Origin of the sequence: Mesorhizobium sp. BR1-1-6 (assembly GCF_020165355.1) — a bacterium.
GTDB lineage: Bacteria > Pseudomonadota > Alphaproteobacteria > Rhizobiales > Rhizobiaceae > Mesorhizobium.
In genome coordinates this window covers 338,348-389,389 of sequence record NZ_JAIUHZ010000005.1, presented here as the reverse complement: position 1 = coordinate 389,389, position 51,042 = coordinate 338,348, and the positions used below count along the sequence as shown (strand labels likewise).

Annotated in this window: 53 protein-coding genes and 1 tRNA gene (1 of these 54 running past the window's edge); 36 read left to right on the top strand and 18 right to left on the bottom strand. The window is 63.6% G+C overall.

Annotated elements, in window-relative coordinates; translation table 11 throughout:
• Positions 1 to 171: 171 nt before the first annotated feature.
• A complete protein-coding gene (gene cobF / locus LB545_RS13885; protein WP_140516517.1) occupies positions 172 to 936 on the bottom strand; it encodes a precorrin-6A synthase (deacetylating) in 765 nt (254 codons plus the stop codon).
• 124 nt (positions 937 to 1,060) lie between these two features.
• Between cobF and LB545_RS13880 the strand changes: the two genes are divergently transcribed.
• The 8 genes from LB545_RS13880 to LB545_RS13845 all read left to right on the top strand — a co-directional run bounded on the left by LB545_RS13880 (position 1,061) and on the right by LB545_RS13845 (position 7,431).
• Positions 1,061 to 2,071 carry a DUF4424 domain-containing protein gene (locus tag LB545_RS13880; protein ID WP_140664680.1) on the top strand — a complete coding sequence of 337 codons (1,011 nt, stop codon included), beginning with the start codon at positions 1,061 to 1,063 and terminating at the stop codon, positions 2,069 to 2,071.
• Complete coding sequence (locus LB545_RS13875; protein ID WP_140664677.1) at positions 2,071 to 2,589, top strand: dihydrofolate reductase; 519 nt, start codon at positions 2,071 to 2,073, stop codon at positions 2,587 to 2,589. Before LB545_RS13880 ends, LB545_RS13875 begins: the two co-directional genes overlap by 1 nt.
• A gap of 166 nt (positions 2,590 to 2,755) precedes the next feature.
• Positions 2,756 to 3,877, top strand: a complete 1,122-nt coding sequence (hflK, locus tag LB545_RS13870) for an FtsH protease activity modulator HflK (protein WP_140495337.1) — start codon at positions 2,756 to 2,758, stop codon at positions 3,875 to 3,877.
• Positions 3,877 to 4,845, top strand: coding sequence for a protease modulator HflC (gene hflC, locus LB545_RS13865; protein ID WP_140521174.1), 969 nt, complete (start codon positions 3,877 to 3,879; stop codon positions 4,843 to 4,845). Before hflK ends, hflC begins: the two co-directional genes overlap by 1 nt.
• A 6-nt stretch (positions 4,846 to 4,851) precedes the next feature.
• Positions 4,852 to 5,040, top strand: a complete 189-nt coding sequence (locus tag LB545_RS13860) for a DUF2065 domain-containing protein (protein WP_224705259.1) — start codon at positions 4,852 to 4,854, stop codon at positions 5,038 to 5,040.
• 138 nt (positions 5,041 to 5,178) lie between these two features.
• Complete coding sequence (locus tag LB545_RS13855; protein WP_224705257.1) at positions 5,179 to 6,693, top strand: DegQ family serine endoprotease; 1,515 nt, start codon at positions 5,179 to 5,181, stop codon at positions 6,691 to 6,693.
• Positions 6,694 to 6,748: 55 nt separating this feature from the next.
• Positions 6,749 to 7,174 (top strand): putative toxin-antitoxin system toxin component, PIN family, encoded by a 426-nt coding sequence (locus tag LB545_RS13850; RefSeq protein ID WP_224705255.1) that lies wholly within the window; start codon positions 6,749 to 6,751, stop codon positions 7,172 to 7,174.
• A complete protein-coding gene (locus tag LB545_RS13845) occupies positions 7,171 to 7,431 on the top strand; it encodes a toxin-antitoxin system HicB family antitoxin (protein ID WP_140495345.1) in 261 nt (86 codons plus the stop codon). Before LB545_RS13850 ends, LB545_RS13845 begins: the two co-directional genes overlap by 4 nt.
• On the opposite strand, the gene LB545_RS13840 is transcribed toward LB545_RS13845, so the two are convergent.
• Positions 7,432 to 7,995 carry a GNAT family N-acetyltransferase gene (locus tag LB545_RS13840; protein ID WP_224705253.1) on the bottom strand — a complete coding sequence of 188 codons (564 nt, stop codon included), beginning with the start codon at positions 7,993 to 7,995 and terminating at the stop codon, positions 7,432 to 7,434. It abuts the gene before it with no gap.
• Positions 7,992 to 8,879: a phosphoserine phosphatase SerB gene (gene serB / locus LB545_RS13835; RefSeq protein WP_224705251.1), complete on the bottom strand. Its 888-nt coding sequence runs from the start codon at positions 8,877 to 8,879 to the stop codon at positions 7,992 to 7,994. Before serB ends, LB545_RS13840 begins: the two co-directional genes overlap by 4 nt.
• On the opposite strand from serB, the gene miaA reads away from it, so the two are divergent.
• Together miaA and LB545_RS13825 are read left to right on the top strand one after the other, a co-directional pair.
• Entirely contained in the window at positions 8,869 to 9,834 is a 966-nt protein-coding gene (gene miaA, locus LB545_RS13830; protein ID WP_224705264.1) for a tRNA (adenosine(37)-N6)-dimethylallyltransferase MiaA, read from the top strand. The two genes, serB and miaA, sit on opposite strands and share 11 nt — an antisense overlap.
• Before the next feature lie 106 nt (positions 9,835 to 9,940).
• On the top strand, positions 9,941 to 10,732 hold the full coding sequence (locus LB545_RS13825) for a GGDEF domain-containing protein (RefSeq protein WP_140495351.1): 792 nt from the start codon (positions 9,941 to 9,943) through the stop codon (positions 10,730 to 10,732).
• 217 nt (positions 10,733 to 10,949) lie between these two features.
• Here the strand turns inward: LB545_RS13825 and LB545_RS13820 are convergent, their stop codons facing one another.
• Positions 10,950 to 12,782 (bottom strand): ATP-binding protein, encoded by a 1,833-nt coding sequence (locus LB545_RS13820; protein WP_140559668.1) that lies wholly within the window; start codon positions 12,780 to 12,782, stop codon positions 10,950 to 10,952.
• Positions 12,783 to 12,937: 155 nt separating this feature from the next.
• Here LB545_RS13820 and LB545_RS13815 point away from each other — a divergent pair, with 155 nt between their 5' ends.
• Genes LB545_RS13815 through LB545_RS13805 form a run of 3 tightly spaced genes read left to right on the top strand, consistent with a single transcriptional unit; the run spans position 12,938 to position 14,385 of the window.
• Positions 12,938 to 13,501: a helix-turn-helix domain-containing protein gene (locus LB545_RS13815; RefSeq protein ID WP_140623166.1), complete on the top strand. Its 564-nt coding sequence runs from the start codon at positions 12,938 to 12,940 to the stop codon at positions 13,499 to 13,501.
• 4 nt (positions 13,502 to 13,505) lie between these two features.
• Positions 13,506 to 13,814 (top strand): hypothetical protein, encoded by a 309-nt coding sequence (locus tag LB545_RS13810; protein WP_140516495.1) that lies wholly within the window; start codon positions 13,506 to 13,508, stop codon positions 13,812 to 13,814.
• Between the two features lie 49 nt (positions 13,815 to 13,863).
• On the top strand, positions 13,864 to 14,385 hold the full coding sequence (locus LB545_RS13805; protein WP_140559559.1) for a GNAT family N-acetyltransferase: 522 nt from the start codon (positions 13,864 to 13,866) through the stop codon (positions 14,383 to 14,385).
• Between the two features lie 3 nt (positions 14,386 to 14,388).
• Here the strand turns inward: LB545_RS13805 and LB545_RS13800 are convergent, their stop codons facing one another.
• Complete coding sequence (locus LB545_RS13800) at positions 14,389 to 15,276, bottom strand: LysR family transcriptional regulator (protein WP_224705249.1); 888 nt, start codon at positions 15,274 to 15,276, stop codon at positions 14,389 to 14,391.
• Positions 15,277 to 15,394: 118 nt separating this feature from the next.
• Here LB545_RS13800 and LB545_RS13795 point away from each other — a divergent pair, with 118 nt between their 5' ends.
• Both LB545_RS13795 and LB545_RS13790 read left to right on the top strand, forming a co-directional pair.
• On the top strand, positions 15,395 to 16,546 hold the full coding sequence (locus LB545_RS13795) for a gamma-butyrobetaine dioxygenase (RefSeq protein WP_140495360.1): 1,152 nt from the start codon (positions 15,395 to 15,397) through the stop codon (positions 16,544 to 16,546).
• Complete coding sequence (locus LB545_RS13790) at positions 16,543 to 17,133, top strand: HD domain-containing protein (protein ID WP_140495362.1); 591 nt, start codon at positions 16,543 to 16,545, stop codon at positions 17,131 to 17,133. Before LB545_RS13795 ends, LB545_RS13790 begins: the two co-directional genes overlap by 4 nt.
• A gap of 73 nt (positions 17,134 to 17,206) precedes the next feature.
• Here the strand turns inward: LB545_RS13790 and LB545_RS13785 are convergent, their stop codons facing one another.
• Positions 17,207 to 19,009, bottom strand: a complete 1,803-nt coding sequence (locus LB545_RS13785; RefSeq protein WP_140495364.1) for an NAD(P)/FAD-dependent oxidoreductase — start codon at positions 19,007 to 19,009, stop codon at positions 17,207 to 17,209.
• Between the two features lie 445 nt (positions 19,010 to 19,454).
• Between LB545_RS13785 and LB545_RS13780 the strand changes: the two genes are divergently transcribed.
• The 9 genes from LB545_RS13780 to LB545_RS13740 all read left to right on the top strand — a co-directional run bounded on the left by LB545_RS13780 (position 19,455) and on the right by LB545_RS13740 (position 30,227).
• On the top strand, positions 19,455 to 21,236 hold the full coding sequence (locus tag LB545_RS13780) for an acetolactate synthase 3 large subunit (protein ID WP_140495366.1): 1,782 nt from the start codon (positions 19,455 to 19,457) through the stop codon (positions 21,234 to 21,236).
• 82 nt (positions 21,237 to 21,318) lie between these two features.
• The gene (gene ilvN / locus LB545_RS13775) at positions 21,319 to 21,891 is read left to right on the top strand and encodes an acetolactate synthase small subunit (protein WP_023676680.1); all 573 of its coding nucleotides are present in this window, start codon (positions 21,319 to 21,321) and stop codon (positions 21,889 to 21,891) included.
• 109 nt (positions 21,892 to 22,000) lie between these two features.
• Positions 22,001 to 22,597, top strand: coding sequence for a LysE family translocator (locus tag LB545_RS13770; RefSeq protein ID WP_140495368.1), 597 nt, complete (start codon positions 22,001 to 22,003; stop codon positions 22,595 to 22,597).
• A 215-nt stretch (positions 22,598 to 22,812) separates the two neighbouring features.
• Entirely contained in the window at positions 22,813 to 24,099 is a 1,287-nt protein-coding gene (locus LB545_RS13765; RefSeq protein WP_140495370.1) for an efflux RND transporter periplasmic adaptor subunit, read from the top strand.
• Positions 24,096 to 27,257, top strand: coding sequence for an efflux RND transporter permease subunit (locus tag LB545_RS13760; RefSeq protein WP_224705247.1), 3,162 nt, complete (start codon positions 24,096 to 24,098; stop codon positions 27,255 to 27,257). Before LB545_RS13765 ends, LB545_RS13760 begins: the two co-directional genes overlap by 4 nt.
• A 73-nt stretch (positions 27,258 to 27,330) precedes the next feature.
• The gene (gene nthA / locus LB545_RS13755; RefSeq protein WP_224705245.1) at positions 27,331 to 27,954 is read left to right on the top strand and encodes a nitrile hydratase subunit alpha; all 624 of its coding nucleotides are present in this window, start codon (positions 27,331 to 27,333) and stop codon (positions 27,952 to 27,954) included.
• On the top strand, positions 27,951 to 28,610 hold the full coding sequence (nthB, locus tag LB545_RS13750) for a nitrile hydratase subunit beta (RefSeq protein WP_224705242.1): 660 nt from the start codon (positions 27,951 to 27,953) through the stop codon (positions 28,608 to 28,610). The genes nthA and nthB overlap by 4 nt, the downstream gene beginning before the upstream one ends.
• On the top strand, positions 28,597 to 28,959 hold the full coding sequence (locus LB545_RS13745) for a nitrile hydratase accessory protein (protein WP_181168352.1): 363 nt from the start codon (positions 28,597 to 28,599) through the stop codon (positions 28,957 to 28,959). Before nthB ends, LB545_RS13745 begins: the two co-directional genes overlap by 14 nt.
• A gap of 140 nt (positions 28,960 to 29,099) precedes the next feature.
• On the top strand, positions 29,100 to 30,227 hold the full coding sequence (locus LB545_RS13740; RefSeq protein WP_224705240.1) for an ATP-dependent RecD-like DNA helicase: 1,128 nt from the start codon (positions 29,100 to 29,102) through the stop codon (positions 30,225 to 30,227).
• Here LB545_RS13740 and LB545_RS13735 read toward each other — a convergent pair.
• Positions 30,220 to 30,621, bottom strand: coding sequence for an STAS/SEC14 domain-containing protein (locus LB545_RS13735; RefSeq protein WP_140521265.1), 402 nt, complete (start codon positions 30,619 to 30,621; stop codon positions 30,220 to 30,222). The genes LB545_RS13740 and LB545_RS13735 overlap by 8 nt on opposite strands.
• Before the next feature lie 112 nt (positions 30,622 to 30,733).
• Here LB545_RS13735 and LB545_RS13730 point away from each other — a divergent pair, with 112 nt between their 5' ends.
• From LB545_RS13730 to LB545_RS13720, 3 genes are all read left to right on the top strand, one after another.
• On the top strand, positions 30,734 to 31,474 hold the full coding sequence (locus LB545_RS13730) for a pyridoxine 5'-phosphate synthase (protein ID WP_140564199.1): 741 nt from the start codon (positions 30,734 to 30,736) through the stop codon (positions 31,472 to 31,474).
• A gap of 103 nt (positions 31,475 to 31,577) precedes the next feature.
• Positions 31,578 to 33,497 (top strand): potassium transporter Kup, encoded by a 1,920-nt coding sequence (locus LB545_RS13725; RefSeq protein ID WP_140495382.1) that lies wholly within the window; start codon positions 31,578 to 31,580, stop codon positions 33,495 to 33,497.
• A gap of 40 nt (positions 33,498 to 33,537) precedes the next feature.
• Entirely contained in the window at positions 33,538 to 34,578 is a 1,041-nt protein-coding gene (locus tag LB545_RS13720; RefSeq protein ID WP_224705238.1) for an SDR family oxidoreductase, read from the top strand.
• A gap of 39 nt (positions 34,579 to 34,617) precedes the next feature.
• Here LB545_RS13720 and LB545_RS13715 read toward each other — a convergent pair whose 3' ends face one another.
• Complete coding sequence (locus tag LB545_RS13715; RefSeq protein WP_224705236.1) at positions 34,618 to 35,511, bottom strand: SDR family oxidoreductase; 894 nt, start codon at positions 35,509 to 35,511, stop codon at positions 34,618 to 34,620.
• 134 nt (positions 35,512 to 35,645) lie between these two features.
• On the opposite strand from LB545_RS13715, the gene LB545_RS13710 reads away from it, so the two are divergent.
• The gene (locus LB545_RS13710; RefSeq protein WP_140495388.1) at positions 35,646 to 36,056 is read left to right on the top strand and encodes a winged helix-turn-helix transcriptional regulator; all 411 of its coding nucleotides are present in this window, start codon (positions 35,646 to 35,648) and stop codon (positions 36,054 to 36,056) included.
• 79 nt (positions 36,057 to 36,135) lie between these two features.
• Here LB545_RS13710 and LB545_RS13705 read toward each other — a convergent pair whose 3' ends face one another.
• Positions 36,136 to 36,873, bottom strand: coding sequence for a glutathione S-transferase family protein (locus LB545_RS13705; protein WP_224705235.1), 738 nt, complete (start codon positions 36,871 to 36,873; stop codon positions 36,136 to 36,138).
• A 100-nt stretch (positions 36,874 to 36,973) separates the two neighbouring features.
• Between LB545_RS13705 and LB545_RS13700 the strand changes: the two genes are divergently transcribed.
• From LB545_RS13700 to ilvC, 3 genes are all read left to right on the top strand, one after another.
• Entirely contained in the window at positions 36,974 to 37,432 is a 459-nt protein-coding gene (locus tag LB545_RS13700) for a MarR family winged helix-turn-helix transcriptional regulator (RefSeq protein WP_140516702.1), read from the top strand.
• A 153-nt stretch (positions 37,433 to 37,585) separates the two neighbouring features.
• A complete protein-coding gene (locus LB545_RS13695) occupies positions 37,586 to 38,236 on the top strand; it encodes a TetR/AcrR family transcriptional regulator (protein ID WP_263482980.1) in 651 nt (216 codons plus the stop codon).
• 25 nt (positions 38,237 to 38,261) lie between these two features.
• Positions 38,262 to 39,281, top strand: a complete 1,020-nt coding sequence (gene ilvC, locus LB545_RS13690) for a ketol-acid reductoisomerase (protein ID WP_140495398.1) — start codon at positions 38,262 to 38,264, stop codon at positions 39,279 to 39,281.
• Between the two features lie 69 nt (positions 39,282 to 39,350).
• Here ilvC and LB545_RS13685 read toward each other — a convergent pair whose 3' ends face one another.
• A complete protein-coding gene (locus LB545_RS13685) occupies positions 39,351 to 39,920 on the bottom strand; it encodes a BA14K family protein (RefSeq protein WP_140564196.1) in 570 nt (189 codons plus the stop codon).
• Positions 39,921 to 40,108: 188 nt separating this feature from the next.
• Here LB545_RS13685 and LB545_RS13680 point away from each other — a divergent pair, with 188 nt between their 5' ends.
• The 3 genes from LB545_RS13680 to LB545_RS13670 are packed head-to-tail and all read left to right on the top strand — an operon-like array spanning position 40,109 to position 42,275.
• A complete protein-coding gene (locus LB545_RS13680; RefSeq protein WP_140564195.1) occupies positions 40,109 to 41,221 on the top strand; it encodes an endonuclease/exonuclease/phosphatase family protein in 1,113 nt (370 codons plus the stop codon).
• 3 nt (positions 41,222 to 41,224) lie between these two features.
• The gene (locus tag LB545_RS13675; RefSeq protein WP_140495404.1) at positions 41,225 to 41,941 is read left to right on the top strand and encodes a hypothetical protein; all 717 of its coding nucleotides are present in this window, start codon (positions 41,225 to 41,227) and stop codon (positions 41,939 to 41,941) included.
• A gap of 25 nt (positions 41,942 to 41,966) precedes the next feature.
• On the top strand, positions 41,967 to 42,275 hold the full coding sequence (locus LB545_RS13670; protein WP_140495406.1) for a PIN domain-containing protein: 309 nt from the start codon (positions 41,967 to 41,969) through the stop codon (positions 42,273 to 42,275).
• Positions 42,276 to 42,299: 24 nt separating this feature from the next.
• Here the strand turns inward: LB545_RS13670 and LB545_RS13665 are convergent, their stop codons facing one another.
• From LB545_RS13665 to LB545_RS13655, 3 genes are read right to left on the bottom strand one after another with little or no spacing between them, the layout of a single operon-like run.
• The gene (locus tag LB545_RS13665) at positions 42,300 to 43,517 is read right to left on the bottom strand and encodes an ABC transporter permease (RefSeq protein WP_140521160.1); all 1,218 of its coding nucleotides are present in this window, start codon (positions 43,515 to 43,517) and stop codon (positions 42,300 to 42,302) included.
• A 2-nt stretch (positions 43,518 to 43,519) separates the two neighbouring features.
• On the bottom strand, positions 43,520 to 44,227 hold the full coding sequence (locus LB545_RS13660) for an ABC transporter ATP-binding protein (protein ID WP_140564194.1): 708 nt from the start codon (positions 44,225 to 44,227) through the stop codon (positions 43,520 to 43,522).
• Between the two features lie 4 nt (positions 44,228 to 44,231).
• On the bottom strand, positions 44,232 to 45,524 hold the full coding sequence (locus LB545_RS13655) for an efflux RND transporter periplasmic adaptor subunit (protein ID WP_224705234.1): 1,293 nt from the start codon (positions 45,522 to 45,524) through the stop codon (positions 44,232 to 44,234).
• A gap of 130 nt (positions 45,525 to 45,654) precedes the next feature.
• Between LB545_RS13655 and LB545_RS13650 the strand changes: the two genes are divergently transcribed.
• Both LB545_RS13650 and LB545_RS13645 read left to right on the top strand, forming a co-directional pair.
• Positions 45,655 to 46,587, top strand: coding sequence for a PhzF family phenazine biosynthesis protein (locus LB545_RS13650; RefSeq protein ID WP_140495414.1), 933 nt, complete (start codon positions 45,655 to 45,657; stop codon positions 46,585 to 46,587).
• 107 nt (positions 46,588 to 46,694) lie between these two features.
• A tRNA-Lys gene (locus LB545_RS13645) sits at positions 46,695 to 46,770 on the top strand.
• A gap of 137 nt (positions 46,771 to 46,907) precedes the next feature.
• Here the strand turns inward: LB545_RS13645 and LB545_RS13640 are convergent.
• The 5 genes in view from LB545_RS13640 to cobA are tightly spaced (at most 39 nt apart) and all read right to left on the bottom strand, a layout consistent with a single transcriptional unit that may run on beyond the window.
• Positions 46,908 to 47,171, bottom strand: a complete 264-nt coding sequence (locus LB545_RS13640) for a hypothetical protein (RefSeq protein ID WP_140516441.1) — start codon at positions 47,169 to 47,171, stop codon at positions 46,908 to 46,910.
• Positions 47,172 to 47,210: 39 nt separating this feature from the next.
• Positions 47,211 to 48,221 (bottom strand): nicotinate-nucleotide--dimethylbenzimidazole phosphoribosyltransferase, encoded by a 1,011-nt coding sequence (gene cobT / locus LB545_RS13635; protein ID WP_140559570.1) that lies wholly within the window; start codon positions 48,219 to 48,221, stop codon positions 47,211 to 47,213.
• 24 nt (positions 48,222 to 48,245) lie between these two features.
• Positions 48,246 to 49,022: an adenosylcobinamide-GDP ribazoletransferase gene (gene cobS, locus LB545_RS13630; RefSeq protein WP_224705233.1), complete on the bottom strand. Its 777-nt coding sequence runs from the start codon at positions 49,020 to 49,022 to the stop codon at positions 48,246 to 48,248.
• 3 nt (positions 49,023 to 49,025) lie between these two features.
• Positions 49,026 to 50,339 carry a cobyrinate a,c-diamide synthase gene (locus LB545_RS13625; RefSeq protein WP_224705232.1) on the bottom strand — a complete coding sequence of 438 codons (1,314 nt, stop codon included), beginning with the start codon at positions 50,337 to 50,339 and terminating at the stop codon, positions 49,026 to 49,028.
• On the bottom strand, positions 50,336 to 51,042 hold the 3' portion of the coding sequence (cobA, locus tag LB545_RS13620; protein ID WP_140495562.1) for a uroporphyrinogen-III C-methyltransferase. 112 nt of this gene lie beyond the right edge of the window; the window shows 707 of its 819 coding nt (coding positions 113–819); its start codon lies off the right edge, out of view; the stop codon is at positions 50,336 to 50,338. The genes LB545_RS13625 and cobA overlap by 4 nt, the downstream gene beginning before the upstream one ends.

The following is a 51,042-nucleotide window of genomic DNA, read 5'->3' as shown; positions in this document are numbered from 1 at the left end:
GGGAAAAGGGCTGGATCATGGATACGTACGTGCTGCGGAAGGTAGGGCAGTAGGGCAGTAGGGCAGTAGGGCAGTAGGGCAGTAGGGCAGACCAACTCGGGCGCGTCGAATTTTTGTGTGCTTTCTTGTGTTCCGGCTCCTGATGTCTCGTTCACTTACTGCCTTACTCCCCTACTCCCCTACCTTCCGCAGCACGTACGTATCCATGATCCAGCCCTTTTCCCCGCGGGCCTGCTCGCGGATTTTTTCGATTTCGGCGCCGACGTCGCCGAGGCGGCCGGAGACGATGATTTCGTCCGGCGTGCCGAGATAAGCGCCCCATTGGATGAAAAGATCCTGGTCGGCGAGCGTGTTGAAGGCGCATTTGCCGTCAAGCATGACGACGGCGCTGCCGGCATTTTGCGGCATGCCTTCTTCCGTCAACCGGCGGCCGGTGGTGATCAGGATGGAATCGCCGATGCGATTCAGCGCTGTCGCGTGGCTGGCGGCGAGCGCCTGAATGGCGGTGATGCCGGGAATAACCTCCAGTTCGAAGGCGACGTTGCCCCTGAGGCGTACGCGCTCCAGGATGCGCAGCGCGCTGTCGTAGAGCGAGGGGTCGCCCCAGATCAGGAAGGCGCCGCAACCATCCTCGGCGATCTCTTCGCGGATCAGGTCTTCATAGATGGCGGCGATTGCCTCGTGCCAGTCATCCACCGTCGAGCGATAGGAAGGCGCCGGTTCGGCCCGCACGGGCACGTCGAATTCCACGCGGCGTGAATTCGGGTTGGTGACGAAGCGGTCGCAGATGTGACGGCGCAGTTCGGCAAGATCGTTCTTCTTCGCACCCTTGTCGGGGATGAACAGCACGTCGGCCCGATTGAGGCCGTCTATGGCCTGCACGGTCATATGGTCGGGATTGCCGGCGCCGATGCCGATGACGAGAAGCTTGCGCATGAAGCGAACTCCTGCCCGATCGCAACCCTTTAGTCCAGACTGGCGTGGCGCGGATGCGGAAGGGCTTTGAAACGCCACGTTGAAACCGCTAGGGTCATCGCGACATTCTCGCCGAGGGGCTTTCATGTTGCGATATGTTCTGACGGCGGTGCTGGCCTTGTCGGCCGCACCCGCGTTCGCCAATGATTCCGTTGCCGAACTCGGCACCGGCGGCCTGGTGCTGTCGCGCAGCGATGCCGTGGCGATGCAGAGCGAGGACCTCTTCATCTCGCCGGAAAAGGTGACCGTGGATTACGTCTTCCACAACAACACCGATAAGGACGTCGACGCGATCGTCGCCTTCCCAATGCCCGACATCTCCGGCGATCCCGAGGAGATGCCGGCGATCCCCGAAAACCAGAGCGACAATTTCCTTGGCTTCGAGGTGACGATCGACGGCGTGGCGGCAAAGCCTGAGCTCGAGCAGAAGGCGTTCGCGCTCGGCATCGACATCGGTGCCGACCTGAAGGCGCAGAACGTGCCTTTCAACCCATTCGGCGAAGCGGCAAAGGCGGCGCTCGGGAAGCTGCCGCAAACGGTGGCGGACGACTGGGTCACCCGCGGCATCATCATCGAGGACACTGTCGATGACAGCCCTGGCGCGAAACCCAATTATGCACCGTTCTGGCAATTGCGCTCGACCTATTGGTGGCGCTCGACCTTTCCGGCCAACAAGGACGTCCACGTTTCCCACCGCTACAAACCGAGCGTCGGCGGCACCTCGTCGGTCAGCTTCTTCTACGACGGCAAGTTCCAGGGACAGTACGCCGCCTACAAGTCCCGCTACTGCATGGACGACACCTTCGAGAACGCAGTGCGCAAGGCTGCCAAGAACGATCCCGACGGCTATCCAAAATATTACGAGAGCCGCATCGCCTACATCCTGACCACCGGCGGCAACTGGGCGGCCGGTAGCATCGGCAAGTTCAAGCTGACCGTCGACAAGGACAATCCCAAAGCCCTGGTCTCGTTCTGCGGCGACAATGTCAGGAAGGTCGGGCCGACGAGTTTCGAGATGACGGCTGAGGACTTCTATCCAGAGCGCGACATCGACATCCTTATCCTCGATCCATCCGACAATGGGGACGGCAACTGATGCACGTGGCAATCTATGTCGCCATCGCCGAGAACGGCGTTATCGGGCGGGACGGGGGGCTGCCCTGGCGGCTTTCCACCGATCTCAAGCGCTTCAAGGCAGACACGATGGGCAAACCTATCATCATGGGACGCAAGACCTATGAAGGCATCGGCCGGCCGCTGCCGGGCAGGCTGAACATCGTTGTCACCCGTGACAAGGCTTGGCGCGCCGACGGGGTGGAGGTGGCGCATACGCTCGAGAACGCGATCCAACTGGCTGATGTGCGTGGGCGCTGCATGAGCGGGGTGAACGAGGTCTGCGTCATCGGCGGCGGCGAAATCTATGCGCAGGCGCTGCCGCTGGCCGACCGGCTGCACGTCACCCATGTGCTGGCCGCTGTCGACGGCGACGCGCATTTCCCGCCGATCGATCCGAAACGCTGGCGCGAAGTCAGTTCGCAGGAGATCCCAGCCGGCGAAAAGGACAGCCACGCGACGCGCTATACGGTTTACGAGCGACGCCGCGAGAGCCATTGAAAGAAAAAAGGCGTTTAAAGACGACAAAGGGTCGCGACCGGCCCAAAACCGATGATGCCAGCAGAGCATCGCGTTGAAAGCATGCCGTGGCGTCCCTATAGAAGAACAAGACTGGATTTGCGCCGTAATTCCGGCGCTTGAGGGAATTCCAAGCGAAAGGACATTCATGCCCTGGAACGACAAAGGTGGCGGTGGCGGCGGCCCATGGGGCGGCGGCGGCAACAATCAGGGACCCTGGGGGCAGGGACCGAAGGGGCCAAGCGGCCCGCAAGGCTCGCCTCCCGACCTCGAGGACATCATCCGCCGTGGCCAGGACAGGCTGCGGCGCGCGCTGCCCGGCGGTGGCGGCGCCAGTCCGGCCATATTCGGCCTGATCGGCGCGGCGCTGGTCGTGCTATGGGCGTTCCAGGCAGTCTACACCGTGCAGCCCGATGAGGTCGCGGTCGAGCTGCGCTTCGGCAAGCCGAAGGCCGAGCTGTCGCAGCCCGGCCTGCATTTCCACTGGTGGCCGCTCGAAACCGTCGAAACGGCCAAGATTTCCGAGCAGCTCGTCGACATTGGCGGTGGCGCGTCCAGCGGCAACACGTCGGGGCTGATGCTTTCGGGCGACCAGAACATCGTCAACGTGCAGTTCTCGGTCGCCTATCAGGTCTCCGATCCCCGCGCCTATCTGTTCGACGTCTCCGACCCGGACGGCATGCTGCGGCAGGTCGCCGAGAGCGCGATGCGCGAGGCTGTCGGCCGCAGGCCGGCGCAGGACATCTTCCGTGACGACCGCCAGGGCATAGCGGCTTCGGTGCGCGAGATCATCCAGACCACGCTCGACGGCTACAAAGCCGGGCTTCAGGTCAACGCCATCTCGATCGAGGACGCCGCACCGCCACGTGAGGTCGCCGATGCCTTCGACGAGGTGCAGCGCGCCGAGCAGGACGAGGATAAGTTCGTCGAGCAGGCCAACCAGTACTCCAACCAGAAGCTCGGCCAGGCTCGCGGCGAGGCCGCACAGGTCCGCGAAGACGCGGCCGCCTACAAGAACCGGGTGGTGCAGGAGGCCGAAGGTGAGGCCCAGCGCTTCATCTCCGTCTATGACGAATATGCCAAGGCGCCCGACGTGACGCGCAAGCGGCTTTACCTGGAAACGATGGAGAAGGTGCTGAAGGACTCCGGCAAGGTGATCGTCGAGCAAGGCAACGGGCAGGGGGTTGTCCCTTATCTGCCGCTGCCGGCATTGCAGCAGAAAGCGCCGGCTCCGGCTCCGCTTGGCGCGACGACGGGAGGTAACCAGTGATGGCCAACCGTCTTCCCGTCATCGTCGTCATCGCGGCGGTCATCCTGTTCCTGCTCTATTCGTCGGTCTTCGTGGTCAATGCGCGCCAGCAGGCGCTGGTGCTGAGGTTCGGCGAGATCGTCGACGTCAAGACCGAACCCGGCATCTACTTCAAGGCGCCGTTCTCGTTCTTCGACGCCGACACGGTGCAGTTGATCGAGAACCGGGTGCTGCGCTTCGACCTCGACAACATCCGCGTCCAGGTCTCGGGCGGCAAGTTCTATGAGGTCGATGCCTTCATCGCCTACCGAATCTCGGATCCGCGTGTCTTCCGTGCCGCCGTATCCGGCCAGATCGAGCTCGCCGAAGCCCGGCTGAGGACGCGTCTCGACGCTGCCTTGCGCCGGGTCTACGGTCTGCGAGACTTCGAGGCCGCCCTTTCGGAGGAGCGCGCGGTGATGATGCGCGAAGTGCGCGATCAGCTACGGCCCGACGCCACCTCGCTCGGCCTGCAGATCGAGGATGTCCGCATCCGCCGCACCGACCTCACCGCCGAAGTCTCGCAGCAGACCTTCGATCGCATGAAGGCGGAACGTCTGGCTGAGGCCGAAAGGCTGAGGGCGCGCGGCAATGAGGCGGCGCAGCGCATCAAGGCCCGCGCCGACCGTGAGGTGGTCGAGATCATCGCGGAAGCGCAGAAGGAGTCCGAAATCCTGCGCGGCGAGGGCGAGGCGCAGCGCAGCGCCACCTTTGCCGAGGCTTATCAGCGCGATCCGGCGTTCTTCGATTTCTACCGGTCGATGAACGCCTATGGCACGGCGCTGGACAACACCGGCACGACAATGGTGCTGTCGCCGAATTCGGAGTTCTTCCGTTTCTTCCGCGACCCTGACGGAAAGGAGGCGCCGGCAAGGCCGGCGGCTCCGCAACCGGCACCTCCTGCCGCACCGGCGACCGCACCCGCAACTTCGCCCGGCACCGGCCAGTAGCGGCCGGTGCAGGATTTCTTGGCGGCAATAGGCCTGGTCGTCGTCATTGAGGGCTTGGTCTATGGCGGCTTTCCCGGTTTCGCCAGGAAACTGGCGGGCGAGGTGCTGTCATTGCCGGAGAATGCATTGCGGATTGCCGGGCTGGTGGCGATTGGCGCCGGCGTCGGTATCGTCTGGCTGGTCCGCGGCGGCTAGGGGGGTGTGCAAAAACGCGGGATTTACACTCTGCCAATAGCCATAGCCGCAAACGTGCCCTATTTCTTGCCATCATGGCGCGACACGGCGTTTCCGTCGAAGCGCTTTTCTCTTTCAGAAGTGCCGGGAGGCTTCTCGATGACATCCAACACCCTTTTGCGCGCGGTTCGACGCACGTTCGTCGCTGGCGCGGCAGCGCTTCTTCTGGGCACCGTGGCCGTTCCGGCCTTCGTGACGTCGACAATGGCCGCCGACGGGCCTGCTTCGGTGGCCGACCTGGCGCAAGGCCTGCTCGGCGCGGTGGTCAACATCTCGACGTCGCAGACGGTGAAGGGCACGGAAGGTCCGGGCGCGGTGCCGATGCCGCAGCTTCCCGAAGGCTCGCCGTTCCAGGATTTCTTCGACGATTTCTTCAAGAACCGTGGCGGCGACAAGGACAATGGCTCGCAGAAAGTGCAGTCGCTCGGCTCCGGTTTCGTCATCGACGCCGAGCAGGGCATCGTCGTCACCAACAACCATGTCATCGCCGATGCCGACGATATCGAGGTCAATTTCTCCGATGGAGTCACGCTGAAGGCGACGCTGGTCGGCACCGACACCAAGACCGATGTCGCGGTGCTCAAGGTCGATCCGAAGGGCCACAAGCTGACGGCGGTGAAGTTCGGCGATTCCACCAAGATGCGCGTCGGCGACTGGGTGATGGCGATCGGCAATCCGTTCGGCCTCGGCGGCACGGTCACGGTCGGCATCGTCTCGGCGCGTAACCGCGACATCAATTCAGGCCCCTATGACGATTTCATCCAGACCGATGCCGCGATCAACCGCGGCAATTCGGGCGGGCCGCTGTTCAACAGCGCCGGCGAGGTCATCGGCATCAACACGGCGATCATTTCGCCGTCCGGCGGCTCGATCGGCATCGGCTTCTCCATCCCCTCGCAGCTCGCATCGGGCGTTGTCGAGCAACTGCGCCAATATGGCGAAACGCGGCGCGGCTGGCTTGGCGTGCGCATCCAGCCGGTGACCGACGACATTGCCGAGAGCCTCGGCATGGCGACCGCCAAGGGTGCGCTGGTCGCCGGCGTCATCAAGGGTGGACCGGTCGACAACGGCACCATCCAGGCCGGCGACGTGATCATCAAGTTCGACGGCAAGGACATCCACGAGATGCGCGACCTGCCGCGTGTGGTCGCGGAGAGCCCGGTCGGCAAGGCGGTCGACGTGCTGATCGTGCGCAAGGGTGTCGAGCAGACGGTGAAGGTAACACTTGGCCGGCTCGAGGACAGCGAGAAGCTCGCCAGCGGCGAAAACGGCAACACCGACCAGGACAAGGGCGACAAGGCGCCGGCGGTTTCGACGGCCTCGGTGCTTGGCATGACCGTCGGCGAACTCAACGACGAGACGCGCAAGAAGTTCAGCATCGCCGCCGATGTGTCGGGCGTCGTCATCACCGACGTCGCCAAGGACTCGGCCGCGGCTGAACGCGGCATCCAGCCGGGCGAGGTGATCACCGAAATTGCACAGGAATCGGTTGCCACGCCCAAGGATGTGATGGACCGGATCGGCGCGCTGAAGGAGCAGGGACGCAAGAACGCACTGTTGATGCTGGCGTCCAAGACCGGTGAGCTGAGGTTTGTGACGATCCGGATGGACTGAGGATCGCTAACGATGGTCATATTGTAACATCCCATGGGATGTACTATTTTGACTTGTGAGGCGGATCGTACTGGACACAAACGTTTTGACGGCAGGTTTGCGAAGCAGGAATGGCACGTCTTTCGCCATCCTGCAGCTGATTGCGGATCGGCAAATTCGCCCATTAGTGACGACAGCGCTGTTTCTTGAATATGAAACCGTGCTGGCCAGACCCGAGCAGGTGGCGGCTCACGGGTTGTCCGCGCCGGATCTGGGCCGTTTGCTGGCCGGCTTTGCATTGCTGGCTGAGCCGGTCGAGCTGCACTTTCTCTGGCGGCCGCAATTGAACGATCCGAAGGATGAGATGGTGCTTGAAGCAGCGATCAACGGCCGGGCCGATGCGTTGGTGACTCACAATCGCCGGGACTTCCTAGCTGCGGCAGGCCGTTTTGATGTACTGCTTGTGAGCCCGGCCGAGTTCTTGGAAGGACTTCGTACATGAGCAAAGCGACTTATCCGCTGAAACTGCCACAGTCGGTTAAGGAAGCAGCCGCGCGCCTCGCGAAGGCCGATGGCGTGTCGCTCAATCAATGGATTGCGTCGGCTGTGGCGCAAAAGGTCGGGGCAATGGAAGCGGCAGCTGACTTCCTGCGTCGTCGTGCCGGCGACGCGTCACCGGGCGATTTCGCGAAAATGCTGGGGCGGGTCGCAGACAGATCGCCACAGTCCGGCGACGAATTTCCACCTGACAGGCATTGATCAGCGACGATTCTTCCGCCAATCCGCGCTCGTCAGCCTGTAGAACACATGCCTTTTCAGCTCCGGGTGGCTGTCGGGAATGCCGGGGTGGTCGAAGTTGGCCGAGGGATCGGCGGTCATGCCGAGGCGCTTCATGACGGCAGTGGAGCGGCGGTTGTTCTCGACCGCGAAGGAGACGATCTCGCCAAGGCCGAGTTTTTCGAAGCCGTAGGCCAGCCATGCCTCGGCAGCTTCCGTGACATAACCCTTGCCCCAGAATTCGGGCGCCAGCCGCCAGCCGACCTCAACGGTGCCGGCGGGAAGGAACGGCAGATGGTCGGTCCCGGTGATACCGACAAAGCCGATGCATTGACCTGATGCAGCGACCTCGGCGGCGGCAAAGCCATAGCCGTCCCGATCGATGATGGCCCGCAGTTCGTCCATCTTGGCGTCTGCTGCGGCGCGGCCGCGACGGAAGGGGAAGAACTCCATCACGCGTTCATCGGAATTGATGCGACGGAACAGCTCCCGGTCGCGATCCTCCCAGTTGCGCAGGATTAGGCGCTCGGTGCGCATTGGTTTCATTGGACGAAATCTTCCTGCCCGTAGCCTTGCAGATAGAGCAATGCGGTCAGGTCGCCATGGTCGATGCGAACCTTTGCCTGCGCGGCCACCATCGGTTTGGCATGCAGCGCAACACCGGTGCCGGCAAGGCGGATCATGTCGAGATCGTTGGCCCCGTCGCCGACAGCAATGGCATCGGCCGGGGTGAGGCCGAGACGCGCCGTGATCTCGATCAGCGCCTCGGCCTTGGCGGCGCGGCCGAGGATCGGCTCGCCGACCAACCCGGCAAAGAGGCCATCCTGTTCGAGCAGGCGGTTGGCGCGGTTTTCATGGAAGCCGAGCATGGCGGCGATGCGTGAGGTGAAGACCTCGAAGCCGCCCGAGACTAGCGCGGTCCAGGCGCCGTTGGCCCGCATCGTCTGCACCAGCGCGCGACCGCCGGAGGCCAATGTCAACCGGTTGGCAACGATCAGATCGACCACGGCCGCATCGAGCCCCTTGAGCAACGCCACGCGCTCGCGCAGGGCGGGCTCGAAGGCGATCTCGCCATTCATCGATCGTGCCGTGATCGCCGCGACGTGCTCCTTGACGCCGATCTCGTCGGCCAGCTCATCGATGCATTCCTGGTCGATCATGGTCGAATCCATGTCGGCGATGAGGATCTTCTTGCGGCGCGTTGCCGACTGCTGGACGATCACGTCGATCGGCTCGGCGGCCAGCGCCGCGCGCAGATTGGCGGCCGCCTCGTCGGCTTGTGCATTCGCTGGCAGTGCGAGATCGCAGGCAATGTCTTCGGCCATCCAGCGAACAGTGCTTGCGCCCACCGACCGTGAGGCCATATTCGCAAGCGATGGCGACAAGGCACGATCGGCGGGATGGGAAACAAGCGTGGCGATAAGCGGCATCGATAATTCCGGTGCGGATGCGGGCGAAGGCCGCGTGAAGAATGCGATCCTGATAGCCGGGCCGACCGCCAGCGGCAAGTCGGCGCTGGCGCTCGACCTGGCCGAACGTATAGGCGGCGTGATCGTCAACACCGATTCCATGCAAGCCTATTCGGTTCTCGACGTGTTGACTGCCCGGCCGGAGGCGGCGGACCTCGCTCGGGCACCGCATTATCTCTATGGGCATGTCCATCCCGGCACCGCCTACTCGACCGGGGCGTGGCTGCGCGACGTGACGAGGCTGATCGAAGACGGCGCGCTCTCGCGGCGACCGATCTTCGTCGGCGGCACCGGCCTTTACTTTCGCGCCTTGGCCGAGGGCATATCGGAAATGCCCGACATTCCGCGGCAGGTACGCGACCGTTGGCGCTACGAGTTGAAGGAGCAAGGCGCCGTCAAACTGCATGGTATCCTGCTGCGCGAGGATTCCAGGGCAGCCATGCAGTTGAAGCCCACGGACAGCCAGCGCATCGTGCGGGCGCTCGAAGTGCTCGACGCATCCGGCCGCTCGATCCTGGACTGGCAGGCCGCGCGGGGCCGGCCGCTCATCGACAGACAGACGGCCCGCTTCTTTGTCATCGAGCCGGACCGGGCCGCGCTGGTCGGACGCATCGAAAGGCGTTTCGACCAGATGCTGGCCAAGGGCGCACTGGACGAAGTCAGGCAACTTGCATCGCTTCGTCTCGATCCGCAATTGCCGGCGATGAAGGCGATCGGCGTTCGCGAACTGCAAGCGGCGATGGCCGCACAATCGGGTTTTCCCGAGGCGATTGAGCGCGCCAAGATCGCAACCAGGCAATATGCCAAGCGGCAGACGACCTGGTTTCGGCACCAGCTAGGACCGGAATGGCAAAGATTGCATCCTGGTGACGATCTCGAAACCACGATCCAAACGCTTGTTGCTAATGCAACCTAGAAAGCCTTTCCTTCACGGAAAGGTTCTCGTTGTGGTTGTCCAAATTAACCCTCCGTAAGGCCCGCCATGCCATAAGGTCGATGGGCATTTTTCCATCGGGGAGCAGATGCGTTTCCACAAGGCGGAATCGGCGTTTTTCGTCTTTATCTTCGTGATCCTGGCCGCCGGCCTGGTGACGCTGCATGCCTATGGACTGCTACAATCCTTTGCCACCGAACTGCACACGGCCTCCGGCCTGGACAAGGTCATCTACCTCAACAAGCTGCTTTTCGCGACGGGCGTGCTGCTCGCGACCGCGCTGTTCTTCGGCATCTTCTTCATCTACCCGCTGATCCGCAGGCAGGCGACGGAGGAAGGCAAGCTGCGCGCCATGACCGTGTCACTGAGCGCCCGCTCCGAGACGTTCGAACATGCGGCGCTGACAGACAGCCTGACCGGCATGCAGAACCGGCGCTATTTCGACGACGCGCTGAAGGAATACCTCGAAGAGTTCAAGCGCATCGAGAAACCCGTCGGGCTGATGATCCTGGACCTCGATCATTTCAAGCAGGTCAACGATACACACGGCCACGACGTCGGCGACGAGGTGCTCAAGGCCGTCGCCAGCTGTCTCAAGGACATGACGCGCTACCATGACGTGGTGGCGCGATTGGGCGGCGAGGAATTCGCCGTGGTCACGCCCAACATGGAGGCGGAATTGTTGTCGAAATTCGCCGAGCGTATCCGCAAGGCGATCGCCAACATGTCGGTTCTCTCCGGCAATGTCCGGCTCAAGATCACCACCAGCGTCGGCCTTGCCGTTTGGGACCGCAAGGAGACGGCGGAAGAATTCTATCGCCGCGCCGACCGCCAGCTCTACGAGGCCAAGAGGCAAGGCCGCAACCGCGTCTGCGCCTGAAATCCCGAAGAAGAATTCATGAGGCCGGTTGCCTGACGCGGCTTTTTCGACTTCCGGTGCTCACGGACTGAATGTCCGCTCCGCTCCGGCTTCTCGAAAACCACGCCATTCAATCCGGCCTCATGAATTCCCTTTCGGGATTTGACCAAGCTGGTTCGATGAAGCCTTTGGAAGCTTGTGTGCGGCTTCCCGGCCGGTCGTCAGAGAGCTTGCAGGCTCAATCGTTCTGGGGGCGCATGCCGAAGGTGGCGGGCTTGAGGCCGTAGCGCATATCGAAATCATCATCCGATTGCACGCGTGCGGCCGGCGGCTTGCGGTAGTCGGGATCGCCAGCCTGGCGGCCAGAATCGACCACTTCGGCAAAGGCCATCGCCTGCTGCTGCGGCTTTGGAACGTTGCGAAGCCGTTCCACGATCGCCACCAAATCGACATCGTCGCCGGTTTTCGACGACATGGCTTGTTCGCGCTTCGCCGTGCCGGGGATCAGTTCAGCCGGCAGTCTCTCGAACTTCAGCCGCATCGTCGTGGCCACGCCTTCGCCGAAGGCGATGGCTTCGCGCTGGCCCATGGACGACAGGAAAGCAAGCGTGGAGGCGGACGAGTCGGCGATGGCCGAGCGGATGATCGCCTGGTCTTGCTCATTGGCGAGCCGCATGGCGAAAAAGGTCGAGCATTGCGACAGGATGGTCGGGTCGAGTTCGCCCGGGCGTTGGGTGACGACGCCGAGATAGCAGCCATACTTGCGGCCTTCCTTGGCAATGCGCGACAGCGCGTGCCTTGTCGGCGCGAAGCCGAGGCGCGCATCGGCCGGCATGTAGCGATGCGCTTCTTCGCACAGCAATAGGAGCTGCAGCTTGCCCTCGCTCCACAGTGCAAGGTCGAACGCCAGGCGCGCCAGCACCGAACAGACGGAATTGACCACTTCGGACGGCATGCCGGCCATTTCGAAACAGGTCACCGGGCGGCCGTTATGCGGCACGCGGAAGATGTTGCCTATGGTCTCGTGGATGGTGTCCTCGATCAGGCGCGAGTTGAACATGAAACGGTAGCGCGGATCGGCTGCCGCCGATTCGATGCGAGTCTTCAGCGATTTGAGCGTCGGGCGCTCGTTCTTGCTTTCAAGCATGCCCATACGCTCGTCAATCTGCTTGAGCAGATCGGCAATGCGGTAGGGCACTGGCGTATCGGCGGTCAGCGCATCGCTGCCGCGCCTGAGATAGGCGCCGGAATTGGGGTTGCGATAGAGGTTTTTGGCGAGCGGAATGAGGTCGCGCAGCGCATCGATCTCGTCGGGCACGGTCTCGCGGCCGCGAAACAGAACCTCGGCGAATTCCTCGAGCCGGAACATCCAGAACGGAAGGTCGAGCGTCTTGGAATCGACCTTGACGCAATATTCGGGCAGCGACGCGGCGAATTCGTTGTGCGGATCGAGGATCAGGATGCGCAGATCCGGCCGCGCCGCGATCGATTTGCGCAGCAGCAGCGAGACGGCGGTGGACTTGCCGACACCGGTGGTGCCGACAATGGCAAAGTGGCGCGCCAGCGTGTCGTCGATGGCGATGTTGGCGGCGATCGCCTCGTCCTGCGACAGCGAGCCGATGGTGATCGAATGACGCCCGGCCAGATCGTAGACGGCCTGCAGGTCACGGCTGCGGATGCGGTGCGCGATGGCGCCGATATGGGGATAGGTGGTGATGCCGCGGTCGAAGATCGGCTTGGAGCCGGGCTCGGCGCCGTCGCGCACTTCGCCGATCAGCTCGATGCTGACCTCGATGGCGTTCTGGCCTTCGCTGTTCCAGGCGCGATCCGACTTGCCGATCGCATAGACCAGGCCGACGGTGCGCGTGGTGCCGAGATTGACCGAGATCATCTTGCCGACCGTCCACAGGCCGGTCACCGCGCCGTCGACGTCGTCCGCAAAGGCGCTGATGGTGGCGCGCGCACCGTCGCATTGCACGACATTGCCCAGGATGCGCCTGTCGTTCTGTTCGGCGTTGCGGCGCTCCTGCGATGTCGGTTCTCCGACCGAGGCTTCGCGTTCGACATACATGGACAGGCCAATCCCCATTTTCCCTCACGTCGAAGCCTACAGGAACGGGGTTAAGGTCGAGTGTGGCCGGATGGTGTAGGGAGGATTAAGAAGCTGGTGAAAATTGTCGCGACAAGGCTCTTTTCCAGCTGTCGGATTTTCGCTATAATAAACGAATGAATGATATAGCGAACGATATCTCCTCCACAATCGGCAGACGGATACACGCCGAGAGGACGATACGGGACTGGTCCCTGGCCGAACTCGCCGAGCGCTCCGGCGTCTCCAAAGCCATGCTGAGCACGATCGAGCGCGGCATGACCAGCCCGACGGCAGCGCTCTTGGTGCGGATCGCCGCCGCCTTCGGCATGACGCTGTCGACCCTTATCGCACGCGCGGAATTGCAGGGCGGCGGCTTGCTGCGGGCGAGCGACCAGCCCGTTTGGCGGGATCCCGACACCGGCTATGTCAGGCGGCATCTTTCGCCGGCCGGCGACATGCCGCTCGAACTGATCAGGGTTCATCTGCCGGCGGGCGCCAAGGTCAGCCTGCCCGCGGCATCCTACGCCTTCATCAAACAGCAGATATGGCTGATCTCCGGACGGCTGGAATTCACCGAGGGCGATCTGGTGCACAGGCTCGAGCCCGGCGACTGTCTGGCGCTCGGCGCGCCGTCGGACTGCACCTTCCATGCACTCGAGGCGGGCGCCGACTATCTCGTCGCGCTGGTCAGGGCCTGACATCATGCCGAGACGTCCAAAGCGCTCCCACAATGGGGGACCGCCGCTCGACGACTACAAGGGGCCGCCATGGGGCAAGGGCGATCCTTATATTTTCCTGGCCTGGCAGGCCGCGCATGCCAAGGCGTGGAAAGCACCGAGCCGCGACGTCATGCTGATGCGCGTGGACAAGGCGGAACGGCTGGGACTTACCTATGAGGAATACACGCTCGAACTCCTCGAACGCGGACGCCACCTTCAGGAAGAGGACACCGAACGCATCGCCGCGATCAAGGCGGCGCGCAAGGGAAAGCGATTCAGCGCTTTCGATTGACGCCAGTTCGACCGTATCGATCCTTCCATCTCAGCCAGGCAGAACGAGCATGCATTCCATCGAGATCAGAATGTTGACGCAGGACGCGCGGACACAGGCGTTGCTTGGCGATCTTCTGGTCGAAACGGTTGCCGCGGGCGGGTCGGTGAGCTTCATGCATCCGCTGGCGCCGGAAACCGCCCGCAGGTTCTGGGACACGTCGCTGACGGCGGCCGCAAGAGGCGAGCGGGTGGTGCTTGGCGCGTGGGAGGCAGACACGCTGGTCGGCACGGTCACGCTGCTGCTCGACTGTCCGCCCAACCAGCCGCACCGGGGCGAGATCGCCAAGCTGATGACGCGCCTCGATCGTCGAGGCAAAGGCGTGGCGACCCGCCTGATGCAAGCGGCCGAGGCCCTTGCGGTGGAGAGGGGCCGCACGCTTCTGGTTCTGGATACGGCGACCGAAGAGGGGGCGTCCGGGCTCTATGAGAGGCTGGGCTTCACGCTGACCGGGGAAATACCGGACTATGCATTGAAGCCCCATGGCGGGCTGACCGGCACGCTCATCTACTGGAAGCGCATCGGCCGGTGAACGTCATGTCGGAGATGGCTCGCCGAGGCGCGACAGCAGCCATTGGCGGAAATCCTGCTCGGCACCGGTCAGTCGCGCGATCGGTGCCTTGGTCAGAAAATGCCCCGATGTGCTCGGGAGCTCGAAATCGGAAAGCCTGGCCAGGGCCTTGCTTTCGAGTGCCGCGTCAATCAGCGGCCGCGAGCCCAGAAGCACGCCCGCGCCGGCTCGCGCAGCCTCCATCGCAGCCACGAAGCTGTCGAAGCGATGCGAGCGCCTGGGGTGACCGGCCAATCCCGCCGCGGCGAACCATTCCGCCCACATCTCGCGCGCACCGGCCACCAGGAGCAGCGGCAGGGATGTCCAGTCGGCATCACTGGCCAAGGCCGGGGCGGCCACCGGCACAAGCCACTCGGCGGTCAGCCTGTCGGCCAGGCGTCCGGGAAAGGATCCGTTGCCGAAACGGATGTCCAGCGCTGAGCCCGGCAGGTCATAGTCGGTCGGGCGATGGATCGTCACCAGGTCGACATGGATGCGCGGCAGCGCCTTGGCAAGGTCGGGCAGCTTCGGAACGAGCACCAGCAAAGCGAAAGAGATCGGCGCCCGCAAGGTGACGGTCTCGACGGCGCGGGGCTCGAACAGTTCCGCCGTGCTGCTGCCGATGGTGGCGAAGGCTGATTGGATGTGGGGCAAGTAGGCGGCGCCCTCCGGCAACAGTGCGACGCCCCGCGCCAGCCGTGAGAACAGACGCGTCTTCAGCCGATCCTCGAGGAGCCGGACATGCTGACTGACGGCCGCCTGGGTCAGGCCGAGTTCGGCGGCCGCCGCCGTAAAATTCGAAAGCCGCGCCGCTGCCTCGAAGCTGCGCAGCCAGTCGAGTGGGGGCAAGGTGGGGATGGTTCTCGCAGGCATTACGATTTTGCAGCCATTGACCGTAAAATGATAATTTCAATTATACCTTTCGCTCGATCAACATGCAATCGAGGCCCCGCTGAGCGGACTGCGGGGCGCAATGGACAGGAACATCTCCATGTTGACCGATGCGCTGATAGGCGACGCAGGAAGAATGATCGAACTGGGCTGGAAGGACGGGACGCGCTGCCGGTTCCATGCCATGTGGCTTCGCGACAACGCACTCGACGACAAGACACGCAGCGCCGGCAACGGCCAGCGACTGATCACCATCCTCGATATTCCAGCCGAGACGCGGATCGGTGCCGCTTCGATCAAGGGCAATGCCGTGGAGATCAGATTCGTGCCCGAGAAGAAGACGGTCAGCTTTCCCGAGGCGTGGCTTCGAGCCAATGCCTATGATCGCGCCGAGGCCCGTCAGTCCGGATGGACCGCCGACGCGGTGCAGCGCTGGACAAGGGCGACGATGCAGAATTCGGTGCCGCGCGCCGGCTATCCGGCGGCAGGCCGCAGCCGCGGTGTACTGCGGGAATGGCTCTCGGCGGTGAGGACATATGGTTTTGCAGTGATGGACGGACTGCCGGCCGAACCAGGCGCTCTGTGCAAGGTCTCCGACCTGTTCGGCTACATCAGGGAGACCAATTACGGGCGCTGGTTCGAAGTGCGCGCCGAGGTCAATCCGAACAATCTGGCCTACACCAATCTCGGCCTCCAGGCGCATACCGACAACCCCTATCGGGATCCGGTGCCGACGCTGCAGATCCTGTCCTGTATCGAGAACACGGTGGAGGGTGGCGAGTCGAGCGTCGTCGACGGGTTCGCCGTGGCGGCCGCCTTGCAGGCCGAGAACCCCGAAGGCTTCCGACTCCTGAGTTCGCATCCGGCGCGTTTCGGATATGCCGGCTCGTCCGGCGTGCGGCTGCAGGCGAAGCGGCCTATGATCGAACTCGGGCCGGACGGCGAACTGATCTGCATCCGCTTCAACAACCGCTCGCTGGCGCCGACCGTCGACGTGCCTTTCGCCGAGATGGAGGCCTACTACGCCGCCTATCGCCGCTTTGCGGAGTTGATCGAGGATCCGGCCTTCGAAGTGACGTTCAAGCTCGAGCCGGGACAGGCCTTCATCGTCGACAACACCCGCGTCATGCATGCGCGCAAGGCGTTTTCGGGAACCGGGAAACGCTGGCTGCAGGGCTGTTATGCCGACAAGGACGGCCTGCTGTCGACGTTGGCGGCGATCGAGCACGGTTTCAAGGAGGCGGCGGAATGAACGCACATGATCTGAACGCCGGCAACATCGTCGAATTCATCGCCGATATCTTCGAGCGCCGGGGAGCCGAATCCTATCTCGGCGAGCCGGTGACGATGTCCGAGCATATGCTGCAGGGCGCCTGGCTCGCAGAGCAGGATGGTGCGCCGGAAGAACTGGTGGCAGCAGCCCTGCTGCACGATATCGGCCACTACACCAGCGAGTTCGGTACCTATTCGCCCGATGACGTCGAGGACAAGCACCATGACGAGGCCGGCGGCGAGGTGCTGGCGCCGTTCTTCCCGCCGGTCATCGTCGAATGCGTCAGGCTGCATGTCTCGGCCAAGCGCTATCTCTGCGCCACCGACCCGACCTATTTCGACAAGCTGTCGCCGGCTTCGGTTCATACGCTGTCGTTGCAGGGCGGGCCGATGAGCCCGGACGAGGTGGCCGGGTTCCGCAAGAACCCGTTTCACGAAGAGGCGGTGCGCGTCCGCATCTGGGACGAGGGCGGCAAGGTCGCCGACATGAGGACGCGCACGTTTCGCGACTATGTGCCGTTGCTAGAACGCGTGGTGGCGCGGTTCGCGGCCGACCAGGCGGCGTAGCCGATCGCACTGATCAGGAAAGGGAGGCGCGGTCCAAAACCGCGCCTCCCTCGGTTTTTCACCACGATCTGGCTTATCCCTTGTGGTGAACCTGCTGCAGCCCATAGACGGGCGTCGCAATGCCTTCCTGCCTGGCCTTCAACTGCAGCGACAGGAACTGCGAATAATGGCGCGACTGGTGCAGGTTACCGCCATGGAACCAGAGCGCCTCCTGCTGCGTCGGCTTCCACATGTTGCGCTGCTCACCTTCCCATGGGCCGGGATCCTTGGTGGTGTTCGAGCCGAGCCCCCAGCATTTGCCGACCTTGTCGGCAACCTCCTTTGAGATCAGCTCCGCCGCCCAGCCATTCATCGAGCCGTAGCCGGTGGCGTAGACGATGACGTCCGCCGGCAGTTCGGTGCCATCGCTGAGCAGGACGGAATGTTCTTTGATCTCGGCCACATCGACGCCGCTCTTGAGCTTGATGGCGCCATCGATGATCAGCTGCGAAGCGCCGATATCGATGTAGTAGCCGGAGCCACGCCTGAGATATTTCATGAACAGGCCGGAGCCGTCGTCGCCCCAGTCGAGCATGAACCCCGCCTTTTCCAGGCCCTTGTAGAACGCCGCGTCGCGCTCCTTCATCTTCTCATAAAGCGGAATCTGGAACTCGTGCAGGATCTTGTAGGGCAGGGAGGCGAAGATGAGGTCGGCCTTGGCGGTGGTCATACCGTTCTGCACCGCCTGCTCCGAGTAGAGCGCGCCAAGCCCGATATCCATCAGCGTGTCGGATCTGACGATGTGGGTGGTCGATCGCTGCACCATGGTGACGTCGACGCCGGCTTCCCACAGTGCTGCGCAAATGTCGTGCGCGGAATTGTTCGAGCCGATGACGACAACCTTCTTGCCGGCATATTGGTCGGGGCCGGGGTGCTTGGAGGAGTGGTGCTGATCGCCCTTGAAATTCTCCATGCCCTTGAACTTCGGCAGATTGGGACGGCCGGACATGCCGGTGGCCAACACCAGCTGCTTCGGCTTCAGCGTGATGTCCTTGCCGTCGCGGTGGACGACAACTGTCCATTCCTTCTTCTCCTCGTCGTAGGAAGCGCTCTTGGCCTCGGTTGAGGACCAGTAATTCAGCTCCATCACCTTGGTGTACATTTCCAGCCAGTCGCCGATCTTGTCCTTGGGCGAGAAAACCGGCCAGTTCCGGGGAAAATCGATGTAGGGCAAATGGTCATACCAGACCGGGTCGTGCAGGCAGAGCGACTTGTAGCGCTTGCGCCAACTGTCGCCGGCACGTTCATTCTTCTCGATGATGATCGTCGGCACGCCGAGCTGGCGGAGCCGCGCGCCAAGCGCGATGCCGCCCTGGCCGCCGCCGATGATGACCGTATAGGGCTGCGTCTTGAAGCCAAGCTCGGCCGCTTCCTTTTCGCGCTCTTCCTTCCAGGTCGGGCGGTTCTTGCCGGAGCCGTGCTTGGCGCCCATCGGCCGGGCGAAGCCGGCCGGCTCTTCATGCCCTTTCAGCTCGACCATCGTGGTCAGCAGCGTCCAGATCTTGCCGTCCTTCAACCTGATATGGCCGAAGCCGCGCGCCACATCCGTCTCGAAGCTGATCCAGCCGTCGATCACCCCGTTCGCCTCGGTCGCGTCCTCGCCCCTGGCGATGGCGAAATGTGATGGCTTCGTCTTCGACAGCTGGCTTTCCAGCATGTCACGCACCTGATCGCGGCCTTCCATGGTCTTAATATTCCAGGTGAAGGTGACGAGGTCGCGCCAATAACAATCTTCCTGGAAGCATTCGACCGCCTTGTCGACGTCGCCGGCGGCAAGGGCCGCGCCAAATCGTTCGAGAAGGTCGGAAAGCTTCCTGTTCGGGGCCTTGTCGAGCATCAGTTTCCTCCGCGTTTTTGTTGATCGGCCTCGTTGCGAGCTGCCTTTGCCGAGCTTGGGGTCCGGCCTCGGGCAGTATCGCGGCAAACCATGGGCCGCGTCACGTCGCCAAATAGTTCGCTTTGTTTTCAAGGGTTTGACCAGCGACCCGACGTCGAGCCGGGTCTAAATGACGGCGTGCGCGTGCTTCGTGCCATGCACCGGGCAAGCCGGCATGAAAGCGGAATCGACCCCATTGACGAACGGCTGCTTTCACCCTTATGGTTCGCCACCATGAAAAAGGCACTCATTCTCGTAGGAAGGCGCGTGGGCAAGGCGGTGTAACCGCCGGGCGAAAACCTCCCATGCGCAACACACAGGCTCCCTCGGGGGCCTTTTTTATTGCCTTAAACACGACTAAACGACCAGCAAATCGCCAGATGGCGGACAGTACGGGACCAAACCGATGAGCAACGGACAGAGCGAGCGGCGCGAAATGACTGGCGCCGAAATGGTGGTGCAGGCGCTGAAGGACAATGGCGTCAAGCATGTCTTCGGTTATCCGGGCGGCGCGGTTCTCCCGATCTATGACGAGATATTCCAGCAGGACGACGTCGAGCACATCCTGGTGAGGCACGAGCAGGGCGCCGGCCACGCGGCCGAGGGCTATGCGCGCTCGACCGGCAGGGCAGGCGTCATGCTGGTGACATCGGGTCCGGGCGCGACCAACGCGGTGACGCCTTTGCAGGACGCGCTGATGGATTCGATCCCGCTGGTGTGCCTGACCGGGCAGGTGCCGACCTCGCTGATCGGTTCGGACGCTTTCCAGGAGTGCGACACGGTCGGCATCACGCGCCCCTGCACCAAGCACAATTGGCTGGTGAAGGACGTCAACGAACTTGCCGCAACCATCCATGAGGCCTTCCATGTCGCCACCACCGGCCGTCCCGGTCCTGTCGTGGTCGACATCCCGAAGGACGTGCAGTTCGCCAAGGGTTTTTACGTTTCTCCGCAAACCGCGCCGCGCACCAGCTATCAGCCGAAGGTGCAGGGCGACCTGGAGAAGGTCAAGGCGGCGGTCGAACTGCTGGCCGGTGCCAGGAAGCCGATCATCTACAGCGGCGGCGGCGTCATCAACTCCGGTCCGGAAGCGAGCCATCTGCTGCGCGAACTGGTCGACCTCACCGGTTTCCCGATCACCTCGACGTTGATGGGGCTCGGCGCCTATCCGGCATCGGGCAAGAACTGGCTCGGCATGCTCGGCATGCACGGCACCTACGAAGCCAACATGGCCATGCATGATTGCGACGTGATGATCTGCATCGGTGCGCGCTTCGACGACCGCATCACCGGCCGGCTCAACGCGTTCTCGCCGAACTCGAAGAAGATCCATATCGACATCGATCCGTCCTCGATCAACAAAAACGTCCACACCGACGTGCCCATTATCGGCGATGTCGGCCGGGTTCTGGAGGATCTCGTGCGGCTGTGGCGGGCAACCGCCAAGGCCGACAAGAAGGCGCTCTATCCCTGGTGGGAGCAGATCGCCAAATGGCGTGCGCGCGATTCGCTCGCCTACAAGATGAACAACGACGTGATCATGCCGCAATATGCCATCCAGCGGCTCTATGCCCTGACCAAGGACATGGACACCTACATCACGACGGAGGTCGGCCAGCACCAGATGTGGGCGGCGCAGCACTACCATTTCGAGAAGCCGAACCGCTGGATGACGTCCGGGGGGCTCGGCACGATGGGTTACGGCCTGCCGGCGGCACTCGGCGTGCAGATCGCGCATCCGAACGCGCTGGTCGTCGATATCGCCGGCGACGCTTCGGTGCAGATGACGATGCAAGAGATGAGTGCCGCGGTGCAGTTCGACGCGCCGATCAAAATCTTCATTCTCAACAACCAGTATATGGGCATGGTGCGGCAGTGGCAGCAGCTGCTGCACGGCAACCGGCTGTCGCATTCCTACACCGAAGCCATGCCTGATTTCGTCAAGCTGGCCGAAGCCTATGGCGGCCACGGTATTCGCTGCGACAAGCCGGACGAGCTGGACGATGCCATCAAGGAGATGATCTCGGTCAGGAAGCCGGTGCTGTTCGACTGCCGCGTGGCGACGCTCGCCAACTGCTTCCCGATGATCCCGTCGGGCAAGGCGCACAATGAGATGCTCTTGCCGGACGAGGCGACGGACGAAGCGGTGGCCAACGCCATCGACGCCAAGGGCAGGGAACTGGTTTAGCAGCGGACAGAGGCAGGGCTGTCGCGAGAAGCCGTGCGTAAACAGAGATTAGATCCAAGAGTTTGAAGTCGAGATTCACATCATGAACGCACAGCTACAACCGACCGGCTCCGCCTATTTCATCGCCAAGGAAACGGAAAAGCCCGAGAACCACACGCTTTCAGTGCTGGTCGACAACGAGCCGGGCGTGCTTGCCCGGGTCATCGGCCTGTTTTCCGGGCGCGGCTACAACATCGAGAGCCTGACGGTCTCGGAAACCGAGCATGAGAAACATCTGTCGCGCATCACCATCGTGACGCGCGGCACGCCGCATGTGCTGGAGCAGATCAAGCACCAGCTCGAGCGCATCGTGCCGGTCCACCGCGTCGTCGACCTCACCGTGCGCTCGCAGGAGTTCGGCCAGGAGCGGCCGCTGGAGCGGGAACTGGCGCTGGTCAAGGTCGCCGGCACCGGCGAAGCCCGCGTCGAGGCGCTGCGGCTGGCTGACGCCTTCCGCGCCAGCGTCATCGACGCCAACACCGAGCATTTCATCTTCGAGATCACCGGCAAGGGCTCCAAGCTCGACCAGTTCATCGCCATCATGAAGCCACTCGGCCTGGTCGAAATCTGCCGCACCGGCGTGGCGGCGATGAACCGTGGCCCGCAGGGGATGTAGCACCGGTAAGTTTCTCCACAGCGCGACGACGGGATCGGCCACCGGCCGAGGGTGGCATTTGTGCGGTCGTTGGAAGAGACAATAATACTGGCTTATCTGGGAGGATATCATGTCGCTCGACGCATTCCTCGCCTTGCTTGTCTACGCCTTCGTGACCTCGATCACGCCCGGGCCTAACAATCTGATGCTGCTCGCCTCAGGTGTGAATTTCGGCCTGGTGAGGAGCGTGCCGCATATGTTCGGCATCAGCATCGGGTTTCTTGTCTTGCTGCTGGCGGTCGGCCTTGGTCTTGGCGCCGTGCTGACGGCGTTCCCGGCGCTGCACACCGCGCTCAAGATCGCCGGCGCCGCCTATCTGCTCTACCTTGCCTGGAAAATCGCCATGTCACGCTCGCTCAGCGGCAAAGGCGAGACGAAGGCGCGGCCGATGCGTTTCATCGAGGCGGCGGCGTTCCAGTGGGTCAATGCCAAGGCCTGGGTGATGGCGATCACCGCCATGGCCGTCTACTCCAATCCGGAGCATCCGTTCCTGTCGGTGGCGCTGATCTCGGTGGCCTTCACCATCGTCAACCTGCCGAGCGTTTCAGTGTGGGCGGGATTCGGCACGGCGCTGCGCGGTTTCCTGTCCGATCCAGTGCGGCTGAAATGGTTCAACATCGCCATGGGCGTGTTGCTGGCCGTGACGCTTTGGCCGATGCTGCGGTGAGTTGTCCAGGGTCGCGATCCGCCTTTTGCACGCGATCATGGTGGCCAGCCCATCCATTGTGCAGTGCACATTAAATCTTCGTAATGCCGTGTTTTGGCCCTTTTCCGCCAAAGCCCTGTCCTATCTATTCAGCGAAATCGCGGCAGGGCGTCGTGATTTGAGCTAGAATACGACCACCTGGCTATGGCGTGTCGGACGGAGAGGGTCTTTTGTCGATGCGTGGAAAAGTCATTCTTTCATTGCTTGCGGTCGCCTGCGCAGGCGCGGCCTGGCTCTATCTGTCTCCCGATGCGCTGAGCAGGGCCCGGCAGATCATCGGTGTAAATCAGGTCGCGTCGGACAAGCCGGCGTCGGATAGCCAGGATCCGCAGGCAGGGGGCAAGCAGGCGGCTGGCGGCACTGGCGCCCGTTCGGCCTCGATCATCTCGGCCACGGCAACGACGGCCGATTTCCCGGTCCGGCGCTACGCCATCGGCTTCGTCTCCTCTCCCGCCGTGGTCAGCATCAACGCGCGCGTGTCCAGCCAGATCGTGTCGATCGACGTCAAGGACGGGCAGATGGTGAAAACCGGCGATCTCCTGTTTTCGCTGGATGACCGTGCCTTGAAGGCGCAACTCGCCAAGGATCAGGCGACGCTCGCCAAGGATCAGGCGCTGCTTGCCAGTTCGAATTCCGATCTTCAGCGCGCCAAGGATCTTGTCGCCAAGCAGGCCGGTACGCAGCAGACCTACGACCAGGCCGTTGCCGCGCAGAAGGCGGCGGCAGCGACTGTCGATGCCGACAAGGCGACAATCGATGCAGACAATGTCCAGCTTGGCTTTGCCAGGATCACCGCGCCGATTTCCGGCAGGCTTGGCGCGGTCAACGTTGCCGTGGGCGATCTCGTGACCACGAGCAATGGCAGCAGCAGCACCTCGACCCCGCTCGTCACCATCACCCAGATGGATCCGCTGCAGGTGAACTTCAACCTGCCCGAAAGCAACCTTGCGCTGCTGCACAAGGCACTGGCAAAGCCACAGCAAGGGGCAGTGACCCTGACCCAGGACGGCGACCCGACACCCATTGGCAAGGGCACGCTCGATTTCGTCGATTCCAGCGTCGATACCGCTTCCGGCACCATCGCAACGCGAGCCAGCATACCCAACGCCGATCTGTCGCTGTGGCCGGGCCAATATGTGAATGTCGTGCTCGACGCCGGCATCATGCCGCAGATGACGTCCGTCCCCACGGTCGCGGTGCAGCCCAGCCAGAAGGGGCCGTTCGTCTATGTGGTCAAGCCTGACAACACAGTCGAAATGCGGCCGGTGCAAGTGGCGCTGACCGTGGGTCAGAGCGCCGCCATCAGCGATGGCCTGAAAAGCGGCGAGAAGGTTGTTATCGAAGGCCAGACGCGACTGAAGAACGGGGCTGCCGTGCACGAAGGCAACGCATCCGCCGGATCCGGCGACCAGGCAGCACCCAAGATCGCGCAAGCGGACAAGGCCGGCGAGGCGGCCCAATGATCTCCGAGTTCTGCATTCGCAGGCCTGTCGCCACCCTCCTGATGTCGTTCGCCCTCGTTCTGGGCGGGCTGTTCGCCTACAAGTTCCTCCCGGTGGCCGCGCTGCCCAGTGCCGAATTCCCTGTCGTCAACGTCTCGGCTCAGCTACCCGGAGCCTCGCCGGAAACGATGGCAACGTCGGTGGCGACGCCGCTGATCAAGCAATTCGCCACCATTGCCGGAATCGATTCGATCTCGACCACCAACTCGCTCGGCCAGACCTCGATCGCCATCCAGTTCGTGCTCAACCGCGACATCGATGCCGCGGCCGCGGACGTGCAGGCAGCGATCGCGCGCACGCAAAGATCGCTGCCGCCGCAGATGACCTCGCCGCCGAGCTATCGCAAGGTCAATCCGGCCGACGCGCCGATCCTTTTGATGTCGCTGGTCAGCGATACGGTTCCGCTGACCGATCTCGATGCTTTCGCCGAAAACGTCATCTCGCCGTCGCTGTCGACCATCGACGGCGTGGCGCAGGTCTCCATCTTCGGCCAGCAGAAATATGCAGTCCGCATCCAGATCGACCCGACCGCGCTTGCCGCGCGCGGCATTTCGATCGACCAGCTGCAGGCGGCGATCGCATCCGCCAACTCCAACACCCCGCTGGGTGTTCTGAAGAACAACAAACAGCAGTTGACGATCACGGCCAATACGCAGCTGACCGACGCCGCCGGATTCTCCAACCTCATCATCGCCACCAAGAACGGTCATCCGGTGCGGCTGGGCGAGGTGACACGCGTCGTCGATTCGGTGCAGACCACGACGACTGCAAGCTGGTATGACGGCACGCGCGCGATCATCATGGCGGTGCAGCGCCAGCCCGACGCCAACACTGTCGATGTCGTCGACAAGGTCAAGGCGATGCTGCCGTCCTTCCAGGACCAGATGCCGGCCGCCGCCCAGATCAAGCTGCTCAACGACCGTTCGACCTCGATCCGCCAGGCCGTGGATGACGTGCAGTTCACGCTGCTGTTGACCATCGCGCTGGTGGTCATGGTGATCTTCGTGTTCCTGCGCCGCGTTACGGCGACCATCATCCCGGCCGTGGCGGTGCCGATCTCGTTGATCGCCACGCTCGGCGCGATGTTCCTGTTCGGCTTTTCCATCGACAACATCTCGCTGATGGGCCTGACGCTTGCGGTCGGCCTCGTCGTCGACGACGCCATCGTGATGCTGGAAAACATCTTCCGCCATATGGAGGAGGATGGGTTGTCGGCGTTCGATGCTTCGCTGAAGGGCGCGCGCGAAATCGGCTTCACCATCATCTCGATTTCGATCTCGCTCGTGGCCGTGTTCATCCCGGTGCTTCTGATGGGCGGCGTCATCGGGCGCATCTTCAACGAGTTCGCCGTCGTGGTGACGGTCGCCATCCTGGCGTCAATGTTCGTGTCGCTGACGCTGACGCCGATGCTGTGCTCGCGGCTGCTGTCGGTGACCAAGGCCGACCGCGAGGCGCATGGCGATGGCCACAGGCGCGATTTCATCACCCGCGGCTACGACCGGATCCTGAGCTTCTGCCTGCGGCACACTTTCCTGGTGTTCCTGGTCTTCATAGGCACCGCGGCGGCGTCGGTGTGGCTGATCGAGGTCTCGCCGAAGGGCTTTTTCCCGCAGGAGGATATCGGCCAGATATCGGTGACGACCATTGCGCGCCAGGACATCTCGTTCGACGCCATGGCAAAGCTGCAGGGGCAGGTGGCCAGCGTGTTCTCGCATTCGCCCTATGTCGACCATGTTGCGTGGTCGGCGGGCAGCGGCAACAATGCGCTCAACCAGGGGCAGCTTTTCGTCCAGCTCAAGGGCAAGGACCAGCGGCCCAATATCGAGAAGGTGCTTGCCGATCTGCGCAAGCAATTGGCCGGCGTCGCAGGCATCGAGACCTACATGCAGCCTGTGCAGAATCTGAGGCTGGGTTCGCGCTCGTCTGCCAGCGCCTACCAGCTCGTGGTTCAGGGCCTCGACACCGGCCAGACAGACATCTGGGCGCAGAAACTGAATGACGCGATGGCGGCCGATCATGCGACCTTCACCGACGTCACCAGCGATTTGCAGAACAATGCGCTGCAGGCGACGCTGGTGGTGGATCGCGACAAGGCGGCCCAGCTCGGCATCGACACCGACACGCTGCGCTCGGCGCTTTATGGCGGGTTCGGCACCGACCAGGTTTCGACGATCTTCGGCTCCGCCGACAGCTACGAAGTCATCACCGAGCTCGATCCCAAGATCGAGTGGTCCCCGGAGCGGATGCTGGCCATCCAGATGCGGACGGCGAGCGGCTCGCTGGTTCCGCTTGGCGCCTTCGCCCGGGTCGATCGCACGGCCGGCGCCTTGACGGTCAACCAGCTCGGCCAGCTTCCGGCCGTGACGATCTCCTACAATCTGCCGCAAGGCGTGGCGCTCGGCGACAGCGTGAGCCGCATCAACGCGCTCAAGGAGCAGATCGGCATGCCGGAGACGATCTCGACCAGCTTCGCCGGCACGGCCAAGACCTTCCAGGACTCGCTCGCCAACCAGGGCCTGCTGATCGGCGGCGCGATCCTCACCATCTATATCGTGCTTGGCATTCTCTATGAGAGCTTCATCCATCCGCTCACGATCCTCACAGGCTTGCCATCGGCTGTGCTGGGAGCGGTTGTCGCCTTGCGCTTCGCCGGCATGGACCTGTCCGTTATCGCGGTGATCGGCATCCTGATGCTGATCGGCATCGTCAAGAAGAACGGCATCATGATGGTCGACGTCGCGCTCGAATTGCGACGAGAAGGAATGTCGGCCACCGAGTCCATCCACAAGGCCTGCCTGATGCGGTTCCGGCCGATCATGATGACGACGCTGGCCGCCTTGATGGGCACGTTCCCGATCGCGCTCGGCACGGGCGCCAGCGCGGAGCTGCGCCAGCCGCTGGGCGTCGCCGTTGTCGGCGGTCTGCTCGCCTCGCAGGCGCTGACGCTGTTCGTCACACCGGTAATCTATGTCTACATGGAAAATTTCTCGGGCTGGCTGGTCGGGCTGATGCCGAAGCGCAAGCCCGAATTGCATCTGGTCGAAGCGGGGGATCAGCCTTCGCTGTTCGACGATGATGACGAAATCCGAAGCGAGCCGCAAAAGACGGCCGCGGAGTAGTGTATCCGCGTCGCGCCCACTGGCCCAAGTCGTCATGCTTGCGGCCGGCGGATCGCAGCCGTAGTTTGTGGCCATGTCCCACGATCATGACCACGACAACGAACTCGATCCGTTTGCCGCTCGCGTGCGCGCGCTGGAAACCATTCTCACCCGCAAGGGATTGATCGATCCGGCCGCGATCGATGTCATCGTCGATACCTACGAGACTAAGATCGGTCCCCGCAACGGCGCGAGGGTGGTGGCCAAGGCCTGGAGCGATCCCGCTTTTGCCGACTGGCTGAAGCGCGATGCTACGGCGGCGATCGGATCGCTGGGCTATACCGGCCGGCAAGGCGAGCACATGCAGGCGGTGTTCAACACCGAAGAGACTCACAATCTCGTCGTCTGCACGCTGTGCTCCTGCTATCCGTGGTCGGTGCTCGGCCTGCCGCCGGTCTGGTACAAGGCGCCGCCCTATCGCTCGCGCGCGGTCATCGATCCGTGCGGCGTGCTTGAGGAATTCGGGCTGACGCTGCCGACCTCAACAAAGATACGCGTCTGGGATTCGACCGCGGAGTTACGCTATCTCGTCGTCCCGATGCGGCCTCAAGGAACCGAAGGCTGGAGTGAGGAGCGCTTGTCCGAATTGGTAAGCCGCGATGCGATGATCGGCACTGCGCTGGCCCAAAAACCGGAACAAACAGGGGGCCCGGCATGAACGGCCCGCAGGATCTCGGCGGACAGATGGGATTCGGACCGGTGGCGCCGGAACGGGACGAGCCGTATTTCCATGCCGACTGGGAGCGGCGGGCGCTCGGCGTGACGCTCACCGCCGGCGCAATGGGTGCCTGGAATATCGATGAGAGCCGGCATGCGCGGGAATCGCTGCATCCGGCCGACTATTATGCCTCCAGCTACTACCAGATCTGGATCGAGGCGCTGGAAACCCTGCTCAAGCGCCATGGTTTCGTCAGCGAGCGTGATCTCAAGGCAGGCGAGGCGATCGATCCGGCGGCGACGCCCAAAAGAGTGCTGAAGGCCGATGACGTTCCGGCCGTGCTGGCCAAGGGCGCTCCGTGCAACCGGCCGGTCGAAACGGCGCCGCGGTTCAGGGCCGGCGACCGCGTGCGGACCAGGAATTTCAATCCGATCGGCCACACCAGGTTGCCGCGCTACGCGCGCGGCAAGCATGGGAGGATCGAAGCGGTGCGCGACGGCTTTGTGTTCCCCGACACCAACGCGCATGGGCAGGGCGAGAACCCGCAATGGGTCTATACGGTGGTTTTCGACGGAGCCGAGATCTGGGGCGACGGGGCCGATCCGACGCTGACCGTGTCCATCGATGCCTGGGAGAGCTATCTTGAACCGGCCTGAGGCGAACGGGCCTGCCGGTCTGCCCGCCGGCCTCGATGCGCCCGTCTTCGCCGAGCCCTGGCAGGCCGAAGCCTTCGCGATGACGGTGGCGCTGCACGACAAGGGCCTGTTTTCGTGGAGCGAGTGGGCGCAGGCACTGTCGGCCGAAGTGAAGAAACCCGGCGCCGGGGCTGACGGCCATGACTATTACGAACATTGGTTGGCGGCGCTGGAAACGCTGCTGGCGTCGAAAGGATTGGCCGCCAAGCCCGATGTCGATGCGATGGCACGGGCCTGGGAGCGCGCCGCGCACGCCACGCCGCACGGCAAGCCGATCCTGCTGGAGAACGATCCGCACGCCGTCAGGTGATCGCGCGGACATGGCGCCCGTTCCCTTTACGTTCCCGTCCTCGCCTGATAGGCTGAAGCGTAGGGAGTTTGCCACCAGGCTGCGCCGATGGCGGTGGCGGCTATCTTGTCTTTCCCTCGCGAATCCGGTCACACGATCAGATGGAATTTTCACCCCAACAGGACGAGGCGCTGCAAGCAGTTGCCCGCTGGCTCAAGGACGGCAAGCCGCAGTTGTTCCGGCTGTTCGGCTATGCCGGCACCGGCAAGACGACGCTGGCGCGCTATTTCGCCGAACATGTCGACGGCCAGGTGCAGTTCGCCGCCTTCACCGGCAAGGCGGCGCAGGTGCTGCGCTCCAAGGGCGCGGTTAATGCCCGCACCATCCATTCGCTGATCTACAGGCCCAAGGGGGAGGAATCGGTCGAAGACGAGGTGACCGGCAAGACGTCGATGTCGCCGACTTTTTCGCTCAACCGGCAGAGCCCGATCTCGCGTGCGAAACTGGTCATCATCGACGAATGCTCGATGGTCGACGAGCAGCTTGGCCGTGACCTCTTGAGCTTTGGCACGCCGATCCTGGTGCTGGGCGATCCCGGCCAGTTGCCGCCGATCTCGGGCGGTGGCTTCTTCACCGACCACGAGCCGGATTTCCTGCTCACCGAAATCCACCGGCAGGCGCGCGACAATCCGATCCTGCGGCTGGCGCTCGACGTGCGCGAGGGGCGCGAATTCATGCGCGGCGACTACGGCACTGCGCAGGTGATCGGCAAGGAAGACGTCAACCAGGACCTAGTGCTGAGGGCGGACCAGGTGCTGGTCGGCACCAACCGCACGCGCCGCCGCTACAACCAGCGCCTGCGCGAGCTCAAGGGGTTCAATGCCGACTATCCGCAGGCCGGCGACAAGCTGGTGTGCCTGCGCAACGACCCCGCCAAGGGCCTGCTCAACGGCTCGCTGTGGAAGGTGATGACCTCGTCGCGCGAGACGGTGAAACCTGGCATCAACCTTCTGGTGTCGCCCGAAGAGGATGATCCGGACCGCGGTGTCGCCAAGATCAAGCTGCTCAAGGCGGCGTTCGAGGATCCCGACGCCGATATCCCGTGGCAGCAGAAGAAGCGGTTCGATGATTTCGACTATGGCTATGCCCTGACCGTGCACAAGGCGCAGGGGTCGCAGTGGAACGAGATCGTGCTGTTCGACGAAAGCTGGGCGTTCAAGGAAACGCGCCAGCGCTGGCTTTACACCGCGATCACCCGGGCGGCCGAACGGTTGACGATCGTCAGGTAGCGGAGCCCAGTTGCCTGGCGCCGAGCCATTGCCAGGCATCGGCCTCGTCTTTGAAATGCCTGAGTTCGACCGGCGGCGGGGTAGGGAGGAAGTCTCGCGCCTGCGCCGTCCAGTCCGGCTCGCCGATCGCGGCACAACGGCCGATATGCTCTGCGGCCTGGACCGCGCCCTGTCGCAGCGTCTCGTCCGATATGTCGCTCCAGTCGACGCCGTCATGATCGATCACGCGCACCAGCACATCGATTCGCGGGTGAAGCGCGTAAGCCGCTTCGAGCAGGCCGAACAGGTTTTCCGCGTCGGCCGCCGAGACATGGCCGACGATATCGATGGCGAAGAGATCCTCACGGTCCGTATCGATGCGCCGGATTGCCGGCACGGCTTCGAGGAAATTCAAGGGATCGTATCCTTTCACAAACGTCATGCGATCTTCTGGAACACCGGAAACCCCCTATCTGTTCCCGTCAAAGGCGGTATAGATGCGCCGAAATCGAGCAGGATCCGAAGCCATGCCCGCAAAGCTTTCCGTCAATCTCAACGCCATCGCCATGCTGCGCAACCGGCGCGACCTGCCGTGGCCTGATGTGATCAGGCTTGGCCGCATCGCGCTTGCGGCGGGAGCGCATGGGCTGACGGTGCATCCTCGCCCGGACGAGCGCCATACCCGCCTTTCAGACCTGCCTGAGATCAGGGCCTTGATCGACGATGAGTTCCCGCGGGCCGAATTCAACATCGAGGGCCATCCGACCGAGCATTTCCTGGCGCTCGTGGAAAAGCACCAGCCGGAACAGGTGACCCTGGTGCCCGACGATCCCTCCCAGGCAACGTCGGACCATGGCTGGAACTTCATCGCCGATGCAGCGTTCCTGACACCGATCGTGAGACGCCTGAAGAAGGGCGGTTTCCGGGTCTCGTTGTTCTCCGATGCGGATCCTGCCGGCATAAACGCCGCGCGCGATACCGGCGCCGACCGCATCGAGCTTTACACGGGACCTTATGGCAGTTGCCATGCCGATTCCGCCAAGGCGGCCAAGGAGCTGGAAAGACTGGGAAAAACGGCCGATGCGGCCTTTGTTGCGGGCCTTGAGGTCAATGCCGGGCACGATCTGACGGTGAGCAACCTGCCGGCCTTGGCGCGACGCGTTCCGGCATTGGCCGAAGTGTCGATCGGACATGGGTTGACAGCCGACGCGTTGGAGTATGGCATGGCCGGCACGGTGGGCCGCTTTCTCAGGGCTTGCGGGTGGTAATGGTGGCAGCCTCGCGTGCAAAGCATGGCAGCCATAACGCGACGGTACTTGATATTGCATCGCAGCAAGCGTAGAGCACCGCCCGCTTATCGGAGTGTCGTTCATGGCCCTTGCCAACACTGGTAGTGAGGCAGAAACCGTCGAACAATCGAGCCATCCTGAAATCGAGCAGCACAGCACCAAGGTGTTGATGCTCGGCGCGCTCGGCGTTGTTTACGGCGATATCGGCACCAGCCCGATCTACGCGTTCCGCGAGGCGCTGGTGGCGTCGTCGGGCGGCGAAGTGGCCGACCGTGGCGACATTCTTGGCGTTCTCTCGCTGATCATCTGGTCACTGACGATCATCGTCACCATCAAATACATCATGTTCGTGCTGCGCGCCAACAACCGCGGCGAAGGCGGCGTGCTGTCGTTGATGGCATTGGCGCGCGGCAGTTTCCCGAAGCGCTCGGCGATCATCCTTGGCATCGGTATCGTCGGCGCCTCGCTGTTCTTCGGCGACGCCGTCATAACCCCGGCAATTTCGGTGCTCTCGGCGGTCGAGGGCATGAATGTCGTCACGCCGACCTTCCAGCCCTATGTCGTGCCGCTGACACTGGTCATCCTGGCGGTTCTGTTTTCGGTGCAGCGCTTCGGCACCGGCGGCGTGGCGCTGATCTTCGGCCCGATCACCGCGGTCTGGTTCCTGGCCATCGGCCTGTCCGGCCTCAACCATATCATCGCCGACCCGGAAATCCTGTGGGCGATCAGCCCGCACTATATCGTCGCCTTCCTGATCAATTCGCCCGATGTCGCCTTCGTCACCATCGGCGCCATCTTCCTTGCGGTCACCGGCGCCGAAGCGCTCTATGCCGATCTGGGCCATTTCGGCCGCAAGCCGATCGTGCTCGCCTGGCTGGCGATCGTGTTCCCTTGCCTGCTGCTCAACTATGCCGGCCAGGGCGCCTTCGTGCTGGCCAAGAACGGCGTGGTCGGCCATCCCTTCTTCGAAATGAACGAAGGCTGGACGCTGATCCCGATGGTGGTGCTGGCGACCGCCGCGACGGTGATCGCCAGCCAGGCGGTGATTTCAGGCGCATTCTCGCTGACCAGGCAGGCGGTGCAGCTCAATATGCTGCCACGGCTGGAAATCCTGCACACGTCGGAAAAACAGTCCGGCCAGATCTACATGCCGCGCGTCAACCTGTTGTTGGCGCTGGTGGTGATGATGCTGGTGGTGGGCTTCGGCGAATCCAGCAGGCTGGCTTCGGCATACGGCATCTCGGTGACCGGCAACATGCTGGTGACCACGGTGCTGCTGTTTGTCGTCATGACCCGCATCTGGAAATGGCGGCTGTGGGTGGCTGTCGCGATGACAGCCTTGTTCGGTTTCATCGATGTCGGTTTCTTTGCTTCCAACATCGTCAAGGTGTTCGAAGGCGGCTGGGCCTCGCTGGCGGTGGCCTTCACCATCGTTCTGGCGATGTGGACCTGGGTGCGCGGCAGCCGTTATCTCTTCGACAAGACCCGCCGCAACGAGATCCCGCTCGATTTCCTGGCCGGCAATCTGTTGAAGAAGAAGCCGCAGCTGGTATCCGGCACCGCGGTGTTCCTGACCAGCGATCCGCTCAGCGCGCCGACCGCGCTGATGCACAGCCTGAAGCACTACAAGGTCCTGCACGAGCAGAATGTGATCCTCTCGGTGGTAACCGCGCCGCAGCCGGTGGTGCCTGACAGCGACCGGGTCAAGATGGAGACGGTCAACGAGCTGTTCATGCGGGTGACGCTGACCTTCGGCTATATGGAGCAGCCCAACATCCCGCGCGCGCTGGCGATCTGCCGCAAGCAAGGCTGGAAGTTCGACATCATGACGACGTCCTTCTTCCTGTCCCGGCGCTCGCTGAAAGCCTCGCCCAATTCCGGCATGCCGGTGTGGCAGGACCGGCTGTTCATCGGGCTGGCGCGCACGGCGGCCGACGCCACCGAATATTTCCAGATACCGACCGGCCGTGTGGTAGAGATCGGCACGCAGGTGGCGATCTGACTGTCTCGATCGCCTTGGGCTGACGCTTCGGGGGACGGGCATGAGCGGCGAATTGGTGCTTGTCACCGGCGGATCTGGCTTTCTCGGCGCCCACTGTATCCTTGAACTGCTGAAGGCGGGCTACCGCGTGCGCACCACCGTGCGCTCGGCCAGGCGGCAAGCCGATGTCCTGGCCATGCTCAAGGCAGGTGGCGTCGAGCCGGATGACAGGCTCTCCTTTGCAATCGCCGATCTCATGAGCGATGCCGGCTGGCCGCTAGCCGCTGCAGGCTGCGACTATGTCCTGCATGTCGCCTCGCCGTTCCCGCCCGGCGTGCCCAAGCATGATGACGAGCTGATCATTCCGGCCCGTGAAGGCGCGTTGCGGGTGCTGCGGGCGGCACGAGATGCCGGCGTCAGACGCGTCGTGCTGACGTCCTCCTTCGCGGCTGTCGGCTACGGCAAGATGCCGCCCGACGGCCCTCCGTTCACCGAGGAGAACTGGACCGATCCGATGGGAAGGGTCAGCGCCTATGTGAAGTCGAAGACGCTCGCCGAGCGCGCGGCCTGGGATTTTATCGCCGCCGAGGGTGGCGGGTTGGAGCTTGCTGCCGTCAACCCCGTCGGCATCTTCGGGCCTGTGCTTGGCTCCGACCATTCGACCTCCACCGAATTTGTCCAACGCATGATGAATGGAGCCATGCCGGGGCTGCCGCGCCTGTCCTTCGGCGCCGTCGATGCACGCGACGTGGCGGACCTGCATGTCCGCGCCATGACCGATCCAGCTGCCAATGGCGAGCGCTTCCTGGCGGTGGCCGGCGATTTCATGACCGTGCGGGAAATCGCGCAAACCTTGAGAAAGCGGCTCGGCAACGCGGCGAAGCGCGTTTCGACCAGAGAGCTTCCCGATTGGCTGGTGCGCATGGTGGGACTGTTCAATCCGGAAGTCGCGCAGCTCGTGCCTGAGCTGGGCAAGGTCAAGAATGCCACCAATGCCAAGGCGGTTCGCATGCTCGGCTGGAAGCCGCGTTCGCGCGAAGACGCGCTGGCTGCGACCGGAGAGAGCCTTATTCGGCACGGCCTGATCAAAGCATCGAAGTAGGGGCGGAAAGTCGAGAACAGACTTCCCGCCGCGTGGATTTCAACCTGCCAGGGCAGCCTTGTTCGCCTCGAGGAATTGTCTCAACGTCCTTGGCGTCCTGCCGGAAAGCATCTCGATCGCGTCCGTCACCATGGCGATGCGGCCGGCACGCGTGTTGACGTCGAAGGAAACGATGACACCGGCAAAATCCTCGGGAACGCCTGATGCCTTTACCCCTTCGGTCAGGACATCATCCGAAACCTGCACGACATCGAGCGGCTTGCCGGTGACTTCGCTGACGAGGGCGGCGATCTCTGCCGTCGTGTACGCTTGCGGGCCAGTCAGCGTGTAGGTTTTGTTGTCGGTCGTGCCAGAAGCGAGACCGGCGGCGATCGCCGCTGCCATGTCTTCGCGTGCGCCATGGGCGATGCGGCCTTCGCCGGCGGACGTGTACCAGTGCCCCGAGGCGATCGCGTGCGGCAGCGCCATGAACAGGTTCTCCTGGTACCAGCCGTTGCGGAAGATCGTGTAGGGGATGCCGCTCGCCTTGATTGCCTGCTCGGTGCTGTAGTGGTCACCGGCAAACAGGACCGGTGACACCGGTTCCGGGTTGGGCATCGAGGTGTAGAGCAGGTGCAAAACGCCGGCGTTTTTGGCCGCCGCGACTGCATTCTCGTGCTGCTTCAGGCGCTTGCCGCTTTTGAGATCGAGATCGCCGGTCGAAATGATCAGCGCCTTGTCGGCGCCCTTGAATGCGGTTTCCAGCGAAATGGCGTCGTTGAAGTCTGCGGCCCTGACAACGACGCCGCGCACCGCCAAATCTGCCAGGCTTTCGGGATTGCGCGTGGTGGCGATGATCTTTGCAGGCGGAGTTTTATGCGCGTCTAGGAGATAGCGGATGACGCCGCGGCCAAGCTGGCCGGAGGCGCCGGTGACGAGAAGGGTTTCGGTCATCGGAGATCCTGATTTGTGCCGAAGCGGCGGGTGCTCTAGTGGTCTCAGAAAGAGACCAGCACTAAAATAGGAATTGACCTGCCACCGTAAAGGAGGCAGTTTTTCGGGAGGTAGGCACATCCAGGGAACCAGCGATGGACGGCAAGGTCACCAATCTGAAATCGAAGCTGGAGACCTACAAAGCGATGAGCGGGGGCGGTAATTTTGCCGACTGTCCGGTTCGCAATGTCATCCAGGGCGTCAGCGGCAAATGGAGATCGCTGCTGGTGATGGCGCTGGCTGAAAGGCCGTATCGCTTCGGTGAGTTGCGGCGGCTGGTGCCCGACATTTCGCAGCGCATGCTGACCCAGACACTGCATGATTTGCAGCGCGACGGCTATGTGCATCGTGAAGTGTTCCCGACCAAACCACCGAGCGTTGAATACAGCCTGACCGATCTCGGGCGCTCGATGTTCGGCGCCTTTCATCAACTGATCCTATGGGCCGAACTCAACCATGATGCGGTGCGCGAAGCGCGTGCGGATTTTGATGCCGCCCAGGCATAAGCCGCGGGGTGGCGCCGCGACGCCGCGCATTCGCCGCAGTTCCTCGCCTCAATGGTGGCCGGCACGGTGGTCCATCCGTTCAGGCGAACTGGGCTGGCGGAAGCGCGCTGGCCGGATCGTTCTTGCGAATGACCGTCGAAAGATACGATCCCTTCGCCCGCAGGAAGGCATGCAGGCGCAGTGGATAGTCCTGCGCCACGGCATGCTTGACGGACGGGCGTCCACTCAATGCCTGGCGCCAGGCCTGGACGAGCGGTTTGCCGTCCAGAATGCCGAAATCGCCGATCCGGTCGAAGGTATCGATGTAGCGGAAGACAGGGCCGTAGACTGCGTCGACGAGCGAAAAGCGCCCGCCTTCGAACCATGGTCCAGTCCGGCCGGCTTCGCCCGCCAATTCGGTCTTCACACGATCGAACATTTCCGACAGCGTCCGAGACTCGGCAAGGAATCCTGCCTCGGTCGACGCCGAATAGAACCGGCCGACGGCGTTGAGGATGGCTGAGCCATACTCGATCCAGGCACGATGCCGGGCACGGGCATAGGGGTCGGCCGGGTGGAGGGGATTGGCCTCAGTTTCTTCGAGGAATTCGAGGATGACGGCGGATTCGAAGATCACCGTCTCATCGTTCCCCCGCTGCACGCGCAGCAGCGGCACCTTGCCGAGCGGCGAGACCGCCTTGAACCAGTCAGGCTTGTTGGCGAGGTCGATGTCGACGCGCTCGAACGGCACGCCTTTCTCGGTCAGCGAGATCGCCGCACGCTGGACATAGGGGCAAAGGGGATGGCTGACGAGAATGAGGGTGTTGGCATGCTTCATCGGATTTGCCTCTCAATATCGATGCATTCGCATCTATCTAGATGCAAATGCATTGGTCGTCAAGCTTGATGCAATTGCATCTATCTCTTATGATGCCGTCATGATCGAGACAGCCATGCCATCGCCGGAGGCCATCAAGACCTGGGCACGCCTGATGCGGGTATCACGCCAGCTGGTGGAACGTGCCGAAGACGCGCTGAAGGAAGGCGGCCTGCCGCCGCTTGCCTGGTATGACGTGCTGCACGAACTCGCTGAGGCGGGCGAGGGCGGCTTGCGGCCGTTCCAGCTGATCGAACGAACCCTGTTCGCGCAGTATAATATTTCGCGGCTGCTGGCCCGACTTGAAGCCGATGGGTTTGTCGAGAAGCTGCCGGTGGCTGATGACGGCCGCGGCCAAACCGTCCGCATCACGGCCAAGGGACGAGAGACGCGCCGCCGTATGTGGGCCGTCTATGGCAGGTCGATCGCGGAGCTGGTTGGCGACAAGCTCTCGCCGCAAGAACTGAACACGGTATCGGCCTTGCTCGGGCGGTTGCGCGATCCGCCAGCCGGCGACTGAACATACGCGTTGCGCGGCTGCGGGGACACGGGAAAGACATTTCGTCATTTTGGCCTTGCGCCGATCTTCGGATTGCGCAATATGCCGAACCGTAACGTACGGTACTGAGCTCGGGCGATCTACGGCTCTACCATCAAACGGGAACAGAGCGTGTTGCAGGCAAATGCCGATATCGACAACGGCGAAGCGCTGACGGAGCGTCAGAAGGCGGTCCTGGATGCAGCGCTCCGCCTGCTGGTCGAAGAGGGCGACAATCTGACCATGACCGCAGTGGCGCGGCGGGCGAGCTGCTCCAAGGAAACGCTCTACAAATGGTTCGGCGACCGCGACGGACTGCTGACGGCGACGGTGCAATGGCAGGCCTCGAAGGTGCGGGTGACGGCGGTCGACGGCAGGGGGCTCGACCTTGCGTCGTTGGCCGCGAGCCTGGAGCGATTTGCTTCCGACTGGCTGAAGGTCATTTCCAGCGACACTTCGATCGCACTCAACCGGGTGGCGGTCGGCCATGCCGGTTCGGGCAAGGATGATCTTGGCGCGGTGGTGCTGGAGAACGGGCGCTTTGCCCTCGCCAAGCGCCTGAAGCCGGTGCTGGAGGCCGGCCGCCAGGCCGGGCTGCTCGATTTCTCGGACGCCGAGACGGCGTTCCGTACGTTTTTCGGGCTGGTCGCCCGCGACGTGCAGATCCGTCTCTTGCTTGGCGACCGGCTGGAATTGACTGAGGCGGCGATCGGCGGTGATGCCGTCCGCGCGACGCAGCAGTTTCTCGCTCTTTTCGGAGCAAAAACCGGGCCGCAAGGCCTCTGATCTTCAAACGGGAAGGAAGACAAAAATGCGCGTCTATTACGATCGTGATGCCGATCTCAACCTGATCAAGGGCAAGAAGGTCGCCATCATCGGCTATGGCAGCCAGGGCCGGGCGCATGCGCTCAACCTCAAGGATTCCGGCGCCAAGGAGATCGCCATCGGCCTCAAGGCCGGATCGGCGACCGCCAAGAAGGTCGAGGCCGACGGGCTCAAGGTGATGAGCGTGGCCGACGCCGCCAAATGGGCCGACCTGATGATGATGGCGACGCCCGACGAATTGCAGGCCGACATCTACAAAAACGAGATCGCGCCGAACATCCGCGACGGCGCGGCAATCGCCTTCGCGCATGGCCTCAACGTGCATTTCGGCCTGATCGAGCCGAAGTCGACGGTCGACGTCGTCATGATCGCGCCGAAGGGGCCCGGCCATACGGTGCGCGGCGAATACCAGAAGGGCGGCGGCGTGCCGTGCCTGGTCGCCGTCAACCAGGATGCTTCGGGCAACGCACTCGACCTCGCGCTCTCCTACGCCTGCGGCGTCGGCGGCGGCCGTTCGGGTATCATCGAGACCAATTTCCGCGAGGAATGCGAGACCGATCTGTTCGGCGAGCAGGTCGTGCTGTGCGGCGGCCTGGTGGAGTTGATCCGCGCCGGGTTCGAGACGCTGGTGGAAGCCGGCTATGCGCCCGAAATGGCCTATTTCGAGTGCCTGCACGAGGTCAAGCTGATCGTCGACCTGATCTATGAAGGCGGCATCGCCAACATGAATTACTCGATCTCGAACACCGCCGAATGGGGCGAATATGTCTCGGGGCCGCGCATCATCACCGCAGAGACAAAGGCCGAGATGAAGCGGGTGCTGAAGGATATCCAGACCGGCAAGTTCACCTCGGAGTGGATGCAGGAATACCGTGCCGGCCTGTCGCGTTTCAAGGGCATCCGCCGCAACAACGACAGCCATCAGATCGAGGAAGTCGGCGCCAAGCTGCGCGCGATGATGCCGTGGATCTCCAAGAACAAGCTGGTCGACAAGGCGAAGAACTGAGCGATCCACGCTCCAAAAGAAACGGCGCCGCGCGGCGCCGTTTTTTATTGCAGGATTGTGCGGCCTGGCTCAGCGATAGGGCGAGTAGCACTGCTGGCGTGGGCCGTTGTAGGGCTGGAAGGTGTTGTCGTAAGCGCGATACGAGCGGTATCTATTGTAGCACCACCGGACATGGGCGCTCGACAGCCGGCCGGCGCGATAGTAGCGGCGCGGCGGTGCATCGTAGTAATTGTAGTTGTTGTACATGCTGCCGAGGCCGAGCCCCAAGCCAAGCCCCAGGATCGCGGCGCTGGCGCTGTCATCATAGTAGCGGCCGCGATAATGGTGGCGGCGCCAACGCCAATCATCGCCGCCGTTCCAGCGACGACCGCTCCAGTGACGGCCGCCCCAATCGCCGCGGTTCCAATTGCCGTGGTTCCACCCGCCCGACCGGCGCCATCTCCAGTCGTTGTTGAAGCTCCGGTTGTTGCCGCCGGCCCAGCTGTCACGCACAGGCGTGACCGTCGGCGCCGCGGTGCTGGCTGGGATCGACAGCTCCGGCTGAAGGATTGGTCCGGCAGCGGATGGTGCCGTGATGCCGGAGAAGATACCGAGCGCTATCAGCCCGGATTTGACTGTGGAAGAAAAGAGCGCGTTCATTGCACTTCTCCAAGAGAACAGGCCCCACGCCGACCCTGGGATGGGCCCACTGTGGGTCTTTGCGTCTGAACGGCGGATGAACGGAATGGTTCCCTCAACCATGGCGCGAGGCGCGCCAGGATCAATCGATTCCAGCTGGTGGTTGCCCGGCCTTGTTTTCTGCCGCGCTTGCGGGCAAAGGTCATGATATGTCGCTGCGTCTTGCAACCTTCAATGTCGAGAACCTGATGAACAGGTTCGATTTCTCCGGATACCGCAACCAGCTCAACGAGGACCGGACGCTGGCTCTCTTCGATATCCAGAGCGAGGCCGAGTACAAGATGCTGGAGCAGGCCCGCGCCATCGCGCAGTCGGACGACATGCGGCAGCTGACGGCGCTGGCCATAGCGGCCACGCGCGCGGATATCATCTGCATGCAGGAGGTCGACAATATCGAAGCCCTCAAGGCGTTCGAATATGGCTATCTTTTCAAGATGGTGGGGCAGGGCTACCGCCAGAAGTACACCGCTGCCGGCAATGATTCGCGCGGCATCGACGTCGCCGTGATGATGCGCAGCGAGACCGCGCAGGGCCAGCCCATCGAATTCGTGCGCATGACCAGCCACGCCTATGTGACCTATGAACAGTTCGGGCTGCACACGCCGGAGCTGGCGGCGCTCGGCAACCAGCCCAATGAACGCATCTTCCGGCGCGACTGCCTGGAAGTGGACATTACCGTGGGCGGCTCGCCGCTGACGCTCTATCTCGTGCACTTCAAGTCGATGGGCTCGCCCCGCAACGGGCTCGACGGGCGTGAAGCGACGATGCCGATCCGCATCGCGGAGGCGCAGGCGGTGCGCCGGATCATCGAGGAGCGCTTCGGGGCAGATCATGCAGCCGACAAGCGCTGGGCGATCTGCGGCGACATGAACGATTACCGCCAGCGCGTGAAGATCGCCGGCGACGAATTCGACGGCTATCGTTTCGAGGTGGTCGACGAGAACCTGTCCTGCATCAACGTGCTGACGGCCGGCGGTTTTTGCGAAAACGTGGTCGAGAGGCGGCCGGAAATGAACCGCTGGACCTTCTACCACACGCGTGGGCCGCAAGAGCGGCATTTGTGCCAGCTCGATTATATCCTGCTGTCCAAGGGATTGGCGGCTAAGAACGCCACCGCCGTCCCGGACATCATCCGCAACGGCCAGCCCTGGCGCACGATCTTTCCTGCCGGCCAGGAAGTGGAGCGCTTTCCGCGCGCCGGCTGGGACCGGCCGAAGGCATCGGACCATTGTCCGGTGGCGATCACGCTGGACATGGCCTGAACCGTGAGCTTCGACCTGCCGCGCAATGTCATTTTGCCGGTCGACGCCGTCGATGTCAGGCTCGACCCCGGCCCGCATCCTTTCGCGCTGGACAATGCCGAGGCGATCGCCGCGAACTGGCAGCACGAGATCGCGGCCAACCCCGCGCTGTTCGACGGTCCCGTGGTGCTGCTCTCGCGACTTGCCTGGCGCGACAATCGCCTCGTCGGCCGGTGCCACGCGGTCAACTACTCCACCTTCATGCTCTGGCGGAAGCGGCGCGAGAATTCGGGCGCCGAGCACGCCTATGCCCATGCCATGCTCGTGGCCGGCGACAATGCGCTGGTGGCGATTCGCATGGCCGCCCACACCGTTACTGCCGGCCGCGTCTATTTCGCCGCCGGTTCCTTCGAACCGGCCGATTTTCGCGATGGCCTCGTCGATGTCGATTTCAATATGATCCGCGAGGTGCGGGAAGAAACCGGCCTCGACATTTCAGGCGCCGCACGCGGCCTGCATTACCATGCCCTGTCGACGGAAAGCGGCACGGTGATCTTCCGCCGATACCGGGTTCCCGAGCCCGCCGAGGAGATCGCGCGGCGCATCTCGGCCTTCGTCGCAACCGAGGCCGAACCGGAGATCGTCGGTCCGGTCATCATCCGCCACGCCGCCGACCTGCCGCACGGGCTGATGCCGCACATGAAGCCGCTGATCGAGTGGCATTTTGCGAACGCGGACTAAACCTTACCTTCCGTGCTGATCGCCAATGCCGGCATACGAAGGTCTGAGTGGCTGCCTGCAACCCCAAACATCGGGTGCGTGCGCGGACAATCGTCTCGATCAGGATGTGTTGCCACTGTTTGCAGGCCGCATTCTGCCTTTCGACCTCGACGCGTCGCGCGCCTATGCCGACCTCATGGTAAAGGCGAGAGCCTCAGGCAAGGCGATCGGCAATGCGGATGCCTACATCGCGGCCACGGCCGCAGCAAACGGTCTTACGGTCGCCACCCGCGACACCGGCCCATTCGCGGCCGCCGGATTGAATACGATCAATCCCTGGGAAACAGCGTCGTAGCCGCGCCTTTGCTTTCCAATCGCCTTATTCATGCCGCAGCGCGTCGATCGGGTCGAGCCTGGCGCCGCGCAGCGCCGGGAAGAAGCCGAAGACCATGCCGATCAGCGCGGAAAAGCCGACGGCGAGCAGGATGACTGCCGGGCTCGGCGCAAAGGGAATGGCCAGCGTCGCCGAGGCGAGACCGGCCAGCGAGAGCCCGATCAGGATGCCGATGATGCCGCCGAGCAGCGACAGCACCGTCGCCTCGACCAGGAACTGGATGAGGATGTGCTTTTCATGCGCGCCGATGGCGAGCCTGATGCCGATCTCGCGGGTGCGCTCGGTGACCGACACCAGCATGATGTTCATGATGCCGATGCCGCCGACCAGCAGGCTGACGCCGGCGACCGCGCCCAGCATCCCGGTCATGGTGGTGGTGGCGCTGGCCATGGCGTCGGCGATCTGGGTCATGTCGCGGATCGCGAAATCGCTTTCGCGGTCGGGCGTGAGGCGTCTGGCGTCGCGCAAAATATCCTCGACGCGCGGCTGCAGCTCGCTGGTGGGCGTGCGGTCGTCGGCGGCGACGTAGATGTTGTCGATGTTGCGGTTGCCTGCAATGCGCCGCTGATAGGCATGCAGCGGCATCAAGACGACATTGTCCTGGTCCTGGCCGAAGCCGGTATAGCCCTTCGGCTCGAGCAGGCCGATGATCTTGCAGGAGGTGCGGTTGACGCGGATGATTTCGCCCTCAGGGTCGCCAGCGCCGAAGAACTGCTGGCGCACCGTCTCGCCGATCAGGCATACGCCGGTGCCCGAGCGGGTCTCGGACTCACTGAACGAACGGCCTGAGACCAGTTTCCAGTCGCGAGCATCGAGATAGGCACTGTCGGTGCCGGTGACGCCGGAGGTCAGGCTCTCGGTACCGAAGATGACGCGGACCTGCTTCTGCGAGGCCGGCGAAATGGCGCGTGCGCCTGTCAGATGGGCAATGAGCGCGGCAAGATCCTTTTCGGTGAGCGGACGGACGACCTGGTCGAGCCCGCCCGGGCCGCCGGGACCGGCCGGGCGGCCGGAGCGCACAACCAGAAGATTGCTGCCGAGCTTGGCGATGTCGTCCTTGACCTTGGCGGTGGTGCCGGCGCCAATGGTGAGCATGGCGATGACCGCGGCGACGCCGATGACGATGCCGAGCAAGGTCAGGAACGAGCGCAGCATGTTGCGGCGGATCGAGCGTAAGGAGAGGCGGACGGTTTCCCAGAGCATTGTCAGGCCACCTCGACGGTCATGGTGTCGGAGGCGACATGGCCGTCGAGGAAGCGCACCGTGCGCTCGGCATATTCGGCGACGTCGGCCTCGTGGGTGACCATGGTGATGGTCAGGCCAAGCTCCTTGTTCAGTTGCGTCAGCAACTCCATGATCTCGTGCGTGCGGGCAGTGTCGAGATTGCCGGTCGGTTCGTCGGCGACGAGCAGCGTCGGCCTCGTGACGATGGCGCGCGCGATCGCCACGCGCTGTTGCTGGCCGCCGGAAAGCTCGGCCGGCGTGTGATGCTCGCGACCGACAAGGCCGACTTGCGCCAGCGCCTGCATGGCAAGATCGCGGCGCTCGCGGCCGGCCACGCCGCGATAGATCAGCGGCAGTTCGACATTTTCCGCCGCCGTGGTGCGCGCCAGCAGATTATAGCCCTGGAAGACGAAGCCGACATAGAGGTTGCGCAGCATGGCGCGGCGGTTGCGGTCGAGCCGGCCAGCATCGACGCCCATGAAGGAATAGGTGCCGGCGGTCGGCGTGTCGAGGCAGCCGATGATGTTCATCGCCGTCGATTTGCCGGAGCCGGACGGGCCCATGATGGCGACGAATTCGCCGCGCCGGATCGCCAGGTCGACGCCGGCCAGCGCGTGCACCTTGGCTTCGCCATGGCCGTAGCTCTTCCAGACCTTGTCGAAGGTGATGAGGGGGGCGCCCATCGCCACGGCGTCAGCTCCGCTGCTGCGAGGCCGTGATGACCTGCGCCCCCTCTGACAGGCCCGAGGTGATCTCGGTCAGCTCGCCGTCGGTCGAGCCGATCCTGACGTTGACCGGATGCGGACGGCCTTTCTCCAGCACGTAGAGCATGCGTGAGCCGTCGGTCGGCGGCGCTGCCGCCTGGCGCTGGCGATTGCCGCCGGGACGTCCCATGCGGCCGGTGAACAGGTCGCTCAGGCTCCAGCCGCGGGCGGCCTGCTGCGCAGGACGATAGCGGAAGGCGGAGGAGGGGACGGTCAGCACGTCCTTGGCCTGCCGGGTGACGACCGAAACAGTGGCCGTCATGCCGGGGCGCAGCAACAGCTCGTTGTTGTCGACCTCGAGCCGCGCATTGTAGGTGACGACGCCGTCGGTGGTGACCGAGGCGTAGGAGATGTCGCGGATCTCGGCGTCGAACGGCCGCTCCGGGAAGGCATCCACGGTGAAGCGGGCATGCTGGCCCGGCTTCACCGCGCCAATATCGGCTTCGTCGACCGCCGCCACCAGTTCCATGTTCCTGAGATCGGCGGCGATGATGAACAGCACCGGCGCCTGCAAGGAGGAGGCGACCGTCTGGCCGGGGTCGACAGAGCGCGTCAGCACGATGCCGTCGATCGGCGCATAGATGGTGCTGTTGGCAAGGTCGGTCTGCTGCGATTTCAGGTCGGCGTTGGCGATGGCGAGATTGGCCTCGGCGCTATCGAGCGCTGCCTTCGAACGGTCGCGGGTCGCGGTCGCCGCTTCGAGCGACTGGTCGGTGGCCATGCCGCGCTTGGTGAGGGCGGCGGCGCGCACGAGCGCGCTTTCATTCTCGGCCAGCGTCACGGTGGCGTCCGCGACATTGGCGGCGGCCGCCTTGGCGGATGCCTCGGCGCGTTCGATCTGCACCTGCAGCTTGGCGGTGTCGAGCGCGGCCAACACATCGCCCTTCTTGACCCGCTGGTTCTCGTTGACCGAGACTGAACGGATGATGCCCGAGAGCTGGCTGGAAATGTCGACCTGGGTGAGGGGCTGCAAGGTGCCGGTCGCCGAAACCTCGACAGTGAGGTCGGCCTTGGCGGCGGGCGCCGTCGTATAGTCGATCTTGACCGGCGAGCCGGCATACCACTGGTAGCCGGCAAAAGCCGCGACAAGGACGATCAGCGCCAGCAGCGCATAGAGCCAGCCGCGGCGGCGATTCTTGCGCCGCCCCGTCTGGTCGAGCCCGAGCGCGGTCTCGATGGCGGAATCCGATTCCGTCTTTGGCAGATTGACAATCTGGTCCACGCCGGACCCCCTGAAGCGCAATAAGTCCCTATGAGTGCACAGATCAGTGCTAATGGTTCGAATATCAAATTAAATTTCGCTCATGTTGGGATTGAGGCAGAAATTCGGATCAAAGCGGAAGGTTTCCTCCATGAGACGCGATTACTTGCTTTACGATGTGTTTACGACCGATCGGCTGGCCGGCAACCCGCTGGCGGTGGTGTTGGACAGCGGCGGACTGGACACGGCTGCGATGCAGGCCATCGCACGAGAGTTCAACCTGTCGGAATCGGTGTTCGTGCTGCCGCCGGACAATCCCAAGCACCGCGCCCGTATCCGCATCTTCACGCCCGATTATGAAATGCCTTTCGCCGGCCACCCGACCGTGGGCTCGGCGATCGCGCTGGCCGAACTGGCCGATATCGCGCTCGCTGAAATGGCCGACAATGACGGCGCTGCGAGCATTTTCGTGCTGGAGGAAAACATCGGCCCGGTGCGCTGTGCCGTCAGCAAGCACGATGGCGCCACCTTCGCCGAATTCGACCTGGCGAAGCTGCCGGAGCCGCTGAAGCTCGAAGCCGACCCGGTGGCGATCGGCGCCGCCCTTGGCCTGGCGCCGCACGAGATCGGTTTCGAGAATCACCGCGTCGCGTTCTGGTCAGCCGGCGTGCCCTATGTGACCATACCGGTGGCCAATCTGGAGGCGGCCGGCCGGATCCGGCTCGACAACCAGGCCTGGTCGGAACTGGCGCCCCGCAAGAGCGAATGGGCCTTTGCCAGTCCCTATGTCTATTGCCGAGAGACGGTGAACCACGAGAGCGCCTTCCATGTGCGCATGATCGTGCCCGGCACGCCTTCCTACGAGGACCCGGCGACCGGCTCGGCGGCGGCGGCTTTCGCCGGCGCCGTCATGCATTTCGACGCTCCGACGGATGGCGTTTCGCAGCTGTGGATCGAACAGGGGCTGGAGATGGGGCGGCCCTCGCGTATCCGCCTGGAACTAAGTGTACAGGGCGGAAAACTGGTCTCGGCGCGCATCGGTGGCAACGCGGTCAAGGTGGCGGAAGGCAAGCTGTTCGTCTGACCATCTGCGTCACTTCGGCGATTTGTCGGGAAATGATTCCGGCAGGGCTGGACAGGACCGGCATCGGCGGCTATATGCCCGCCAACGCCGGTTTTTGCCGGCCGAGTGGGTGCGTAGCTCAGTTGGTAGAGCAGCTGACTCTTAATCAGCGGGTCCACAGTTCAATCCTGTGCGCACCCACCAAATTCTTCAAAGACTTGGTGGAAAGACCCTGAATAGGCCGGTTCAATTGCCGCGCTCGTTCATCAGTGTTTGGCTGCCTTCGCAACCCGGCCGCCGTTGGCCAGGTGAGACGCGGGACTTTGCAGCTTGGTCAAAGACTACGATTGGCCGCGCCGAAAAACGCGGCTCAGAAACCTGCCGAACCGAAAAGCCATGCCGTTGTCCGCGCTCCGACCGTCGTCGGCATCAATGGCGGCCTTTCCGCCTGAGAAATCGCTGATGAGCCACCAGAAGAAAACCAGAAAAACAACGAGAATTGCGGTGTCGATCGGGCCGTAAGTTGAATATCCACTGTGCCGAAGCACACCAGCAAGCAGCACGGCGATAGTCATAGCAGCGGCAGCCGGGTGAAGCTTTTTCATCCACCAGATCTATTCGAGAATCGCTACAACCGGAAGATGTTACTTCTCCGACACGCCGGCCTCGGCAAAGCTCGCCATCCTCGCATGGCACTCCAGCGCCGAGCGGACGATGTTGACGGCGAGGCAAGCGCCGGAGCCTTCGCCGAGCCGCATGCCGAGGTCGAGCAGCGGCGGCAGGTCGAGCGCTTCGAGCAGGCCGCGGTGACCCGATTCAGCCGAGACGTGGGCGGCGATCGTATGAGCAAGGCCTGTGGAGTGCAGCTTTGCCAAAGGTGCTGCGGCTGCGGTGCAGACGAAGCCGTCAAGTAGCACCGGTATGCCCATGTGACGGGCGGCAAGCGTGGCGCCGAAGATGGCGGCGAGTTCGCGGCCGCCGAGCGCCATGGCAATCCCCAGTGGATCGGCAAGAACAGCGGCATGGCGCTCCAGGCCCGATTCGATGGCGACCACCTTGCGCTCGAGGCCGGCATCGTCGACGCCGGTGCCGCGTCCGGTCCATTTTTCGGCACCGCCGCCGAACAGCGCCGCCGAGATCGCGGCGGCCGGCGTGGTGTTGCCGATACCCATCTCGCCGAAGCAGACGAGATCGAGATCATCAGTCACCGCATCGTAGCCGGCCGAGACGGCGGCAAGAAATGCCTTGTCGTCCATCGCCGGCGTTTGCGTGAAATCGCCGGTCGGATGGTCAAGATCGAGCGGAATGACATCGAGTTCGGCGCCTGCGATGCGGGCGAGCTGGTTGATGGCCGCACCGCCGCCGGCGAAATTCGCCACCATCTGCACCGTGACTTCCGAAGGATAGGCCGACACGCCTTGGGCGGTAACGCCGTGGTTGCCGGCGAAGACGAAAACTTTCACCCGCTCGAGCCTAGGCATGTCGCGGCCCTGCCAGCGCGCCAGCCACGCGGCGATGGACTCAAGCCGGCCGAGGCTGCCCTGCGGCTTGGTCAACGTGTCCTGGCGGCGAGCGACCGCGCTCGCGGCGGCGTCATCGCCATCAGGCAGGTCGAGGCAAGCAGCGCGCAGTTCATCTAGGGATTTGAAAGGCATGGAAGGAAATTCTCCGAAACAGAGTCAGGAAAGGGCTACGGAAGCGACGAGCAGCACCGCGATTTCGCTCACCTGTTGCATAGCGCCGATCGTGTCGCCGGTCTGGCCACCGATCTGGTTGAGGCAAAGCGCGTGGACGGCGGCAAACAGCAGTCCGAGCAGGATAAGCGCCGCGATGGCGCCGCCAAGCCCGAGCAGGAGGAGCGGGATGGCGCCGAGCACGGCGCCGGCGAGGGCAATTTCCCGCGAGACGGTGCCGGCGCCGGCCGAGAGGCCATCGTCGCGCGCCGGGGGCAAGAGATGCATGAAGGTGCCGAATACGCCGCGCGAGGCCGCATGGGCGGCCAGGAGCGCGAAGAGAGCTTGTGTGGGATCGACGAATTCCGACAGCGCGCTCCAGCGGATGAGCAGCGACAGCGCCAGCGCCATGGCGCCGTAGGCGCCGATTCGGCTGTCGCGCATGACCTCCAGCTTTCGACCGCGCGTGTTGCCGCCGCCAAAACCGTCGGCGACATCGGACAGCCCGTCCTCGTGCAGGCAGCCGGTGGTGACCGCGGTTGCAACCAGGGCAAGGGCTGCCGCCGACCCGATGGCAAGGCCAAACCGTTCCGCCGTGGCAAAGACGATGGCGCCGATCAGGCCGACGACGAGGCCGGCGACCGGGGCGGCCCAGATCGCGGCGGCAAGGCTGCGGCCGCGAAAGTCGATGACGGGCAAGGGCAGCCTGGTGAAGAAGACCAGGCAGAGGGCAACATCGCTGGGGATTTGCCGGGGCGAAAGGGTGACCTTCGGGAACTTCATGCCTCAGCCCCTTGCGATGGCATGGAAGAAGGTGCCGCTGATCTGGCCGCGCCGGTAGCCCGAGGCGCCGATCGGATTGCCTTGCCCGTCGGCGAGGTCGGCCAGGGGCTCGTCATCGCCGGCCGCCGTCGTCTGCGCATAATGGAATTCGTGCCCGCGGATCAGCGCGCCCCGCGGGCCGAGCGGACAGTCGGCGCGCAGCCGCGCTTCGCGATAGCCGAGGTTCATCTTGCGCTTGGCGAAGCTGGTTGAATGGCCGAGCAGGCCGAGCATTTTGTGCGTTTCGCCAGATGCATCTTCCAGGGCTTCGCCAAGCACCATGAAGCCACCGCACTCACCATGGATGGGCTTCGTCCCGGCGAACCTTGCCGTTCCTTTCCGAAAATTCGCAGCGGCGGCGAGACGGCCGGCGTGAAGCTCGGGATAGCCGCCGGGCAGCCAGCAGACGTCGCAGCTGTCGTCAGGCGCCTCGTCCGCGAGCGGCGAGAACGGAACGATCTCCGCGCCGGCCTTGCGCCAGTAGGCCGCGACGTGCGGATAGAGAAAGGTGAAGGCGGCATCCTCGGCAAGTGCGATGCGCTGGCCGGGCGGCTGCAGCGCATCGTCGAAGCTGCCGGGCTCCGGGGCGAGAGGTGTTGCTAGCGCCATGACGGCGTCGAGGTCGAGCGACTTTTCCGCCATGTCGGCCAACCGGTCGAGATGCGCCATCAGGTCATCATATTCACTGGCCTGGACGAGGCCGAGATGGCGCTCGGGCAAGTTGAGCGTGGGATCGCGCAGGATGGCGCCGACGACCGGCAGGCCGATCGCCTCGATGGCGTCGCCGGACAGCCGGCGATGGCGCTCGCTGCCCAGCCGGTTGAGCACGATGCCCGCCATGCGAACCTCCGGATCGTAGATGGCGAACCCCTTGGCGACGGCCGCTGCCGTGGTCGACTGGCCGGAAACGTCCAGCACCAGCAGCACCGGCAGGCCGTAGAGCCGCGCGAGATCGGCCGCCGAACCGCTGCGGCCCGGCGCGGCCGGAATGCCGTCGAACAGGCCCATGGCGCTTTCGAGGATGACAAAATCGGCGTCGTCGGCGGCATTTACGGCCAGTGCGTTGAGCAGCGACGGCGACATCGCCCAGCTGTCAAGATTGACGCCGGACAGGCCGGTGGCGGCGGTGTGGAAGCCGGGATCGATGTAATCGGGGCCAGACTTGGCGCCGCGTACTTTCAGGCCGCGCCGAGTGAGTGCGCGTAAAATGCCGATGGTGACGCTGGTCTTGCCCGAGCCGGAGCGCGGTGCGCCGACGATGATCGCGCGGGCGCTCACGATGCACCCGCCAGCGCCGCGCGCATGGCGACGATGCCGCCGACGACGATCAGCGCCGGTGCGGACAGGCCGGCGGCGGCGGCTTCCTCGGCGATGGTGGCCAGCGTGGCGACGACGATGCGCTCCTGCGGCGTCGTCGCGGCGACGATCACCGCCGCCGGCGTCGATGGCGCCAGCCCGCCGTCGAGCAATGCGGCCGATATCACAGGCAGATTGGCCATGCCCATGTAGACCACGACAGGCTGGCCGGTGCGCGCGATCGCGGCCCAGTCGAGATCGTCATCGGTGCCGGCGGCATGGCCGGTCGCCAGGATTACCGCCTTGTTGATGCCGCGCATGGTCGCGGGGATGCCGGTGGCGGCCAGCGCGCTGAGGCCCGAGGTGAGGCCGGGCAGGACGCGGAACGGGATGTTTTCCCGCGCCAGCGCCAGCGCCTCTTCGCCGCCACGGCCGAAAATATAGGGGTCGCCGCCCTTCAGCCTGACGACGCGGCGGCCCTGGCGCGCCAGCCGGACCAGCAGGGCGGTTATGTCGTCCTGTTTCATCGAGGGTTTTCCGCCGCGCTTGCCGGCAAAGAAAAGCTCGGCGTTTTCGGCAACCGCGACGACGTCCGGGGAGACCAGCGCATCGTAGACCAGCGCATCCGCCTCACTCAGCGCCGCCAGCACTTCCAGCGTCAGGCAGCCGGGATCGCCGGGGCCGG

What these genes read in the sequence shown, in the direction of transcription:
- cobF (WP_140516517.1), bottom strand. Translation starts at nt 936, where the DNA reads ATGCGCAAGCTTCTCGTCATCGGCATCGGCGCCGGCAATCCCGACCAT.
- LB545_RS13880 (WP_140664680.1), top strand. Translation starts at nt 1,061, where the DNA reads ATGTTGCGATATGTTCTGACGGCGGTGCTGGCCTTGTCGGCCGCACCC.
- LB545_RS13875 (WP_140664677.1), top strand. Translation starts at nt 2,071, where the DNA reads ATGCACGTGGCAATCTATGTCGCCATCGCCGAGAACGGCGTTATCGGG.
- hflK (WP_140495337.1), top strand. Translation starts at nt 2,756, where the DNA reads ATGCCCTGGAACGACAAAGGTGGCGGTGGCGGCGGCCCATGGGGCGGC.
- hflC (WP_140521174.1), top strand. Translation starts at nt 3,877, where the DNA reads ATGGCCAACCGTCTTCCCGTCATCGTCGTCATCGCGGCGGTCATCCTG.
- LB545_RS13855 (WP_224705257.1), top strand. Translation starts at nt 5,179, where the DNA reads ATGACATCCAACACCCTTTTGCGCGCGGTTCGACGCACGTTCGTCGCT.
- LB545_RS13845 (WP_140495345.1), top strand. Translation starts at nt 7,171, where the DNA reads ATGAGCAAAGCGACTTATCCGCTGAAACTGCCACAGTCGGTTAAGGAA.
- LB545_RS13840 (WP_224705253.1), bottom strand. Translation starts at nt 7,995, where the DNA reads ATGAAACCAATGCGCACCGAGCGCCTAATCCTGCGCAACTGGGAGGAT.
- serB (WP_224705251.1), bottom strand. Translation starts at nt 8,879, where the DNA reads ATGCCGCTTATCGCCACGCTTGTTTCCCATCCCGCCGATCGTGCCTTG.
- LB545_RS13825 (WP_140495351.1), top strand. Translation starts at nt 9,941, where the DNA reads ATGCGTTTCCACAAGGCGGAATCGGCGTTTTTCGTCTTTATCTTCGTG.
- LB545_RS13820 (WP_140559668.1), bottom strand. Translation starts at nt 12,782, where the DNA reads ATGTATGTCGAACGCGAAGCCTCGGTCGGAGAACCGACATCGCAGGAG.
- LB545_RS13815 (WP_140623166.1), top strand. Translation starts at nt 12,938, where the DNA reads ATGAATGATATAGCGAACGATATCTCCTCCACAATCGGCAGACGGATA.
- LB545_RS13810 (WP_140516495.1), top strand. Translation starts at nt 13,506, where the DNA reads ATGCCGAGACGTCCAAAGCGCTCCCACAATGGGGGACCGCCGCTCGAC.
- LB545_RS13805 (WP_140559559.1), top strand. Translation starts at nt 13,864, where the DNA reads ATGCATTCCATCGAGATCAGAATGTTGACGCAGGACGCGCGGACACAG.
- LB545_RS13800 (WP_224705249.1), bottom strand. Translation starts at nt 15,276, where the DNA reads ATGCCTGCGAGAACCATCCCCACCTTGCCCCCACTCGACTGGCTGCGC.
- LB545_RS13795 (WP_140495360.1), top strand. Translation starts at nt 15,395, where the DNA reads ATGTTGACCGATGCGCTGATAGGCGACGCAGGAAGAATGATCGAACTG.
- LB545_RS13790 (WP_140495362.1), top strand. Translation starts at nt 16,543, where the DNA reads ATGAACGCACATGATCTGAACGCCGGCAACATCGTCGAATTCATCGCC.
- LB545_RS13785 (WP_140495364.1), bottom strand. Translation starts at nt 19,009, where the DNA reads ATGCTCGACAAGGCCCCGAACAGGAAGCTTTCCGACCTTCTCGAACGA.
- LB545_RS13780 (WP_140495366.1), top strand. Translation starts at nt 19,455, where the DNA reads ATGAGCAACGGACAGAGCGAGCGGCGCGAAATGACTGGCGCCGAAATG.
- ilvN (WP_023676680.1), top strand. Translation starts at nt 21,319, where the DNA reads ATGAACGCACAGCTACAACCGACCGGCTCCGCCTATTTCATCGCCAAG.
- LB545_RS13770 (WP_140495368.1), top strand. Translation starts at nt 22,001, where the DNA reads ATGTCGCTCGACGCATTCCTCGCCTTGCTTGTCTACGCCTTCGTGACC.
- LB545_RS13765 (WP_140495370.1), top strand. Translation starts at nt 22,813, where the DNA reads ATGCGTGGAAAAGTCATTCTTTCATTGCTTGCGGTCGCCTGCGCAGGC.
- LB545_RS13760 (WP_224705247.1), top strand. Translation starts at nt 24,096, where the DNA reads ATGATCTCCGAGTTCTGCATTCGCAGGCCTGTCGCCACCCTCCTGATG.
- nthA (WP_224705245.1), top strand. Translation starts at nt 27,331, where the DNA reads ATGTCCCACGATCATGACCACGACAACGAACTCGATCCGTTTGCCGCT.
- nthB (WP_224705242.1), top strand. Translation starts at nt 27,951, where the DNA reads ATGAACGGCCCGCAGGATCTCGGCGGACAGATGGGATTCGGACCGGTG.
- LB545_RS13740 (WP_224705240.1), top strand. Translation starts at nt 29,100, where the DNA reads ATGGAATTTTCACCCCAACAGGACGAGGCGCTGCAAGCAGTTGCCCGC.
- LB545_RS13730 (WP_140564199.1), top strand. Translation starts at nt 30,734, where the DNA reads ATGCCCGCAAAGCTTTCCGTCAATCTCAACGCCATCGCCATGCTGCGC.
- LB545_RS13725 (WP_140495382.1), top strand. Translation starts at nt 31,578, where the DNA reads ATGGCCCTTGCCAACACTGGTAGTGAGGCAGAAACCGTCGAACAATCG.
- LB545_RS13720 (WP_224705238.1), top strand. Translation starts at nt 33,538, where the DNA reads ATGAGCGGCGAATTGGTGCTTGTCACCGGCGGATCTGGCTTTCTCGGC.
- LB545_RS13715 (WP_224705236.1), bottom strand. Translation starts at nt 35,511, where the DNA reads ATGACCGAAACCCTTCTCGTCACCGGCGCCTCCGGCCAGCTTGGCCGC.
- LB545_RS13710 (WP_140495388.1), top strand. Translation starts at nt 35,646, where the DNA reads ATGGACGGCAAGGTCACCAATCTGAAATCGAAGCTGGAGACCTACAAA.
- LB545_RS13705 (WP_224705235.1), bottom strand. Translation starts at nt 36,873, where the DNA reads ATGAAGCATGCCAACACCCTCATTCTCGTCAGCCATCCCCTTTGCCCC.
- LB545_RS13700 (WP_140516702.1), top strand. Translation starts at nt 36,974, where the DNA reads ATGATCGAGACAGCCATGCCATCGCCGGAGGCCATCAAGACCTGGGCA.
- ilvC (WP_140495398.1), top strand. Translation starts at nt 38,262, where the DNA reads ATGCGCGTCTATTACGATCGTGATGCCGATCTCAACCTGATCAAGGGC.
- LB545_RS13685 (WP_140564196.1), bottom strand. Translation starts at nt 39,920, where the DNA reads ATGAACGCGCTCTTTTCTTCCACAGTCAAATCCGGGCTGATAGCGCTC.
- LB545_RS13680 (WP_140564195.1), top strand. Translation starts at nt 40,109, where the DNA reads ATGTCGCTGCGTCTTGCAACCTTCAATGTCGAGAACCTGATGAACAGG.
- LB545_RS13670 (WP_140495406.1), top strand. Translation starts at nt 41,967, where the DNA reads ATGCCGGCATACGAAGGTCTGAGTGGCTGCCTGCAACCCCAAACATCG.
- LB545_RS13665 (WP_140521160.1), bottom strand. Translation starts at nt 43,517, where the DNA reads ATGCTCTGGGAAACCGTCCGCCTCTCCTTACGCTCGATCCGCCGCAAC.
- LB545_RS13650 (WP_140495414.1), top strand. Translation starts at nt 45,655, where the DNA reads ATGAGACGCGATTACTTGCTTTACGATGTGTTTACGACCGATCGGCTG.
- LB545_RS13640 (WP_140516441.1), bottom strand. Translation starts at nt 47,171, where the DNA reads ATGAAAAAGCTTCACCCGGCTGCCGCTGCTATGACTATCGCCGTGCTG.
- cobT (WP_140559570.1), bottom strand. Translation starts at nt 48,221, where the DNA reads ATGCCTTTCAAATCCCTAGATGAACTGCGCGCTGCTTGCCTCGACCTG.
- cobS (WP_224705233.1), bottom strand. Translation starts at nt 49,022, where the DNA reads ATGAAGTTCCCGAAGGTCACCCTTTCGCCCCGGCAAATCCCCAGCGAT.